This is a genomic window from Streptomyces sp. NPDC030840 (genome assembly GCF_055572015.1).
Genome location: NZ_JBVIEE010000015.1, coordinates 57,672 through 115,342, shown reverse-complemented (window position 1 = coordinate 115,342; position 57,671 = coordinate 57,672). Strand labels below are relative to the sequence as shown.

The following is a 57,671-nucleotide window of genomic DNA, read 5'->3' as shown; positions in this document are numbered from 1 at the left end:
ACTGGGAGCTCAAGGACACGGGTGCGCAGGACGTCCGCTTCCGGGGTCTCGCGGCGGTCGGTCGCGACGCCGCCTGGCTGGCCGGAACCAAGGGCACCGTGCTGCGCACCACCGACGGCGGTACGAGCTGGCGGAACGTCTCTCCGCCCGGCGCGGGGGACTTGCAGTTCCGCGACATCGAGGCCTTCGACGCGCGCGGGGCCGTGGTGCTGGCCATCGGCGAGGGCGAGGCGTCCCGCGTGTTCCGTACCGAGGACGGCGGCGCCACCTGGACGGAGTCCTTCCGCAACACCGACCCCAAGGCCTTCTACGACTGCCTCACCTTCTTCGACCGGCGGCACGGGCTGGCCATGAGCGACCCCGTGGACGGGAAGTTCCGCATCCTGTCGACGCGCGACGGAGGGCGTTCCTGGACGGTGCTGCCCAGTGCCGGAATGCCCGCGGCCCTGGAGGGCGAGGCGGGCTTCGCGGCGAGTGGTCAGTGCCTGGTCAGCTCCGGGCCGCGCGACGTGTGGCTGGCGACGGGCGGGGCCGCACGCGCGCGCGTGCTGCACTCCTCCGACCGGGGGCTGACCTGGACGGCCACCGACTCCCCGGTCCCGGCGGGCGATCCGGCCCGGGGCGTCTTCGCGCTCGCCTTCCGCGACCGCGCGCACGGCATCGCCGTCGGCGGCGACTACCGCCCCGACCAGGCATCACCCCGGGCGGCGGCCACCACCGCGGACGGCGGCCGCACCTGGACGCCCGCGGCCGCGCCACCGCCCGCCTACCGCTCCGGCGTCACCTGGCTCCCGCGCAGCCGCGGCACGGCGCTCGCCGTCGGCCCGACCGGTACCGATCTCACCTTGAACGGCGGACGCACCTGGCGGACGGTGGACACCGGTTCGTACGACACCGTGGACTGCGCCCCCGACCGGGGCTGCTGGGCGGCCGGCGAACAGGGGCGCGTGGCCCGGCTGGAGCGCTGAACACGAGCGAGCCGCGACGGGCCCTGGGCGACACGTGACCCTCCCGGGGCCCGTAGGCTCGGCGCCACCATGACGACCGTGCGCATCCCGGCGGGCTGGCCCGCCACCGAAGAGCAGGCCCTTGCCGTACAGGACGAGTTGCGTGACCGGGTGGTGCTCGACGAGGACGGTCCAGCGCCCGGCACCGGCCGGGTGACCGGTGTGGACGTCGCCTACGACGACACGCGGGACGTGGTCGCGGCGGCGGCCGTCGTGCTGGACGCCGCGACTCTCGACGTCGTCGCCCGGGCCACCGCCGTCGGACAGGTCTCCTTCCCCTACGTGCCCGGTCTGCTCGCCTTCCGGGAGATCCCCACCGTGCTCGCGGCCCTGGACGCGCTGCCCTGCGCGCCGGGGCTCGTCGTGTGCGACGGGTACGGGCTCGCGCACCCGCGCCGCTTCGGCCTCGCCAGCCACCTCGGCGTGCTCACCGGGCACCCCACGATCGGCGTCGCCAAGAACCCCTTCACCTTCACGTACGACGAACCCGGCGCCCCGCGCGGGAGCGCGTCCCCGCTCCTCGCGGGCGCCGAGGAAGTGGGCCGCGCCCTGCGCACCCGCGACGGCGTCAAGCCCGTGTTCGTCTCGGTCGGCCACCGGGTGAGCCTCGAGACCGCGTGCGCGCACACGCTCGCGCTCACCCCCGAGTACCGCCTCCCCGAGTCCACCCGGCGGGCGGACTCCCTGTGCCGGCAGGCCCTCAAGGAGGCGACCTCCCCGGAAGGTGATCGGACTGTCTGAGTATCGGATCTGAGTACCTGTACGGATGTCGGGGCGCTGTCATGATCGGCAGGCTGTGCCCCATGACGACACACCGCGCCCCCAAGCCCGCCGCCAGCCCCACCCAGCCCATCGAGCGCGCCGTGATGGCGGGCCTGATCCTCGCCGTGATCGCCGGATTCGCATGGATCGCCGGCATGATCTACACGGTCACCGGCTGGTCCTCCTGATCCGGCCGGGAGCGGCGACCGCCCCTCCTGGCCCCTACTGGCCGGCCGCCACCCGGAACGTGATGCCCGCCCGGCGCAGCCGCCCGATCAGCGCGTCACCCATCGCGACCGCCGTGGTGACCTGCCCGGCCGTGTCCGGCAGATCGTCGAGGGCGAGACTCAGCGCCGACTCGGCGAGCATCTTCGCCGTCTCGTCATAGCCGGGATCGCCACCCGCGACCTCCGTGAACACCCGGCGCCCACCGCCCTCGCCCACGAACCGCACGGAGAACCAGCTCTTCGCCCGCTTCTCGGCGCTCGGCCCCTCACCCGGCCTGATCCGCCCCGACATCCAGCGCCGCGCGGGCGGCACCTGGGCGGCCGCCACCACCGCCCCGACGGCGGCGGCACCGCCCACCGCGAACGGCAGACTCCGGACGGCCGCGTAGTGCCGGTAGCGGAAGTCGGGACCGTACCGCCGCAAGGCACGTGCCGAACGCCGCACCACCTGACCGTCGATCGTGGGCAGCGGCACCGCCCACGCGCCGACCTCCTTGGCGAACCGCGGCACACTCAGCGGCGCGTACGCCCGCCGCCCCGGCGTGCGCGGCTCGTGCCGCCGCCGGTCGCGCGCCGCGGTCACCAGCTGCCGCCCGCGCGAGAACTGGTTCAGCGCGGAGGCGAACGTACCGCCCGAGAACATGGCGTCGGAACGCACGAACCCGTCCACCGTGATCGGCACACCCTCCGGGAGCTGCTCCACCGTGAAATACGCCCCCAGGTCGTGCGGGACCGAGTCGAAACCGCAGGCGTGCACGAGCCGCGCACCGGTCTCCCGCGCGCGTGCGTCGTGCCGCACGTACATCAGGTCCACGAACTCGGGCTCCCCGCTGAGGTCCGCGTAGTCCGTGCCGGCGTCGGCGCAGGCGGCCACCAGCTCCTCGCCGAACGTCAGATAGGGGCCGACCGTCGTGGCCACCACGCGTGCGTGCCCGGCGAGTTCCCGCATCGACTCCGGGTCCCCGGCGTCCGCCCGCAGTACCCCGATCGCGGAGCCGCCGGGCAGGCGCTCACGCAGCCGCTCCAGCTTCCCGGCGTCACGCCCCGCGACGGCCCACCGCAACCCCTCGGGCGCGTGCGCGGCGAGGTACTCCGCGGTGAGTTCCCCGACGAATCCCGTGGCCCCGAAGAGCACGATGTCGTACGTGCGATCCGCCCTGTCCCGCCTGCCCATGGCACCTCTCAGCCGTCGACCACGCGCCGTTGTCGGTGGCTGAGGCTAGCGTGAGGTACGAGCAGCCGAACGAGCGGGAGCCGGAGGTGTGAGCATGAACGTGCCCAGGAACGCCCTGAAGACGTGGCGAGAGGTGCGCGCGTTCGCCCTGGGCCTGCCCCGGCGCCGAGCTGCTGATAGCGGAACTGGGCGAATAACCGCGTCCGGGGTTTGAGGACGAGGCCTCAGGCCGATACGGGGGTCTGAGGGCGGCAGCCCCCAGGCGGTCACCCCGACTCCGGGTAACGTGACCCCAGGCACAACGACTAAGCGCTTGCTCGCCCAGGTCTTGTGCCCACTGGAACACGTTCTTAGCATCGCTGAAGTCACCACACCGTGTCGCGCAGAGGGGGCCGGATGGCAGACGCAGAGACGCCCGGGCACGGCCCGCTCGCCGGCGTGCGCGTGGTCGAGCTCGCCGGCATCGGGCCCGGCCCCTTCGCCGCCATGCTCCTCGCCGACCTCGGAGCCGACGTGGTCCGCGTCGACCGGCCCGGCGGCACCGGACTCGCCGTCGACCCCGAGTACGACGTCACCAACCGCAACAAGAGGTCGGTGATCGTCGACCTCAAGAGCGAGGACGGCCCGGCCCTCGTCCTCGACCTGGCCGACCGCGCGGACATCCTCATCGAGGGCTACCGCCCCGGCGTCGCCGAGCGCCTCGGAGTCGGCCCCGACACCTGCCACGCCCGCAACCCACGGCTCGTCTACGGCCGCATGACCGGCTGGGGCCAGAAGGGCCCCCTCGCCCACCGCGCCGGACACGACATCGCGTACATCGCCCCGACCGGCACCCTCGGCATGATCGGCAGCCCGGACGAGCCGCCCGCCGTCCCGGCCAACCTCGTCGGTGACTACGCGGGCGGCTCGCTCTACCTCGTCGTCGGCGTCCTCGCCGCCCTGCACCACGCGCGCGCGACCGGCACCGGGCAAGTCGTGGACGCGGCCATCGTGGACGGCACCGCGCATCTGACCACGATGATCCACGGCATGCTCGCCGCCGGCCGCTGGCAGGACCGGCGCGCCGCCAACCTCCTCGACGGCGGCTGCCCGTTCTACGGGACGTACGAGACGGCCGACGGCCAGTACATGGCCGTGGGCGCCCTGGAGCAGCAGTTCTACGACGAGTTCGTGGACCTGCTCGGCATCGGGGACCAGGCGCCCGCCCGCAAGGACGTGGCACGCTGGGGCGAGCTGCGCGAAACGGTCGCGGCCCGCTTCAAGGCCCGTACGCGCGACGAGTGGACGGCCGTCTTCGAGGGCTCCGACGCCTGCGTGGCCCCGGTCCTCTCACTGCGCGAGGCGCCCCACCATCCCCACCTCGCCGCGCGCGGCACCTTCACCGACTTCGGCGGCATCACCCAGCCCGCCCCCGCGCCCCGCTTCTCCCGGACCCACACGTCCGTACGCGGCGGCCCCGCCCAGCCGGGCGCCGACACCGCAGCCGTGGCCCGGGACTGGGACATACCCGGTCTCCTGACGGCCGGCGGCTGACGCCGTCTCCACCGGCGTCCGCGCCCGTCGTCCAGCCGCCCCGGCTTCCCGCCCCAAGCCCCTTGAAAGGCCTGACTCGTGAGCACAGAAGCGTACGTGTACGAAGCGATCCGCACCCCGCGCGGCCGCGGCAAGGCGAACGGCGCCCTGCACGGCACCAAGCCCATCGACCTGGTGACCGGGCTGATCCACGAGGTCCGGCGGCGCTTCCCCGGACTCGACCCGGCCGCGATCGACGACATCGTGCTCGGTGTCGTCGGTCCCGTCGGCGACCAGGGCTCCGACATCGCCCGCACGGCCGCGGTCGCCGCCGGGCTCCCGGACACGGTGGCCGGGGTGCAGGAGAACCGCTTCTGTGCCTCAGGGCTCGAAGCAGTCAACATGGCCGCCGCCAAGATTCGTTCGGGCTGGGAGGACCTGGTCCTGGCGGGCGGTGTCGAGTCGATGTCGCGGGTGCCTATGGCGTCCGACGGGGGCGCCTGGTTCAACGACCCGATGACGAACATGGCCGTCAACTTCGTACCGCAGGGCATCGGCGCCGACCTCATCGCCACGATCGAGGGCTTCTCACGGCGCGACGTCGACGAGTACGCGGCACTGTCGCAGGAGCGGGCGGCGGCGGCCTGGAAGGACGGCCGCTTCGACAGGTCCGTGGTCCCGGTGAGGGACCGCACCGGCCTGGTGGTCCTGGATCACGACGAGCACATGCGTCCCGGCACCACCGCCGACTCGCTCGCGGGACTCAAGCCGTCCTTCGCGGACATCGGCGACCTCGGCGGCTTCGACGCCGTGGCGCTGCAGCAGTACCACTGGGTCGAGGCGATCGACCACGTCCACCACGCGGGCAACTCCTCCGGCATCGTGGACGGCGCCGCGCTCGTCGCGATCGGCTCCAAGGAGGTCGGCGAACGCTACGGGCTGAGCCCCCGCGCGCGGATCGTGTCCGCGGCCGTCTCCGGCTCCGAGCCCACCATCATGCTCACCGGGCCGGCGCCCGCGACCCGCAAGGCGCTCGCCAAGGCCGGACTGACCATCGACGACATCGACCTCGTCGAGATCAACGAGGCCTTCGCGGCCGTGGTGCTCCGCTTCGTCAAGGACATGGGGATCTCGCTGGACAAGGTCAACGTCAACGGGGGCGCGATCGCGCTGGGGCACCCGCTCGGGGCGACGGGGGCGATGATCCTGGGCACTCTGACGGACGAACTGGAGCGCCAGGACAAGCGCTACGGCCTGGCCACGCTGTGCGTCGGCGGCGGCATGGGCATCGCCACGATCATCGAGCGCCTGTAACCCGACCAGCGGACCAACCGGACTTCACCGGACTTCAACGGAGACTTGCCATGACCGACAGCACCACCATCCGCTGGGAGCAGGACGACACCGGCGTCGTCACCCTCGTCCTCGACGACCCCCACCAGTCCGCCAACACCATGAACCAGGCCTTCAGGGCCTCCATCAAGGCCATCGCCGACCGCGCGGAGGCGGAGAAGGACTCGATCCGCGGGATCATCTACACGTCTGCCAAGAAGACCTTCTTCGCGGGCGGCGACCTGAAGGACATGATCCAGGCAGGTCCGGAACACGCCCAGCACGTGTTCGACACCGGTATGGAGATCAAGAACTCCCTGCGCCGCATCGAGAAGCTCGGCAAGCCGGTGGTGGCCGCCATCAACGGCGCTGCCCTCGGCGGCGGGTACGAGATCGCCCTCGCCAGCCATCACCGCGTCGCCCTCGACGCGCCCGGCTCGAAGATCGGCCTCCCCGAGGTCACGTTGGGCCTCCTCCCGGCGGCCGGCGGCGTCACCCGCACCGTACGGTTGATGGGCATCGCGGACGCCCTGCTGAAGGTGCTCCTCCAGGGCACCCAGTACAGCCCTCGGCGTGCCCTCGAAACCGGCCTCGTCCACGAGGTGGCCGCCACCCGCGAGGAGATGCTCGCCCGGGCCCGCGCCTTCATCGACGCGAACCCGGAGTCCCACCAGCCCTGGGACAAGCAGGGTTACAGGATCCCCGGTGGCACCCCGGCCAACCCGAAGTTCGCGGCGAACCTGCCCGCGTTCCCCGCCAACCTCAAGAAGCAGCTGAACGGAGCGCCCTACCCGGCGCCGCGCAACATCCTCGCGGCGGCCGTCGAGGGCTCGCAGGTCGACTTCGAGACCGCGCAGGTCATCGAGGCCCGTTACTTCACCGAGCTGGTCACCGGCCAGACGGCGAAGAACATGATCCAGGCGTTCTTCTTCGACCTCCAGGCCGTTAATTCCGGCGCCAACCGCCCCCAGGGCATCGAACCCCGGCAGGTCCGCAAGGTGGCCGTGCTCGGTGCCGGAATGATGGGCGCCGGCATCGCCTACTCGTGCGCCCGCGCGGGCATCGAGGTCGTCCTCAAGGACGTGTCGGTGGAGGCGGCCCAGAAGGGCAGGAGCTACTCGGAGAAGCTCTGCGCCAAGGCGGTCGCCAGGGGCCGTACCACGAAGGAGAAGGCCGACACGCTGCTCGCCCGCATCACGCCCACCGCGGATCCGGCCGACCTCGCCGGCTGTGACGCCGTCATCGAGGCCGTCTTCGAGGACACCGCGCTCAAGCACAAGGTGTTCCAGGAGATCGAGAACATCGTCGCGCCGGACGCCCTGCTGTGCTCCAACACCTCCACCCTGCCCATCACCGCGCTGGCGGAGGGCGTGGAGCGACAGGGCGACTTCATCGGCCTGCACTTCTTCTCCCCGGTCGACAAGATGCCGCTGGTCGAGATCATCAAGGGGAGGCGAACGGGTGACGAGGCCCTGGCCCGGGCCTTCGACCTCGTCCGGCAGATCAACAAGACCCCCATCGTCGTCAACGACTCGCGCGGCTTCTTCACGTCCCGGGTGATCGGACACTTCATCAACGAAGGCGTCGCGATGGTCGGGGAGGGCATCGAGCCGGCGTCGGTCGAGCAGGCCGCGGGCCAGGCGGGCTACCCGGCGAAGGTCCTCTCGCTGATGGACGAGCTGACTCTCACCCTCCCGCGCAAGATCCGCAACGAGACCAGGCGGGCGGTGGAGGAGGCGGGCGGAAGCTGGACCGCGCACCCGGCGGAGGCGGTCATCGACCGCATGGTCGACGAGTTCGGGCGCACCGGGCGTGGTGGCGGTGCGGGCTTCTACGACTACGGTCCGGACGGCAAGCGCGGCAGGCTCTGGCCCGGCCTGCGGGAACACTTCACCAAGCCGGGGTACCGGATCCCGTTCGAGGACATGCAGGAGCGCATGCTCTTCTCCGAGGCGCTGGACACCGTCCGGCTGCTGGAGGAGGGCGTCCTGACGTCCGTCGCCGACGCCAACATCGGCTCCATCCTGGGGATCGGGTTCCCCGGCTGGACCGGTGGGGTCCTCCAGTACATCAACGGCTACGACGGCGGTCTGCCCGGATTCGTCGCCCGCGCGCGGGAGCTCGCCGAGCGTTACGGGGAGCGGTTCGCTCCGCCGGCGTTGCTGGTGGACAAGGCGGAGAGGGGGGAGCGGTTCGGGGACGACTGACGGACGGTGCCCCCCTCCGGGGGGTGAGGGGGTGGGTGTCTGCGGTGAGTGGTCGGCTGCGGGTTGGGTCTGGCTGGTCGCGCAGTTCCCCGCGCCCCCAAAACAACGCGCAGTTCCCCGCGCCCCGACGAAAACGAGCCCCCGCACCATCCAGCCCCTCCGGCGTTTGAGGAGCGGGGGTCCGGGGGCCGGCCCCCGAAACGGGGTCCGGGGCGGAGCCCCGAAAGGACGGGGGTCCAGGGGGCGCAGCCCCCTTGGCCGGGGTCGAAGGGGCGGAGCCCCTGGGGATGGGACGGGTAGGGGCGGCGGGGGCGAACCACCTCACCGTCCGCGACCGCTCAAACTCCCCCCACGGCCAATGGGCTGAACGACCGACGGCCAACGGTCACCACGGCCGCGCATGCCCGACGCTCCCCCACACGACTGGGTAAGCCACGGGTATGGACCTGATCCCGTTCCCCGTCGGCCCGTTGAACCCGAGAGTCGAGCACCTGCTCGTCGCACTGACGCTGTTCGCCCTCGTCCACTTCACCATCTCCCGGCTGCTCCCCCGTATCGACCGCGCGTTCGAAGCCCGCGAGGACGCGACCAAGGGCACCGCCGGACGGGCGGCTGAGATCCGGGACCTGGCGGAGCAGAAGCGTGCCGAGTCAGCAGCCGTGCTCGCAGAGGCCCGCCACGAAGCCGCCCGCACCCGTCAGCGGGCCCAGCAGGAGGGCACCGCACTTCTCGCCGCGGCCCGCACGGACGCACAACGAGAACGTGACGCCCTCCTCGCCGCGGCCCGCGCCCGCATCGAGTGCGACCGGCTCGCAGCCGAGGCCGAACTCCGCGTGTACGCGTCGGAGTTGGCATCGGAACTGGCGAGCCGGGTCCTGGGCGAACGGGTCGCGGCCGAAGCCGAACGACGCCCCTGACCCGCACTCAGTGATCGTGCACGGAATTCGTCGCCGCGATCTTCTTCCATGACGTGGGCGCCTTGACCCCCGAACCCGGCGAAGCGGCGACCCCCGCACTACGTGCCGCGGGCGCCCCCGGCTTCGACGGCTCGTACAGCCACGTGTCGAACAGATTCTCCAGCGACCGCCCGGACACCTGTTCGGCGTACGCCTGGAAGTCCGCGACCGTCGCGTTGCCGTGGGCGTACTTCGCCGGCCACCCCTTGAGGACCGCGAAGAACGGCTCGTCACCGATCTCGTTCCGCAGCGCCTGAAGCGCCAGCGCACCCCGGTCGTACACGGCGATGTAGAACTGCTTGTCCGGTCCCGGGTCCCCGGGCCTGACCGTCCAGAAGGGGTCGTCGGCGGGATGCGACGCGTACACGTGGTCCGCGAGCTCCTGCGCCGTCCCCTCACCCTCGTGCTCGGACCACAGCCACTGCGCGTAGCGCGCGAAGCCCTCGTTGATCCAGATGTCCTTCCACCCGGCGACGGACACCAGGTCGCCGTACCACTGGTGGGCCAGCTCGTGCACCACGACGGACACGTTGGACCCGTTCGCGAACTGCCGCGGGCTGTAGAACGGCCGGGTCTGGGTCTCCAGCGCGTACCCGGTGGTCACGTCGGGGACATAGCCGCCGAGCGCGTCGTAGGGATACGGCCCGAAGTAGCCGGCCAGCCAGTCGGCGATCTCACCCGTCCGCTCGACGCTGGCCCGCGCCGCGCCCGCGTTGTCGCCCAGGTCCTTGCTGTACGCGTTGATGACCGGAATCCCGCTCTCGGAGCGTCCGGTCGTGATGTCGAACTTCCCGACCGCGAGGGTGGCGAGATACGTGGCCTGCGGCTCGTCGGAACGCCAGCTGTAGCGGGTCCGGCCCGCGCGTGAAGTCACCGACTGCAGCGTGCCGTTGGAGATCGCCTGGGTGCCGTCGGGCACGGCGACCGAGACGTCGTACGTGGCCTTGTCGAGCGGATGGTCGTTACTGGGGAACCACCACCAGGCGGCCTCGGGCTCGTTCGCGGCGACCCCGCCGTCCGGAGTGCGGTGCCAGCTGGTGAAGCCGTACGCCTGCTTCGACGACGGCACCCCGCTGTAACGCACCACGATCGTGACGGGTGTGCCCTTGGGCAGGGGCGTCTTCGGGGTGATCTCCAGCTCGTGCTCGCCGGACGTGGCGAAGGAGGCCCTCGTGCCGTTGACACGCACCTCCCTGACGTCCAGCAGGAAGTCGAGGTTGAGGCGGGACAGGTCCTGCGTGGTCCGGGCGAGGAGGGTCGCCGTGCCCTCCAGCGTGTCCGTCGCCGGCCGGTACGTGAGCCGGAGGTCGTAGTGCGAGACGTCGTAGCCGCCGTTCCCGTACGCCGGGTAGTAGGGGTCGCCGATCCCCGGCGCTCCGGGCTCGTAGTCGGCCGCCGACGCCGGGACCGCCAGCAGCAGGGAGACGGCGAGCGCACCCGGCGCGATCAGTCTGCGGTGCACGTGGGACTCCAAGTCGTAGGGGCACGAAGGCTGTCCGGAGCCTATTCATCACTTGCCGGACCTGACGTGTCCATCGCACCCCGTGTCACACGATCGCCATTCGGCCGACATGAGTGATCCCTTTCGCACACCTTTCAGGCCACCCTCTGGCCGAAACCCCGATTGAGCCCCACCTGCCCCAAAGGGCCGTCTTTTGCACGGGACATGACGGCAGTACCGTCCGCGCATGTCCTTACCTGCGCGCCGCAGGCGCCTCACGACCTGGAGATCGCTCGCGACGGTGGCCACGGCCGTCCTGATGGCCACCTGCCTGACCCCGGCGGCCGCCCACAGCGCACCCGCATCCGCGCCCAGGCAGAGCAAGCCCGTCTACTCGTACGAGAACGCCATCCGTGAGTCCGTATGGGTGGACATCGGACTCGACGGTGACAGCGACGGAAGGCCGGACCGTGTCGCCGTCGACATCGTCCGGCCCCGGGAACCCGCCCAGCAGGGCCGCGAGATACCCGTGATCATGGATGCCAGCCCGTACTACTCCTGCTGCGGGCGCGGCAACGAGAGCCAGAAGAAGACGTACGACGCGAACGGCGACGTCGTCCAGATGCCGCTCTTCTACGACAACTACTTCGTGCCCCGCGGCTACGCCTTCGTCGGAGTCGACCTCGCCGGCACCAACCGCTCCGACGGCTGCGTCGACGTCGGTGGCCGCTCCGACATCCAGTCCGCGAAGGCGGTCGTCGACTGGCTGAACGGCCGCGCCAAGGGCTACACCAGCCGCACCGGCACCAGCCGCGCCCAGGCGACCTGGACCAACGGCAGGACCGGCATGATCGGCAAGAGCTACGACGGCACCATCGCCAACGGCGTCGCCGCCACCGGAGTCGAGGGCCTGGAGACCATCGTCCCGATCAGCGCCATCTCCTCCTGGTACGACTACTACTTCGCCAAGGGCGCCCCGCTGTACGACTCCGGCCCCGACTGGCTGTCCGACCGTGTCGAGAGCCCCGACGCCCGCGCCAGGTGCGCCGCGGTCCAGCGCAAGCTCGTCGACGGAGCGCCGCGCACCGGTGACTGGACCCCGCTGTGGACCGAGCGTGACTACGTCAAGGACGCGAGGAAAGTGAAGGCCAGCGTCTTCGTCGTCCACGGCCAACAGGACCTCAACGTCCGCCCCAAGCACTTCGGCCAGTGGTGGGACGCCCTCGCGAAGAACGGTGTCGAGCGCAAGATCTGGATCTCGCAGACGGGGCATGTCGACCCGTTCGACTTCCGTCGGGCGGCATGGGTGGACACCCTGCACCGCTGGTTCGACCACGAACTCCTCGGCTACGACAACGGCGTCGACGACGAGCCCATGGCCGAGATCGAGCGGCACCCCGACACATGGGTGACGTCGAGTGTGTGGCCGCCCCGCAGCACCCAGGCCGTGAACCTGCGCCCGGACACCGGCGCCCAGGCCGGCGTCGGCACCCTCGGTCTGCGCCGCGGCTCGGGCACCGAGACCTTCACGGACGACCCGTCGCACAGCGAGACCGACTGGGCGGCCGGAATCGACCGGTCCACCCCCGACAAGGCCGGCTTCGTCACCAAGCCCCTCACCAAGGCGCTGCGGCTGTCCGGCTCCTCCAAGGTGACCGTCACCGCGACGCCCACGACCTCCACCGCTCATCTCTCGGCGGTCCTCGTGGATCTGGGCCCGGACACCATCCGCGACTACGCCGACCCGGCCGAGGGCATCACGACGCTCACCGACCGCACCTGCTGGGGCCCGAGCACCACCGGCGACAGCTCCTGCTTCAAGGAGACGCGGGCCAAGAACGCCGACGTCGACCACACGGTCTTCAGCCGGGGCTGGGCCGACCTCGGCAACCACGCCTCGGACCACACGGGCGCCCCGCTCACCCCGGGCAAGCGGTACACGATCACGCTCGACCTGCACGTCAGCGACCACGTCGTCCCGAAGGGCCACCGCCTCGCCCTGATCGTCGCGGGCACCGACAGGAACCTCATCGACCCTCCGTCATCCACACCCACGCTGACGCTCGACCTGGCCCGTACGTCCGCGCGCGTACCGCTGGTCGGCGGCGCCGAATCGTTCGCGAACGCGACGAAGTACTCCGCCGCCCCGGCCACCGCCACTGCGGACGCACCCGTCCTCGACGGTGTCCGCGCACCGCGTACCGCCCACCGCATCCCGGGAGCCGAATGAAAACCCGTACGCGACCGCGCGCAGCCGCGGTGATCGCCGCGGCCCTGACCACTGTCCTGGCCGCCCCCCTGCTGTCGGCCCCGGCGCACGCGGCCCCGGCCACGGACGCCCCGCCGCGCACCGGATTCGAGCAGACCGGTGGTGCGCGCTGGACCAGCCAGCCGGAGGAGGGGGAGTTCCTGGCCGCCGTGGACCGGGCGAGTGACCGCGTGTCGGTCACCCGTATCGGCACCACCAAGCAGGACCGCCCGCTGCGACTCGTCCGCGTCGGCACCCGGCCCACGACCCGCACCGTGCTCCTGATCTGCAGCCAGCACGGCGACGAACCCTCCGGCCGCGAGGCATGCCTCTCCACGGTCCGCGACTTCGCGTACGCGAGGGACAAGGCGACCAGGGCGTTCCTGGAGCGCACCACCCTGCTCGTCGTGCCCACCGCCAACCCCGACGGCCGGGCCGCCGACACACGCGGCAACAGCGACGGCGTCGACATCAACCGCGACCACCTGTCGCTGCGGACGGCCGAGGCCCGCGCGATGGCCGCCGTCATCCGTGACCGCAAGCCGGACGTCGTCTACGACCTGCACGAGTACGGCGCCACACCTCGGTTCTACGACAAGGATCTCTTCGATCTCTGGCCGCGCAACCTCAACACCGACGCGGCCGTCCACGAGGAGGCCGAAACCCTGTCGCGGGCGTACGTACGGCCCGCCGCGCGGACAGCCGGGTACACCACCGGCACGTACGGCATCTGGACCGACCCCGTGACCGGCGACCCGATCAGGCAGGTCGCGGGTGACGGACAGGAACGCATCCTGCGCAACATGTCGGGCGTCAAGCACGCGGTCGGACTGCTCATCGAGAGCCGCGTGGAGCCGCTGGCGGACACGGTCACGGAGTCCGCCAACAACCGGCGCCGCGTGAATTCCCAACTCGCTGCTCTGGGGGGCCTGTTCGGCTTCGCGGGCGAACGCGGCGCGCGTATCGACGCGGTCACGGCGGCGGCCCGCGCCGCCGGCTACCGGGACACCGGCCCGGTCTACGTCGGGGGCGCCGACAACGACCCCGCCGAACCGGCCGAGGTGATCCAGGACCCGCCCTGCGGCTACCGGCTCACCGGCGCCCAGTACGCGGACGTGAAGGACGCACTCGCCCTGCACGGCGTCCGCGTGCGCCACGACGGCGACGGCACACTCGTCTCCCTGCGGCAGTCGCTGCGGGCTCTCGTCCCGCTGCTGCTGGACGAACGGGCACCGTACCGGCTGACGGTCGGGGAGCCCGATACAGACTGTTGAAAAGTTGATATCGGCGTCACATGCAGTAGCGCTTTCCGGGAAGGAGTAGCTCTGTTCCAGCCATTCGGGGAAAGGTTCCGCCTGTGACGCATGATCAACACCGCACCCACAGTCCTCACGAGTCACCCGCGCTTCCCGGATCGGAAGCGGGTCTCCAGGGCGGCGGACGTCCGCAGACGGACTGGATCGTCTTCGGCGTGACGGCGGCGCTCACCCTGGCCTTCGTCCTGTGGGGCGCCGTCTGGACCGACTCGCTCGAAACGGTCTCGAAGAAGATGCTGGGCGGGCTGCTCCACAACGGTGGCTGGGCCTTCATGCTGACCGCCTCCGGCTTCGTGGTGTTCGCCCTCTGGCTCGCGGCCAGCCGCTACGGCCGCATCCACCTCGGGGCGGAGGGGGAGAAGCCCGAGTTCCGCACGGTGTCCTGGGTCGCGATGATGTTCAGCGCGGGCATGGGCATCGGCCTGATGTTCTACGGTGTCAGCGAGCCGCTCTCGCACTACACCACGCCCCCGCCGGGCACCAGTCCCCAGGGCTCCGGCGAGCGCATGGAGACAGCGATGGCGACCACCCTCTTCCACTGGACGCTGCACCCGTGGGCGATCTACGCGGTGGTCGGCCTCGGCATCGCGTACAGCACGTTCCGCAAGCGCCGCCGCCAGACGATCAGCGCCGTCTTCACCCCGCTGATCGGCGAGAAGCACGCGAACGGAACCGGTGGGCGCGTCATCGACATCCTGGCGATCGTCGCCACCGTCTTCGGCTCCGCGGCCTCCCTCGGCCTCGGCGCGCTCCAGATCGGCTCCGGCGTCCAGGAGCTGGACTGGATGGGCAAGGTGAGCACCGGACTCCTGGTGGCCATCATCGCCGTCCTGACCGTGGCCTTCGTCGCCTCGGCGGTGTCCGGCGTGGAGAAGGGCATCCAGTGGCTGTCCAACACCAACATGGTGCTGGCGCTGCTGCTCGCCGTCTTCGTGTTCGTCGCCGGACCGACCATCGTGATCCTCGACCTGCTGCCGACCTCGGTCTTCTCCTTCCTCGGTGACCTGCCCCAGCTCGCGGGCCGCACCGAGGCGTCCGGTGGCAAGGGCGTCGCGGACTGGCTGGGCAGCTGGACCGTCTTCTACTGGGCCTGGTGGATCTCCTGGACGCCGTTCGTCGGCATGTTCATCGCCCGTATCAGCCGCGGCCGTACCATCCGCCAGTTCGTGGGTGGCGTGATCCTGGTCCCCAGCTCCGTCAGCCTCGTCTGGTTCGCGATCTTCGGCGGCACGGCGATGAAGCAGCAGGAACTCGGCCGTCTCGGCGACGAGTCCACCGCGGAGGGCCAGCTCTTCGCCGTCCTCCACGACTACCCCATCGCCACGGTCACCAGCCTGCTCGTGATGATCCTCGTCGGCATCTTCTTCGTGTCCGGCGCCGACGCCGCGTCCATCGTGATGGGGACGCTCTCCCAGAAGGGCGCGCTCGAACCCGGCCGCTTCGTCGTCGTGTTCTGGGGAGTCGTCACCGGAGCCGTCGCCGCGATCATGCTGCTCGTCGGCAGCGGGCAGGGCGACGCGCTCACCGGCCTGCAGAACCTCACGATCCTCGCCGCCGCGCCTTTCGTCCTCGTGATGATCGGCATGTGCGTCGCCCTCATGCGCGACCTGCGCCGTGATCCGGTCATGGTGCGCGAGGACATGGCCTCCGAGGCGGTCGAACTCGCCGTCATCGAGGGCCACAAGAAGTACGACGGCGATTTCGAGATCAAGGTCGGCCCCGGCCAGGGGACGGAGACGGAGGGCGACCCGATCGGCCACCGCCACTGACCTCCACGTTCGCGCTCCGCTGCGGGACGGGGAGCTGTGGGCCGGGGAAGTAGGGACCGGGGAACCGCGTGGTCAGCTGCCGCTGCGTCGTGGCTGATCGCGCAGTTCCCGCGCCCTTCGCGGGGCGCGTCCACCCTGGTCCCGCCTGCTACGCCCTCGACCATGCGTACGTTCCTCCCCACGGCAGAGGTCGCGACCGCGCCCCCTGCCGTGGGGAGACGCATGCGGAATGTGTCATGCCGTGCTCACATTGCTCCCCGTCTGGGGATACTCACACCATGTCTGCCGAGTACGCGACCTTCGGCCTGGCACCGGCGATGCGTGCCGGTGGCGTCCTCGCCAACGGTGACTACCAAGCGCACCGGGACTTCGTCGACTTCATCGTCGACGGACGCCCGCTGCTGTTCCAGCTCTCCGACCTCGACGCCGTCTCCCCGCTCGCCTCCGACGTCCCGCCCTCGATCTTCACCGCCCAGGTGCGCAGCCTGCTCCTGGAGGCCGACGCACCGCTGAACGACGGCCGGTACGTCATCTACGGCTGCCCCGAGTGCGAGGACCTCACCTGCGGGGCCGTCACGGCGGTCATAGAACACGACGGCGACGACTACGTGTGGCGCGACTTCGCCTGGCAGACCGAGGAGACGGCCGACCTGGAGCGGAACGGCTACCACGGCATCGGCCCGTTCCGCTTCCACGGCCCGGAGTACCGTGGCGCGCTGCGGTCCCTCTTGAGCGGGGACGACTCCTCGGCCCGCCGCCGCGTGCTGCTCATCGGAGCCCGCGTCGCGGTCCTCGCCAAACTCGCCGCGGCCCTGCGCACCATCGGCATCGGTGCGGAGATCACCCACGACATCACCCACGTGCCCCCGGACGAGCTGCGCACCTACGGCGCGGTGGCCTTCGGCCGTGCCGTGGGAGAGGAACAGCGCGCGGCCGTACGGGGGACGTTCGAGAGAGCCGGAGTCGAGGTCGCGTACGTCGACGGGCTCGCCCCGATCATCCCGCTGCTCGTGGCCCAGATCGAGAACGCGCTGGACCGCAGCCCGCCGGACCGGCGCCGCCTGACCCGGCTGGTCGCCTCCGGTGGCGAGGCGGGTGTCGAGGTCACGTCCACCTGCCGTGTCCAGGTGACCGCGTACCGCCTGGACCGGCTGTACCGCACCCACACGTACGAGGTCTTCGACGGCATCCTCCCGGCGGGCCGCCACCGCATCGCACTGGACGGGAAGGCCGTCAAGGGCGAGTCGTTCGTGGTGGCGCGGTCATCGGGAAGCGTGCTGGTGGAGCAGATGGCGCGCTGAGGGAGCGCGAGGGGGACGGGGACCGCGGCCGCGGCAACGGGCTCTCGGCCGCCCGGCTCGCGTGGTCGTTAGGATCGCCACCTGTGACCGCCACCCTCGTCGTCAAGAACCTCTCCGCCGGACACGGCGACCGCTCCCTGTTCTCCGGGCTCGATCTCGTCGTCGCGCCCGGCGACGTGATCGGGCTCGTCGGTGCCAACGGTGCGGGCAAGTCCACGCTGCTCCGCATGCTCGCCGGGCTGCTCACGCCGGAGCAGGGGGAGCTGCGGCTCTCCCCGCCCACCGCGACCGTGGGGCACCTGCCCCAGGAGCCGGAGCGGCGGGAGGGCGAGACGGTACGGGAGTTCCTGGCCCGCCGTACGGGCGTCGCCGCGGCCCAGCGCACCATGGACGAGGCCACGCAGGCGCTCGTCGACGGGGCGCCCGGCGCCGACGACGCGTACGCGACGAGCCTGGAGCGCTGGCTCGCCCTGGGCGGCGCCGACCTCGACGAGCGGGCGGAGGAGGTCGCCGAATCGCTGGGGCTGACGGTGAGCCTGGACCAGCTGATGACGGGCCTCTCGGGCGGCCAGGCCGCGCGGGCGGGTCTCGCCTCCCTGCTGCTGTCCCGCTACGACGTCTTCCTCCTCGACGAGCCCACCAACGACCTGGACCTGGACGGGCTGGAACGACTCGAACGCTTCGTGAGCGGGCTGCGCGCCGGCACCGTCGTCGTCAGCCACGACCGCGAGTTCCTGACCCGCACGGTCACCAAGGTCCTCGAACTGGACCCCGCGCAGGGACAGATCAACCTCTACGGCGGCGGCTACGAGGCCTACCTGGAGGAACGCGAGACCGCCCGCCGTCACGCGCGCGACGACTACGAGGAGTACGCCGACAAGAAAGCGGCCCTCCAGGAGCGCGCCCAGACGCAGCGTGCCTGGATGGACAAGGGCGTCAAGAACGCACGCCGCAAGGCGGGCAACGACAACGACAAGATCGGCCGCAAGTTCCGCAGCGAGGCGAGCGAGAAGCAGGCGGCGAAGGCGCGGCAGACCCAGCGCATGATCGAGCGGCTCGACGTCGTCGAGGAACCGCGCAAGGAGTGGGAGCTGCGGATGAGCATCGCGGCCGCTCCGCGCTCGGGCGCCGTCGTCGCGACCCTGCGGGACGCCGAGGTGCGCCGCGGCGGCTTCGTGCTCGGTCCCGTGTCCCTCCAGCTCGACTGGGCGGACCGGGTGGCCGTGACGGGCGCGAACGGCGCGGGCAAGTCGACGCTGCTCGGCGCGCTGCTGGGCCGCGTTCCGCTGGACGCCGGCCACGGTTCCCTCGGCTCGGGCGTCCTGGTCGGCGAGGTCGACCAGGCCCGCGGGCTGTTCCACGGCTCCGAGTCACTGCTCGACGCGTTCCGCGCGGCCGTACCCGACACCGAGCCGGTCGAGGTGCGCACCCTCCTGGCCAAGTTCGGGCTGAAGTCGGACCACGTGCTGCGCCCGGCGGCCACCCTGTCACCGGGCGAGCGCACCCGGGCCGCGCTCGCCCTGCTCCAGGGCCGGGGCGTCAACCTCCTGGTTCTCGACGAGCCGACCAACCACCTCGACCTCCCCGCCATCGAGCAACTGGAGTCGGCCCTGGACGCGTACGAGGGCACCCTGCTGCTGGTGACGCACGACCGCCGGATGCTGGACGCGGTACGGGTGACGAGGCGCTTCGAGGTGGCCGAGGGCAAGGTGACGGAACGCTAGGGAACCGGTGCGGGCAGCAGACGCCGGACGGGCTGATTTTTTCAGCCCGTCCGGCGTTTGAGGACGAGGCCGCAAGGCCAAAAGGGGCGCGGGGAACTGCGCGACCAGCCCCCACCCACCCGCACACACCCCACCCACGTCAGATACCCCCCCCGGGGGGCATGGGGCGCAGCCCCCGGGGATGGGACGGGTAGGGGCGGCGGGGGCGAAACAAACCCGCCGCACACCTCACCACCGTCACCGCCGCTTCGGATCCACCAGCCCCGCCCGCCGCAACGCATCCGCCATCGCACTGTTCGCCGGCGCGGCCGCCTGCCGTGACCCGCCGCCGGCACCTCCGCCGCCGCCACGCCCCTGCCGCTGCTGAGGCGCCCGCCCCCCACGCTGCTGCCGCCCCCCGCCACCGGAGGACCGCTCCTGCGGAGCAGCCTCGTCGTCCAGCCGCAGCGTCAGCGAGATGCGCTTGCGCGGGATGTCGACGTCCAGCACCTTCACCTTGACGATGTCACCGGGCTTCACCACGTCCCGCGGATCCTTCACGAACGTCTTCGACATCGCGGAGACATGCACGAGCCCGTCCTGGTGGACACCGACGTCCACGAACGCTCCGAACGCCGCTACGTTCGTGACGACGCCCTCCAGCACCATCCCGGACGACAGGTCGGAGATCTTCTCGACGCCCTCCTTGAAGGTGGCCGTCTTGAAGGCGGGCCGCGGATCGCGCCCCGGTTTCTCCAGCTCCTTCAGGATGTCCGTCACCGTCGGCAGACCGAACGTCTCGTCCACGAAGTCACCCGGCTTCAGCGACCGCAGCACCGCCGTGTTGCCGATCAGTGAGGCCACTTCGCTGCCCGACTGCTTCACCATCCGCCGGACCACCGGGTACGCCTCGGGGTGCACGCTCGACGCGTCCAGCGGATCGTCACCGCCCCGGATCCGCAGGAACCCCGCGCACTGCTCGTACGCCTTGGGGCCGAGCCGTGCCACGCCCTTCAGCTCCGAGCGGGACTTGAACGGGCCGTTGGCGTCCCGGTGCGCCACGATGTTCTCGGCCAGCCCGGACGAGATGCCCGACACCCGGGCGAGCAGCGGCGTGGACGCTGTGTTGACGTCGACGCCCACACCGTTCACACAGTCCTCGACCACCGCGTCCAGCGACCGCGACAGCTTCACCTCGGACAGGTCGTGCTGGTACTGCCCGACGCCGATCGACTTCGGGTCGATCTTCACCAGCTCGGCGAGGGGGTCCTGCAGACGGCGCGCGATCGAGACGGCGCCGCGCAGCGACACGTCCATCCCCGGCAGTTCCTGCGAGGCGAACGCCGACGCCGAGTACACCGACGCGCCCGCCTCGGACACCATCACCTTGGTGAGCTTCAACTCCGGGTGCTTGGCGATGAGTTCACCGGCGAGCTTGTCCGTCTCGCGCGACGCCGTGCCGTTGCCGATCGCGACCAGCTCGACCGCGTGCTCCTTGGCGAGCCGGGCGAGCTTGGCGAGGGCCTCGTCCCACCTGTTGGCCGGGACGTGCGGATAGATCACGTCGGTGGCCACGACCTTGCCGGTCGCGTCGACCACGGCGACCTTCACGCCCGTACGGAAGCCCGGGTCGAGGCCGAGCGTCGCGCGCGTGCCCGCGGGGGCGGCGAGCAGCAGGTCGCGCAGGTTCGCCGCGAACACGTTGACCGCCTCGTCCTCGGCGGCCGTACGCAGCCTGAGGCGCAGATCGATACCGAGGTGCACGAGGATCCGGGTGCGCCAGGCCCAGCGGACGGTGTCCGTCAGCCACTTGTCGGCGGGGCGCCCGCGGTCGGCGATCCCGAAGCGGTTCGCCACGATCCCCTCGTACGACGACGGGCCGTCCGTGGGCTCCTCGGGCTCCAGGACGAGGTCGAGGACGTCCTCCTTCTCGCCGCGCAGCATGGCGAGGACGCGGTGCGAGGGCAGCTCCGTGAACGGCTCGGCGAAGTCGAAGTAGTCGGCGAACTTGGCGCCCGCCTCCTCCTTGCCCTCCTTCACCTTGGCGGCCAGCCGCCCGCGCACCCACATGCGCTCCCGCAGCTCACCGATCAGGTCGGCGTCCTCCGAGAACCGCTCGGTGAGGATCGCCCGGGCGCCGTCGAGGGCGGCCTGCGGGTCGGCGACGCCCTTGTCGGCGTCCACGAACGCCGCGGCGGCCGCGAGCGGCTCGACCGTGGGGTCGCCCAGCAGTCCCTCGGCCAGCGGCTCCAGCCCGGCCTCGCGGGCGATCTGCGCCTTGGTGCGCCGCTTCGGCTTGAACGGCAGGTAGATGTCCTCGAGCCGGGCCTTGGTCTCGGCGCCGCGGATCTGCGCCTCGACCTCGGGCGTCAGCTTGCCCTGCTCGCGCACCGAGTCCAGGATCGCCGTCCGCCGCTCCTCCAGCTCCCGCAGATAGCGCAGCCGCTCCTCGATCGTGCGCAGCTGCGCGTCGTCGAGCATCTCGGTCGCTTCCTTGCGGTAGCGGGCGATGAAGGGCACGGTCGAACCGCCGTCGAGCAGTTCCACCGCGGCCTTCACCTGCCGCTCCCGTACGCCGAGCTCCTCGGCGATCCTGCCTTCGATGGACCCTACGAGGGGTGTCGTCACGATCCCGTACCGCCTTCTTCACTGAGGTTGCGCGGCAATTGTGGCAGGCGGCACCGACAAACGAGGAGCAGGGCGTGATGATGGCGGTCAGACGCGGCGAGCCCGTCCACCGCGCCGCGCCGACCCCGACACTCCGCCGAGGAGCCGGGCCACGGCGCGGAACGGCAGCGTCACCACCGTGGCGATGGCCGCCCCGATCTGCCGCAACACGTCTGCGATCGCACGGAACACGTAACTCTCCTTTCGTCTCCGGCCCTTACGGCCGGAAGACCACGGGTACCGCGTGTCCGCCCGGTCATGCCCACGCCCACCACACGCAGCGGGACCGAGCCGCCTCAGCCCTTGCCGATCATGTCCTTCGGGAACGCGCCCGCCGCGACAGCCGTCGTCACGAACGCGCCGGTCAGCTCGGTCAGCCGTGCCACGCCGGCCGCGCCCAGGTGCTCGTACGGTGCCCGGTCGAGCCGGTCCGTCTCGGCCTCTATCTCCTGGCGCAGTGCGGTGCCCGCCTCCGTCAGCTCGCCCCCGGCGTCCAGCAGGCCCCTCTCCCGCAGCCGGTCCACCGCCGCGTCCAGGTCCTGCCGCCCCCAGCCGCGTGTCCTCAGCAGCCACTTCGGCGTCATGCCCCTGCCCGTCGCGGTGTGGCTCACCAGGGCCTCCACGGGGTCGAGGCCCGCGTCCAGCAGGACCGCCAGATGGCCGTCGCCCCGGTGCTCGCGCAGCAGGGTCGCCCCGTGCCACAACGCCAGGTGCGGCTCGTCCGGCACCGGCAGATCGGCGTGCGCGGCATACAGGGGGCGCGCGGTCCTGCCGCACGCCTCGGTCGCGCGCAGCGCCAGCTCGGCGGCCTCGGCCACCTCCTTGGAGGCGAGCACCTCCTCGCCGAGTTGCCGCCGCAGCGTGGAGTCCACGGCGCGCAGGCGCGCGGCGAGCACGGTCGAAGGGGACGCGCTCTCCCACACCGCGGGCACGTGCCGCGCCACCAGCTCGTACCGGAAGTTGAAGAACGTGGCCGTCACGACGCCCGCGGTCACCGGCCCCATCGCGGCGGCCCGCACCGCGAAGTACGCCGCGTCGGCGTCCTCGACCCCGACGGCGGCCAGCTCGCGCCGGAGATCCGGTGAGAAGTAGTGCGTCGCGTGAAAGGGATTGAGGACGTGGTGACAGCGCCGTCCGGCCTGCTCGGGAAGAGATGTCGTCATGACCCCGAGACTACCGACTGGTAGGTATGTGTTTGAAGGGGCGGGGCGCCGGGGGATGTCGCCGGGCGTGCTCGTGGCAGAAAAGGTGGGGAACCCGTCATTGCGGCCATCGCCCCGCCCGTCAAGAATCAAAGGCATGCGAACCGTTCTGGTCGTCCTCTTCGACGACGTGCAGAGTCTCGACGTCACGGGCCCCGTGGAGGTCTTCAACGGCGCCGAACTGGCCCGCCCCGGGACGTACCGCATTCGGACGGCCTCCCTGGACGGCGCCCCCGTACGCACCAGCAGCGGCCTCACGCTCGTCCCGGACCACGCCCTCGCCGACGCCCCCGCCCCGCACACCCTGCTCGTCCCGGGCGGTCAGGGCACCCGCCGCCCCGCACCGGCCCTCGTCGCATGGCTGCGTGAGCACGGCCCGCGCGCGAAGCGCCTCGTCTCGGTGTGCACCGGCGCGATCCTGCTCGCCGAGGCGGGCTTCCTGGAGGGGCGCCGGGCCACGACCCACTGGGCGTACTGCGACAAGCTCGCCCGGGATCACCCCGGGATCGAGGTCGACCCGGACCCCATCTACGTACGCGACGGAAACATCGCCACCTCCGCCGGTGTCACCTCCGGCATCGACCTCGCCCTCGCGCTCGTCGAGGAGGACCTCGACCGGGACACCGCGCTCACCATCGCCCGTCACCTGGTCGTCTTCCTCCGGAGGCCCGGCAACCAGTCCCAGTTCAGCGCCCAGCTCGCCGCGCAGACGGCCCGGCGGGAGCCGTTGCGCGAGGTCCAGCAGTGGATCACCGAGAACCCCGGCGACGACCTGAGCGTCGAGTCGCTCGCCGCCCGCGCCCGTCTCTCGCCCCGCCACTTCGCCCGCGCTTTCCAGGCCGAGACCGGGATGACGCCCGGCCGTTACGTCGACCGCGTGCGTCTCGAACACGCCCGCCGCCTCCTGGAGGACACCGCCGACGGCGTCGAGGAGATCTCCCGCGCCTGCGGCTACGGCACCCCCGAAGCCATGCGTCGCGCCTTCCTCAGGACGCTCGGCGCGGCACCGGCGGAGTACCGGCGGCGCTTCCGCCCGGCACCCGCGCCCACCCACTGAAGGCAACCGAAGGGAAAAGCATGCAGATCGCGATCGTTCTCTACGACCGCTTCACCGCCCTCGACGCCGTCGGCCCCTACGAGACCCTCGGCCGTCTCCCGGACGCGGAGACCGTCTTCGTCGCCGAGGAGACCGGCCCCGTCCGCACCGACACGGGCGCCCTGGCGATCACCGCCGACAGGGCCTTGGCCGAAGTGCCGCATCCCGACATCGTGGTGGTCCCGGGTGGTCCCGGGCAGACGCCGCAGATGGAGAACGAGACCCTCCTCGACTGGTTGCGCACCGCCGACCGCACGAGCCTGTGGACGACGTCCGTGTGCACCGGCTCCCTGCTGCTCGCCGCCGCCGGGCTTCTTCAGGGCCGGCGCGCGACCTCCCACTGGCTGGCGCTCGGCTTCCTCGAGCAGTTCGGCGTCGAGCCCACGGGGGAGCGGGTGGTGACCGACGGCAAGTACGTCACCGCGGCCGGCGTCTCCTCCGGGATCGACATGGGTCTGACCCTGCTCGGCCGGATCGCGGGCGACGAGCACGCCCAGGCTGTGCAGCTGCTGACGGAGTACGACCCGCAGCCGCCCTACGACGCGGGCTCACCGCAGAAGGCCCCCGCGCACCTCGTGGAGGAGTTCCGAGGCAAGAGCCGCTTCGTGCTGACGTAGGACGCCCGGCGCGGCACGGGAGCTCACGGGCTCCAGGTGAACCGGGGCGCCCGGCGCTCCAGGAACGCGGCGACGCCCTCGGCGGTGTCGCCGCTCCCGCGCGCCTGCTCGGCCCAGTGGACGTCCCGGTCCGCCCGGCCGTTCGCGAACTCCTTGGCCGCCGCCTGCGTCAACTGCGAGCGGGAGACCAGCACCCGCGTGAACTCCCCGACCCGTTTGCCGAGTTCTCCCTCCGGCACCACCTCGTCCACCAGCCCCGTCCGCAGCGCCCGCTCCGCGTCGATCAACTCCCCGGAGAAGAGCAGGTACTTGGCAGCCCCGGGTCCCACCAGCGACACCAGCCGCCGGGTGGAGGAGGCCGGGTAGACGATCCCCAGCTTCGCCGGAGTCACCCCGAACAGCGAGCCCTCCTGCGCGAACCGCAGATCGCAGGCCGCCGCGAGCTGGCACCCGCCGCCCACGCAGTACCCGCGGATCGCCGCCAGCGTGGGCTTCGGGAAGGCGGCGAGCGCCTCCTCGGCGAGCCCGGCGAGCCCCTGCGCCTCGTCCGGCGAGCCCCGCAGCGTCGATATGTCGGCACCGGCGCAGAAGGTCCCGCCCTCGCCGGTGAGCACGAGCACCCGTACGCCTGGGTCGGCGGCCAGCTCGTCGAGCAGCGGCGGCAGCGCCCGCCACATCCCGGCCGTCATCGCGTTGCGCTTGGCCGGATGGTGGATGACGACGGTGGCGACCCCGTCCGCGACGCCGTGCAGCAGCTCCATACGCGGATGCTATCCGCCACCCGCGCACGTACGATCAAGAAGGGGCCCGGCGTGAGGAGGGCCCGATGACACGGACGAAGCGTGACGAGACCGCCGGGCTGCGCCTCGGCTTCGGCTGGATCGGCGCCCTCGGCGTGGTCCTGGTGCTCGCGGGACTCGTGGGACTCTGCTACACCGGGATCGCCACCCTGACCTCGATGCTGCTCTACGGCTGGCTGCTGCTGACCGGCGGTGTGGTCGGTCTGCTGCACGCCGTCCAGGCCCGCGGCACCAACTTCTTCTGGCTCGGCGTGGTGGTCGCCGCCCTGAACATAGCGGCAGGCGTGGTCATGATCCGCCGGCCCGAGGCGGGGGCCGAGGCCCTCGCCATGTTCGGCGCGCTGCTGTTCCTGACCGGCGGGGTGTTCCGGGTGATCGGCAGCCTCGTGGTGCGCGGCTCGCAGTTCGGCTGGACCCTCCTGCAGGGCGCCTTCGGGCTGCTCCTCGGCATCGTGGTGCTGGCCTCCTGGCCGAGCAGCAAGTACGTCATGGGCACGTTGTTCTCACTCGCGCTGCTCTTCGACGGACTCGGTCTGATCGCGACCGGGTACGGCGGGCGGCGCATCGTCGGCATGGTCTCGGACCGGCTGGCCTCCGAGAGGAAACCGGGCGAGCCCGGCGTCAAACGCGTACAACCCGAATAACTCCGAAGGCGACACGAGGAGAACAGGGGTGGTCGCGGCGCCGACCGTGCCGTTCACGGACAGGTGCGAAGGCGTCGATACCCGCTGACTTGTGTTCAGTGCTCCGGTCCGCACTTATGCGTTCCCAACACTCGACGTGTGGTGACAATCGAGCGCAAGGGCGGCGATCGGACGATGGACGACCAAGGGCGAGGGCCGAGCCCCAGCCCTGAGGGCGGCCGGGAGGCGCCCCCCGGCCACCGGCCGCCGGGACCACTGCCGCCAGAATCACTGCCGTCAGGGCCACTGCCGTCAGGGCCACTGCCGTACGAAGGAGTCTGGCGGTTCACCGCCCCGGCTGTCGACGCCTCGGTGCCACGGGCGCGACGAGCCGTCCGTGACCTGCTCGCCCGCCAGGGTGTGCCCGTCACGGCTGACCTGGGGCACGGGCTGCTGCTGATCGTCTCCGAACTGGTGACCAACGCGGTCAAACACGCGGCCCTGCTGTCGCCGACGATCGCCGTGGAGGTGGCCGTCGGAGCCGACTGGGTGCGCGTCGCGGTGGAGGACAACCACCCCTACCGGCCGACCGCCCTGGAGGCCGACCACGCCCGGACCGGCGGCCGGGGGCTGTTACTGGTCCGGGAGATCGCCCGGGAGGCGGGCGGCCTGTGCGACGTCGAGCACACCGCGAGCGGCGGCAAGGTGATCTGGGCCACCGTACCGCTGTACCCCGTGCGCCTCGCCCAGGCCGCCCCGGCTACCAGCCCGCGGACGGGCCCGTCAGCTCCCTGACCGCCGGCCGCGCCGCGTCCAGCACGGTCATGAACCAGGACGAGAACGGATCCTTCGCATGCCGCTCCGCCAGTTCACCGGGCGTCACGAAGGCCGTCGCCCCGACCTCCTCGGAGTCGGGCCGCGGCGGGGACTGCACCAGGCCCACGAAGAGGTGGTTGAACTCCTGCTCCACCAGGCCCGAGTGCGGATCCGGGTGGTTGTAGCGGACGGTGCCCGCCTCGGCGAGCAGCGACGGGGAGACCCCGAGCTCCTCGTACGTCCGCCGGGCCGCCGCCGCGAAGGGCGCCTCGCCGGGGTACGGGTGGCCGCAACAGGTGTTCGACCAGACGCTGGGGGAGTGGTACTTGCCGAGGGCGCGCTGCTGGAGCAGCAGCCGTCCGCGCTCGTCGAAGAGGAACACGGAGAAGGCCCGGTGCAGTTGCCCGGGCGGTTCGTGGGCGGCCAGCTTCTCCGCCGTGCCGATGGTGGTGCCGTCCTCGTCGACCAGTTCCAGCAGGATCGCTTCCGCGGCGCCGTTCTGTGAACTGTGCATCGCGGTGGCAGGTGTGATCGGCATGCCCGTCCTTCGCCTCGTTCGTCGAGTCTCAAGTCTGCCGTACGAAACCGGCACTCCCGGCACTTCGCGCCACCCCGCATGTCCCGCCCCGGCACCCCGGAGCGGGACACGCGAGCCGCTCGGACGGGCCGCGGATCAGACGCCGAAAGCGGCGGGATACCTGATCGTGCCCGGTGCCACGGACGCGGAACGGCTCAGGACGAGCGCCATCATCGCCTCGTCCGGCACGTCGAATCCGGGCCGGATGCCGTACTCCGAAGCGGGCAGGAAGCCGAAGCGCGGGTAGTACTCCGGGTGCCCGAGCACGAGCACGAGCCGCTCACCGCGCCCCCGTGCGGCCTCCAGCACCGCGCGCACGACGGCCGCTCCCGCTCCCCGCCGCTGCCACTCGGGCCGTACGGCGACGGGCGCGAGCGCGAGCGCTGGCACCTCGTCGACGTGACAGCGGGTGATCAGCGCGTAAGCCGCGACGGCGCCGTCCGGACCCTCGGCGACGTACGAGAGGCCCGGCAGCCAGGCCCCGGGATCGGCGCGCAGCGCCTCCACCAGGTCCGCCTCCTCCGCCCTGCCGAAGGCAGCGGCCGTCAGCTCGTACACCTCGGCACGGTCGGCGGGGGCCTCCGGGCGCGTGTGCCACGAGACGGGCGGCTGCGGGATGTGTTCGGAGTTGTCGATGGTGTCGGTCAACGTGAAAACCCTTGGGTGAGAGGGCCGGGCCGACGTCTCGACGAGATGACGCGAGCGGGTCAGCCGCGGGCCCGGGAAGTGGGGACACACGAGTCGCTGCGCAGGGCAGCGCCGAACGCGACAGTCATCAACCCACCTCCTCGGATCACCGGCCACGCTAGCACCCGGTGCGGCCCACCCACGCGCCGTCCGGACGGGAACCTCAGTGGCAGAGCTTCGCCTCGTGCTCCGCGTGACCGCTCGGTTCCAGCTGGAAGGTGCAGTGCTCGACGTCGAAGTGATCCCCCAGGCAGCCCTGGAGCTCGTGCAGCATCTTCTCGTTGCCGATCGCGCCGAGCGTCTCGGGGCTGACGACCACGTGCGCGGAGAGGACCGGCATACCGGAGGTGATGGTCCAGGCGTGCAGGTCATGGACGTCCTCGACGCCCGGCAGCGCCAGGATGTGCGCCCGTACCTCCGCCATGTCGACGTCCTTGGGGGCCGACTCCAGCAGTACGTCGAGGGTCTCGCGCAGCAGCTTCACCGTACGGGGGACGATCATCAGGCCGATGACCAGCGAGGCGATCGGGTCGGCGGCCTGCCAGCCCGTCGTCAGGATGACCAGCCCGGAGACCAGTACCGCCACGGAACCCAGCGCGTCCGCCACCACCTCCAGGAAGGCGCCCCGCACGTTCAGGCTCTCCTTCTGTCCCCGCATCAGCAGCGTGAGCGAGATCATGTTCGCCACCAGACCGATCAGCGCGAACGTGATGGCGAGCCCGCCCTTGGTCTCGGCCGGCGTGATGAAACGCTCGACGGCCTCGTACAGCAGGTAGCCGCCGACGCCGAGCAGCAGCAGACAGTTGGCGAGCGCGGCAAGGATCTCCGCGCGTGCGTACCCGAACGTGCGCTTGTCGCTCGCCGGGCGGCCCGCGAAGTGGATCGCGAGCAGCGCCATCGCCAGGCCCACGGCGTCGGTGGCCATGTGGGCGGCGTCCGCGATGAGCGCGAGCGAATCGGCGAGGACGCCGCCGACGATCTGGAGCACCATGACGGTGAGCGTGATCGACAGCGCGACCCGCAGCTTCCCGCGGTACGCCGCTGTCGCCGTACCGCCGGCCGGCGCTCCGTGCGCGTGCCCGTGATCGTGCCCAGCCCCCATGATTTTCGCCCTCCGGCCTCTTGAAGGTCTGTTCGGGATCACCAGTGAACTACGGGTGGGGGGTATGTGGCAACGCGGCACTGAACACCGTTGTCATGTGCCCTGACCTGCGGAAACGAACCGCAGGTCAGAACGCCGGAGAGATCATCCGCCGTGGTGCAGCCGCCACCCGGCCCAGGCCGACTCGACCATCTCGCGCATCCCGCGCCGCGCCGTCCAGCCCAGTTCCCGGGCGGCTCGTTCGGCCGAGGCGACCGCGCGCGGGGCGTCCCCCGGGCGACGCGGCTCGACGAGCGGGGGACGCCGGTCACCGGTCACCTCACCGATGAGAGTGATGAGTTCACGGACCGAAACACCCTCCCCGCGGCCGATGTTGACCGTCAGATCGCCCGTGGCGCCGTCGGCCAGCCGCCGGGCCGCCGCGACGTGCGCCTCGGCGAGGTCGGCGACGTGGATGTAGTCGCGGACGCAGGTGCCGTCCGGCGTCGGGTAGTCGTCGCCGAAGACGCGCGGGACCTCGTCGCGGGTGAGCCGGTCGAAGACCATCGGGACTATGTTGAAGACGCCCGTGTCGGCCAGCTCCGGCGCCGCCGCGCCCGCCACGTTGAAGTAGCGCAGGCACACGGTCGCGATGCCGTGGGCCCGGCCCGCCGCCCGCACCAGCCACTCCCCGGTGAGCTTCGTCTCGCCGTACGGGTTCACCGGCGCGCACGGGGTGTCCTCGGTGATGAGCTCCACGTCCGGGTTGCCGTACACGGCCGCGGACGAGGAGAACAGGAAGCGCCTGACGCCCGCCTCGGCCACCGCTTCCAGCAGTGTCGCGAGACCGCCCACGTTCTCCTGGTAGTAGCGCGTCGGCTGCGCCACGGACTCGCCCACCTGCTTACGAGCCGCGAGATGCACCACGCCCGTCACGGAGTGCTCGGCCAGCACCCGCTTCAGCAGGTCGCCGTCCAGCGCCGAACCCAGCACCAGCGGGATCTCCCCGGGGAGCCGGGCCGGCACGCCGGCCGACAGATCGTCGAGCGCCACCACGCGCTCCCCGGCACCGGCCATGGCCAGCGCCACGTGTGCCCCGATGTATCCGGCCCCGCCTGTGATCAGCCACGTCATGGCACCCCACTCTAAGCTGCGGCCCGCGCCCCGTGCGGAATGCTACACATTGCCCTGATCTGCGAAGACATGTGCGACGGCGGTTTGTCGAGCGGCCCGGAAATCCCCGATGATGATCGCGGCAGCAGGCGCAGCAGACCGGGTTGAGCAGGCCGTGAACGGCCGGTGAACGCTCCATTCCCACCATCCGATAGCCTCTGCCGACACGCCGCCCGGCCACCGTGGGCCAGGGGTGCCCCCGCACGCACACGCCCGGCGCCACCGCGTCGGCACCCAGGGAGTGAGTTCGTCTGTCGACCGCCATCCTCACCGGTCAGCCGGTTCCCGGATCGTCGCTGGAGGGCGATCTGCGGTCGCTGGGGTTCGACGTGCGGATCGCCTCGGACGCCGGTGACGCCGAGACGCTCCTCGCGAGGGTTCCCGCCGGACACCGGGTCGCCCTCGTCGACGCCCGCTTCGTGGGCCACGTCCACGCGCTGCGCCTCGGCCTGACCGACCCCCGCTTCCCGGCCGCCGCGCTGCCCGGCGCCGTGACCGTCCAGCCCGCCGCCCGGCAGGCCCTGACCCGCGCGGTGGCCCGCGCGGGCTCCACGACCACGGGCAGTACCGCCCTCGCCGTGGACAACCTCGCCGACCGCCTTGCCGACGCCCTGGACGCGGACGGCGTCCCCGTGCACCGCCCCGACCTCGGCACCCTCGTCGCCGAGGTCCCCGCCGACCCCCAGGCACGCAACGAGGCCCGTCAGGCCGTGGCCGCCGTCGACGACGAGGCCGTCCGGCTGCGTACGGCCGTGAAGTCCCGCGACGGCTTCTTCACCACGTACTGCGTCAGCCCCTACTCGCGCTACATCGCCCGCTGGTGCGCCCGCCGGGGTCTGACTCCGAACCAGGTCACCACGGCCTCCCTGCTCACCGCCCTCATCGCGGCGGGGTGCGCGGCCACCGGCACCCGCGGCGGATTCGTCGCGGCCGGCGTACTGCTCATCCTCTCCTTCGTCCTGGACTGCACCGACGGTCAGCTCGCCCGCTACTCGCTGCAGTACTCGACGCTCGGCGCCTGGCTCGACGCCACCTTCGACCGCGCCAAGGAGTACGCCTACTACGCGGGTCTCGCCCTCGGCGCGGCGCGCGGCGGTGACGACGTGTGGGCGCTCGCCCTCGGCGCGATGGTCCTGCAGACCTGCCGTCACGTCGTCGACTTCTCCTTCAACGAGGCAAACGCCGACAGTACGGCCGCGACCGCCAACGCCAGCCCCACCGCGGCCCTTTCGGGCAGACTCGACAGCGTCGGCTGGACGGTGTGGGCGCGCCGGATGATCGTGCTCCCCATCGGCGAACGCTGGGCGATGATCGCCGTACTGACGGCGGCCACCACGCCGCGCATCACTTTCTACGCACTGCTCATCGGCTGCGCGTTCGCTGCGACTTACACCACAGCGGGCCGTGTGCTGCGGTCGTTGACGCGCAAGGCACAGCGCACGGACCGGGCGGCGCGGGCGCTCGCGGACCTCACCGACTCGGGCCCGACGGCCGAACTCCTGCTCCGGATCGCACCCGGCCGGGCGGCCGTACGCGGTCCCGCGTATGTGGCCTTCGCCGCGGGTGCCCTCCTCGTCGGTGTCACCTCGGCCGTCCCGTACGGCAGTTGGTGGCCCGTGCTGACCGCCGCGGTCTACGTGCTGCTGTCGCCCGTCGCCTTGGCCAGGCCCCTCAAGGGCGCCCTGGACTGGCTCGTTCCCCCCTTCTTCCGCGCCGCCGAATACCTGACTGTCCTGGTCCTGGCGGCCAAATCCGATGTGAACGGGGCCCTTCCAGCGGCTTTCGGGCTGGTGGCGGCCGTCGCCTACCATCACTACGACACGGTGTACCGCATCCGCGGCGACGCCGGCGCGCCGCCGCACTGGCTGGTGCGGGCGATCGGCGGGCACGAAGGCAGGACGCTGCTGGTCACCGTCCTGGCCGCGCTGCTCGCGCCCACAGAGTTCAAGGTCGCGCTCACGGTGCTCGCCGTGGCCGTGGCGCTGCTGGTGCTCGCCGAGAGCATCCGCTTCTGGGTGACTGCCCATAAAACCGGCGCACCCGCCGTACACGATGAAGGAGAACCCGCATGATCGGCCTCGTGCTGGCGGCCGGCGCCGGACGGCGTCTGCGCCCCTACACCGACACGCTGCCCAAGGCGCTGGTGCCGGTGGGACCGGAGGGCAACGAGGACAGCCTCACTGTGCTCGACCTCACGCTCGGCAACTTCGCCGAGATCGGCCTGACCGAGGTCGCGATCATCGTCGGCTACCGCAAGGAGGCCGTGTACGAGCGGCGCGAGGCCCTGGAGCAGAAGTACGGCCTCAAGATCACCCTCATCGACAACGACAAGGCCGAGGAGTGGAACAACGCCTACTCCCTGTGGTGCGGCCGTGACGCCATCAAGCACTCGGTGATCCTCGCCAACGGCGACACCGTGCACCCGGTCTCCGTGGAGAAGACCCTGCTCGCCGCCCGCGGTGACGGCAAGAAGATCATCCTCGCCCTCGACACCGTGAAGTCCCTCGCCGACGAGGAGATGAAGGTCGTCGTCGGCCCCGAGGGCGGCATGACGAAGATCACCAAGCTGATGGACCCGGCCGAGGCGACCGGCGAGTACATCGGTGTCACCCTCATCGAGGGCGAGGCCGCCGACGAGCTGGCCGACGCGCTGAAGACGGTCTTCGAGACCGACCCGCAGCAGTTCTACGAGCACGGCTACCAGGAGCTCGTGAACCGCGGTTTCCGCATCGACGTCGCGCCCATCGGCGACGTCAAGTGGGTCGAGATCGACAACCACGACGACCTCGCCAAGGGACGTGAGATCGCGTGCCAGTACTGACGAGGCTCATTCCCTCGCCGATCGTCGTCGACATCCGCGCCGGTGCGCTCGACGACCTGGCGGCGGTCCTCGCGGACCAGCGGATCTCGTCCTCCGGCCGGCTGGCCGTGGCGATCAGCGGCGGCTCCGGCGCCAGGCTGCGCGAGCGGGTCACCCCCGCGCTGCCCAAGGCGGACTGGTTCGAGGTCGGCGGCGGCACGCTGGACGACGCGATCAAGCTGGCCGACGCCATGAAGCGCGGGCACTACGACGCGGTCGTGGGCCTCGGCGGCGGCAAGATCATCGACTGTGCCAAGTTCGCCGCCGCCCGGGTCGGGCTGCCCCTGGTCGCCGTCGCGACGAACCTGTCGCACGACGGCCTGTGCTCGCCCGTGGCGACCCTCGACAACGACGCGGGCCGCGGCTCGTACGGTGTGCCGAACCCGATCGCCGTCGTCATCGACCTGGACGTGATCCGCGAGGCCCCCGTCCGCTTCGTGCGCTCCGGCATCGGCGACGCCCTGTCCAACATCTCCGCGGTCGCGGACTGGGAGCTCGCGGCCCGCGAGAAGGGCGAGGCCATCGACGGTCTCGCGGCCGCCATGGCCCGCCAGGCGGGCGAGGCCGTGCTGCGCCACCCCGGCGGCGTCGGCGACGACGGCTTCCTGCAGGTGCTGGCCGAGGGCCTGGTCCTCACCGGTATCTCCATGTCGGTCGCCGGCGACTCGCGCCCCGCCTCGGGTGCCTGCCACGAGATCAACCACGCCTTCGACCTGCTCTTCCCCAAGCGCGCCGCCAGCCACGGCGAGCAGTGCGGCCTGGGCGCGGCCTTCGCGATGTACCTGCGCGGGGCGAAGGAGGAGGCGGAACTCATGGCGGAGGTGCTGCACCGCCACGGCCTGCCCGTCCTGCCGGACGAGATCGGCTTCACGGCGGACGAGTTCGTACAGGTCGTGGAGTTCGCCCCGCGGACCCGGCCCGGCCGCTACACGATCCTCGAACACCTCGACCTGTCCACCGACCAGATCAGGGACGCGTACGCCGACTATGCCAAAGCCATCGGTAGCTGAACTCCGCCCGGTCGTTCACCCCCCGGGTGTGAAGGACCGGCGGAGCGGCGAGCACTGGGCCGGCCGGCTCTACATGCGCGAGATCTCGCTGCGCATCGACCGGCACCTGGTGAACACGCGGGTCACGCCCAACCAGCTGACCTACCTGATGACCGTGTTCGGCGTCCTCGCCGCCCCGGCCCTGCTGGTGCCGGGGGTCCCGGGCGCCCTCCTCGGCGTACTGATGGTGCAGCTCTATCTGCTGTTCGACTGCGTCGACGGCGAGATCGCCCGCTGGCGCAAGCAGTACTCGATGGCCGGCGTCTACGTGGACCGGGTCGGCGCCTACCTGTGCGACGCCGCCGTGCTGGTCGGCTTCGGCCTGCGCGCCGCCGACCTGTGGGGCTCCGGGCGGATCGACTGGCTGTGGGCCTTCCTCGGCACCCTCGCCGCCCTCGGCGCCATCCTGATCAAGGCCGAGACCGATCTGGTCGGGGTCGCCCGGCACCAGACGGGCAAGGCGCCTGTCGAGGAGTCGGCGTCCGTGCCGCGCTCCTCCGGCATGGCGCTGGCCCGCCGGGCCGCCGCCGCGCTGAAGTTCCACCGGCTCGTCCTCGGCGTCGAGGCGTCGCTGCTCATCCTGGTCCTCGCGGTCCTGGACCAGGCCAGGGACGACCTGTTCTTCTCACGGCTCGGTGTCGCCGTACTGGCCGGCATCGCGCTGCTGCAGACGCTGCTGCACCTGGTGTCCATCCTTGCCTCGAGCAGGCTGAAGTGAGCAGCGGTATGAAGGTCGGCGCGGTGATCATCACCATGGGCAACCGCCCCGACGAGCTGCGCGCCCTCCTCGACTCGGTCGCCAAGCAGGACGGTGACCGGGTCGAGGTGGTCGTCGTCGGCAACGGCTCCCCGGTGCCGGAGGTCCCCGACGGCGTACGCACCGTCGAGCTGCCCGAGAACCTCGGCATCCCCGGCGGCCGCAACGTCGGCATCGAGGCCTTCGGCCCCGGTGGCACCGACGTCGACATCCTGCTGTTCCTCGACGACGACGGACTGCTGGCGCGCAACGACACCGCCGAGCTGTGCCGCGAGGCCTTCGCGGCCGACCCGGAACTGGGCATCATCAGCTTCCGCATAGCCGACCCGGACACCGGCGTCACCCAGCGGCGCCACGTGCCCCGCCTGCGGGCCTCCGACCCGATGCGTTCCTCCCGGGTGACCACGTTCCTCGGCGGCGCCAACGCCGTCCGGACGAAGGTCCTCGCCGAAGTGGGCGGACTTCCGGAGGAATTCTTCTACGCACACGAGGAAACCGACCTGGCATGGCGGGCCCTCGACGCGGGCTGGATGATCGACTACCGGTCCGACATGGTGCTGTACCACCCCACGACCGCGCCCTCCCGGCACGCGGTCTACCACCGGATGGTCGCGCGCAACCGGGTCTGGCTCGCGCGCCGCAACCTCCCCGCGCTCCTGGTGCCGGTCTACCTGGGCGTCTGGCTCCTGCTGACGCTGGTCCGCAGGCCCTCACGGCCCGCCTTGAAGGCCTGGCTGGGCGGCTTCAAGGAGGGCTGGACGACCGGGTGCGGCCCCCGCCGGCCCATGAAGTGGCGTACGGTGTGGCGTCTGACCCGACTGGGCCGACCACCCGTCATCTGACAACCTCGATATCTGAGAGCATTCGGCGGTACCCGGGAGCCGGGTTTCTGCCTGGGCCCGACCAGCCTGTGCACTTTTGAGGACGAAAGTTTCCACTTGTGAGTGAGACAACGCATGACGGCGGAGTCGCCGTGAGCGACCGACCGTCGCCCGACGAGGGACTCTCCGCCGCCGAGCTGGCCGCCAAGTACGGACTCGCGGTCAGCGGAGCCCGGCCCGGGCTCGGTGAGTACGTCCGCCAGCTCTGGGGGCGGCGCCACTTCATCCTCGCCTTCTCCCAGGCGAAGCTCACCGCCCAGTACAGCCAGGCCAAGCTCGGCCAGCTCTGGCAGGTGGCGACCCCGCTGCTCAACGCGCTGGTGTACTTCCTGGTCTTCGGCCTGATCCTCGGCGCGGACCGGGGCATGGGCAGAGAGGTCTACATCCCGTTCCTGGTCACGGGTGTTTTCGTCTTCACCTTCACGCAGAGCTCGGTCATGGCGGGCGTCCGCGCGATCTCCGGCAACCTCGGCCTGGTGCGCGCGCTGCACTTCCCCCGCGCCTCGCTGCCGATCTCGTTCTCCCTGCAGCAGCTCCAGCAGCTGCTCTTCTCGATGATCGTGCTGTTCGTCGTGGCGGTGTCCTTCGGCAGCTACCCGCGTCTGTCCTGGGTGCTGATCATCCCGGTGCTCGCCCTGCAGTTCCTCTTCAACACCGGGTTGGCGATGATCATGGCCCGGATGGGCGCGAAGACCCCCGACCTCGCCCAGCTGATGCCGTTCGTCATGCGGACCTGGATGTACGCGTCGGGCGTGATGTTCTCCATCCCGATCATGCTTGAGGGCAAGCCCGCGTGGATCGCCGACGTCCTGCAGTGGAACCCCGCTGCCATCTACATGGACCTCATGCGCTTCGCCCTGATCGACGGCTACGGTTCGGAGAACCTGCCCCCGCACGTCTGGGCGGTCGCGGGCGGCTGGGCCGCGCTCGTCGCGCTCGGCGGCTTCGTGTACTTCTGGAAGGCGGAGGAGCGGTACGGCCGTGGCTGAGCAACGCATTCCCACCGTCATCGCGGACGAGCTGCACATCGTCTACCGCGTCAACGGCGCCAGGACCGGAAAGGGCAGCGCGACCGCGGCCCTGTCCCGCATCCTCAAGCGCGGCGAGGAGCGCGGTGTGCGCAAGGTGCACGCCGTGCGCGGCGTTTCCTTCACCGCCTACCGCGGTGAGGCCATCGGTCTGATCGGCTCCAACGGCTCCGGCAAGTCCACTCTGCTGCGTGCCATCGCCGGCCTGCTCCCCGCCGAGAAGGGCAAGGTCTACACCGACGGCCAGCCCTCGCTCCTCGGCGTCAACGCGGCCCTGATGAACGACCTGACCGGCGAACGGAACGTCATATTGGGCGGGCTCGCGATGGGCATGTCCCGTGAGCAGATCAAGGAGCGCTACCAGGAGATCGTCGACTTCTCCGGCATCAACGAGAAGGGCGACTTCATCACCCTGCCGATGCGCACGTACTCCTCCGGCATGGCGGCGCGTCTGCGCTTCTCCATCGCGGCGGCGAAGGACCACGACGTCCTCATGATCGACGAGGCCCTCGCCACCGGTGACCGCAAGTTCCAGAAGCGCTCCGAGGCCCGCATCCGCGAGCTGCGCAAGGAGGCCGGCACCGTGTTCCTGGTGAGTCACAACAACAAGTCGATCCGCGACACGTGCGACCGCGTCCTGTGGCTGGAGCGCGGTGAGCTGCGGATGGACGGGGCCACCGAGGAGGTCCTGAAGGAGTACGAGAAGTTCACCGGCAAGTAGCCGGTACGCCTTGCCACCAGCACACACCCGACCCCGCCGGAACGCCTCCGGCGGGGTCCGGTGCGCCGAGCACGATCAGGCCGGACTCCAGGAGAGGGTCCCGTACGGCAAAGAAGAACCCAACTCCGGTTCACCTCGGGAAGCTTGGGACCAATCGGTGTGCTCTTGTGATGTGCAGGACACCCCGACGGAGCAGGGCACGTAGTACAACGTAAGCTGTACCGGTGTCGAATCGCGGCAAGTAGGGCCATAATGCGCGACACCCGGCAACCGCTGCGCCGAGCCGACCGCTGGGCGGCGTGTCCGAAATAGTGTGAATTGGGTCGGCAGTGTAGAACGGGAGATGTGACGGCCATGGCTACGGAAACTCCCCACCTCCGCGACGCTCCTGCCGTCCCCGCGCCGGGTGACGAGCGGTGACCGAAGCCGGGACGGCGCGCACCGGCGACCCGGAGCGCGGCACCCTCGACAAGGCCGCGTCCGAGAACTTTCCCGTGGCGCCGTTCTTCCTGCCCAGGGCCTGGCGCACCGACCTCATGGCCGTCTACGGCTTCGCCCGCCTCGTCGACGACATCGGTGACGGCGACCTCGCGCCCGGCGGCGCCGACGCCCGTCTGCTGGGGCTGTCCCCGCAGGAGGCCGAGGACCGGCTCGTCCTGCTGGACGCCTTCGAGGACGACCTGCGCCGGGTGTTCGACGGGGTGCCCCGCCACCCGCTGCTCCGCCGCCTCCAGCTCACCGTCCGCCGCCGCTCCCTGACGCCCGAGCCGTTCCTCCGCCTGGTCGCCGCCAACCGTCAGGACCAGGTCGTCCGGAGATACGAGACCTACGACGACCTCCTCGCCTACTGCGAACTGTCCGCCAACCCCGTCGGCCACCTCGTCCTCGCCGTCACCGGTACCGCCACCCCCGAGCGCGTGCGCCGCTCCGACGCCGTCTGCACGGCCCTGCAGATCGTCGAGCACCTCCAGGACGTGGCCGAGGATCTCGGCCGCGACCGGGTCTATCTGCCCGCCGCGGACATGAAGCGCTTTCACGTCCAGGAGGCGGATCTCGCCGCGACCACGGCAGGCGCATCGGTGCGCGCCCTGGTTGCATACGAAGCACAACGCGCCCGTGACCTGCTGAATGAAGGCGTCCCCCTGGTGGGTAGCGTGCACGGCAGGCTGAGGCTGCTCCTTGCGGGGTTCGTGGCGGGGGGAAGGGCGGCGATCCGCGCGATCGCCGCCGCCGAATACGACGTACTTCCCGGCCCGCCCAAGCCCGGCAAGATCCGACTGCTGCGCGAGGTGGGCGTGACTCTGCGAGGAGAGGGGTGATCCGGACCGTGGAGCCCGACCGGCACACGTCCGCACCGGTACTCGCCGCCTACAGCTACTGCGAGGCCGTCACCGGACAGCAGGCCCGAAACTTCGCGTACGGCATCAGACTGCTGCCGACGTCGAAGCGCCGCGCGATGTCCGCGGTCTACGCGTTCTCGCGGCGCGTCGACGACATCGGCGACGGCGCGCTCTCGCCCGGCACCAAGGTGGAAAGGCTCGAGGACACCCGGGCCCTGCTCGCCCGGGTCCGCGAGGACGGGGTCGACGAGGACGAGACCGACCCGGTCGCGGTCGCCCTCGCCCACGCGAGCAAACAGTTCCCGATCCCGCTCGGCGGCCTCGACGAACTCATCGACGGCGTCCTGATGGACGTCCGCGGCGAGGTGTACGAGACCTGGGACGACCTCAAGGTCTACTGCCGGTGCGTGGCGGGTGCCATCGGTCGTGTCTCCCTGGGTGTGTTCGGCACGGAACCGGGAGCGCGCGGCGCCGAGCGCGCCCCCGAGTACGCCGACACGCTGGGGCTCGCGCTGCAACTCACCAACATCCTCAGGGACGTTCGCGAGGACGCCCAGGGCGGGCGCACCTATCTGCCCGCCGACGATCTCGCCAAGTTCGGCTGCTCGGCCGGGTTCAGCCGGCCGGTCCCGCCGCCCGACTCCGACTTCGCGGGCCTCGTCCACTTCGAAGTGCGCCGGGCCCGCGCTCTCTTCGCCGAGGGCTACCGGCTGCTGCCCATGCTCGACCGGCGCAGCGGCGCCTGTGTCGCCGCCATGGCCGGCATCTACCGCCGCCTCCTGGACCGCATCGAGCGCGAGCCGGAGGCCGTGCTGCGCGGGCGTGTCTCGCTGCCGGGGCGGGAGAAGGCGTACGTCGCCGTCCGCGGACTGTCCGGGCTCGACGCCCGCCACATGTCCCGCCGGACCGTCAGCCGGGCTGTCAGGAGGCGCGTCTGATGGGCAATCCGGTGCAATGTGGCTCCATCGGTGAAAAGTGGCATGCAACCCTCCGCCGCCCGGCCGCGTCCCAGACTGCGACGGCCCGCCGTGGAGCGTTCACGCACCACGGCCAGGCCGCGGGGGAGGGTGCGCGATGACGGACGGCACACAGCCCGAGGAGCCGCTCGCCGCGGACGGTCCGGGCCGCCCGGTGCGGGAGGCCGTCGTGGTCGGCGGAGGGCTCGCCGGGATCACCGCCGCGCTGTCGCTGGCGGACGCCGGAGTGCGGGTCACCCTGCTCGAAGGGCGGCCACGGCTCGGCGGACTGGCGTTCTCGTTCCGGCGCGGCGACCTGACCGTCGACAACGGCCAGCACGTGTACCTGCGCTGCTGCACCGCGTACCGCTGGTTCCTCGACCGCGTCGACGGGACCGCGCTCGCCCCCTTGCAGGACCGGCTCGACGTGCCCGTCCTCGACGTCGCGGCCCGGCCGGGACGGCGGCTCGGCAGACTGCGGCGCGACGCGCTGCCCGTGCCGCTGCATCTGGGGCGCAGCCTCGCCACGTACCCGCACCTCTCGCTCGCCGAGCGCGCCAAGGTGGGGCGTGCCGCACTGGCGCTCCAGGCGCTCGACCTCGCGGACCCCGCGCTGGACTCACGGGACTTCGGCAGCTGGCTGGCCGCGCACGGTCAGTCGGCGCGTGCCGTCGAGGCACTGTGGGACCTCGTGGGGGTCGCCACCCTCAACGCGGTGGCCCAGGACGCGTCCCTCGGGCTCGCCGCGATGGTGTTCAAGACGGGTCTGCTGTCCGACCCGGGCGCGGCCGACATCGGCTGGGCGCGTGTCCCGCTGGGCGAACTGCACGACCGGCTGGCCCGCAAGGCGCTCGACTCGGCGGGTGTCCGCACCCTGCTCCGCACCCGCGTCACCTCCATCTCCCCGCAGGGCAACGGGCGTTGGGTGGTTCAGGTGCCCGGCGAGATGATCGAGACGGACGCCGTCGTCCTCGCCGTACCCCAGCGAGAGGCGCACGACCTGCTGCCCGCGGGCGCGCTCGACCACCCCGGGCGGCTGCTGGAGATCGGCACCGCGCCGATCCTCGACATCCATGTGGTGTACGACCGGAAGGTGCTCGACAAGCCGTTCTTCGCGGCGCTCGGCACCCCGGTGCAGTGGGTCTTCGACCGGACGGAGGCGTCCGGGCTGAGTGAGGGCCAGTACCTGGCGCTGTCGCAGTCGGCGGCGTGGGACGAGATCGACGCACCCGTGTCCGCCCTGAGGGAGCGGTACCTGCCGGAGCTGGAGCGGCTGCTGCCCCACACCCGTGGCGCGGGCGTGCGGGACTTCTTCGTGACCCGGGAGCGCACGGCGACGTTCGCTCCCACTCCCGGCGTCGGGCGGCTGCGGCCCGGCGCCCGCACCAAGGCCCCCGGCCTCTACCTGGCCGGAGCGTGGACCGCCACAGGGTGGCCCGCGACCATGGAGAGTGCGGTCCGCAGCGGCATCAGCGCGGCGGACGCCGCACTGGGCGCCCTGGGCCGGCCCCGCGACCACCTCTTCGACTTCGAGGAGGCGGCGTGATGCTCGACGAGCGACGCGAGGCGGCCCCCCGCACCTCCCGCACCGCAACAAGAGGAGAGACTGTGCCCACTGTGCCCCCGGCCTCCACGGCCGCGCGAGAGACCGCGGTGGACGTGACCGCGCTCCTGGAGCGCGGCCGGAACCTGGCCACCCCGGTGCTGAGGGCGGCCATCGACCGACTGGCGCCGCCCATGGACACGGTCGCCGCCTACCACTTCGGCTGGATCGACGCCGAGGGCAATCCCGCCGACGGCGACGGCGGCAAGGCTGTACGTCCCGCGCTCGCCGTGCTGTCCGCCGAGGTCACCGAGGCGGCACCCGAGGTCGGCATCCCCGGCGCGGTCGCGGTCGAGCTGGTGCACAACTTCTCGCTGCTGCACGACGACCTGATGGACGGCGACGAACAGCGCCGCCACCGCGACACGGTCTGGAAGGTGCACGGCCCGGCCCAGGCCATCCTCGTCGGCGACGCCCTCATGGCGCTCGCCAACGAGATCCTCCTGGAGCTCGGCACCGTGGAGGCCGGCCGTGCCACCCGCCGGCTCACCACGGCCACCCGCGCCCTCATCGACGGCCAGGCCCAGGACATCTCCTACGAGCACCGCGACCGCGTGAGCGTCGGGGAGTGCCTGGAGATGGAGGGCAACAAGACCGGAGCCCTGCTCGCCTGCGCCTGCTCGATCGGCGCGGTCCTCGGCGGCGCCGACGACCACACGGCCGACACGCTGGAGAAGTACGGTTACCACCTCGGCCTCGCCTTCCAGGCCGTCGACGATCTGCTGGGCATCTGGGGCGACCCGGTGGCCACCGGCAAGCAGACCTGGAGCGACCTGCGCCAGCGCAAGAAGTCCCTGCCGGTCGTGGCCGCGCTCGCGGCGGGCGGCCAGGCCTCCGAGCGGCTCGGCGAGATCCTCGCCGCCGACGCCAAGAGCAGCGACGTCGAGAGCTTCTCCGAGGAGGAGTTCGCCGCCCGCGCGGCCCTCATCGAGGAGGCCGGAGGGCGCGACTGGACCGCCGAGGAGGCCCGGCGTCAGCACCGGACCGCCCTCGACGCCCTGGACGAGATCCGGATGCCGGACCGGGTGCGGGACCAGTTCGTGGCGCTCGCCGACTTCGTCGTCGTACGAAAGAGATGACCACTACAGGGAAAGAGTTGATCCCTATCGGTCGAATAACCCTCGCGTAGTCGCCGGCCGGTGCCTCGGGCACGGGGAAAGCACCGGCCGACGGCGGACCCGCAGCAGAGACGCACCACTGCACGAAGGGGAAGCCATGACAGCGACGACCGACGGAAGCACCGGGGCACCACCGCCCCGAGCCGCCTCGGCCAGCGAATCCGACACCGACACCGAATCCGACATCGACACCCCAGGGGCGGCAGGGGACACGGATGCCGCCGTGCGCGCGGTATCGCGCGCCACCGACTTCCTTCTCTCGCGCCAGGACGCCGAGGGCTGGTGGAAGGGCGACCTGGAGACCAACGTCACCATGGACGCCGAGGACCTGCTCCTCCGCCAGTTCCTGGGTGTCCGCGATGAGAAGACGACCCAGGCCGCCGCCCTCTTCATCCGCGGCGAACAGCGCCAGGACGGCACCTGGGCCACCTTCTTCGGCGGTCCCGGTGAACTCTCCACCACCATCGAGGCGTACGTCGCCCTGCGCCTGGCCGGAGACGCCCCGGACGCCCCGCACATGGCGAAGGCCTCGGAGTGGATCCGCGACCAGGGCGGCATCGCCGCGTCGCGTGTCTTCACCCGGATCTGGCTCGCCCTGTTCGGCTGGTGGAAGTGGGAGGACCTGCCCGAACTCCCGCCGGAACTCATCTACTTCCCGAAGTGGATGCCGCTCAACATCTACGACTTCGGGTGCTGGGCGCGGCAGACCATCGTGCCGTTGACCATCGTCTCGGCGAAGCGGCCGGTGCGGCCCGCGCCCTTCCCGCTCGACGAACTGCACACCGACCCCGGCCATCCGAACCCCAGCAAGCCGCTCGCTCCCGCGGCGAGTTGGGACGGCGTCTTCCAGCGGCTCGACAAGGTCCTGCACGGCTACCACAAGGTGGCCCCGAAGAGACTGCGCCAGGCGGCCATGAACAGCGCGGCCCGCTGGATCATCGAGAGGCAGGAGAACGACGGCTGCTGGGGCGGCATCCAGCCCCCGGCCGTGTACTCACTGATCGCGCTCCACCTGCTGGGCTACGACCTCCAGCACCCCGTCATGCGGGCGGGACTGGAGTCGCTGGACCGGTTCGCCGTGTGGCGTGAGGACGGGGCCCGGATGATCGAGGCCTGCCAGTCACCGGTGTGGGACACCTGTCTCGCGACCATCGCCCTCGTCGACGCCGGGCTGCCCGCCGACCACCCGCGGCTGGTGAAGGCCGCGGACTGGATGCTCGGCGAGGAGATCGTCCGGCCCGGGGACTGGGCGGTCCGCAGACCCGGACTCCCGCCCGGTGGCTGGGCGTTCGAGTTCCACAACGACAACTACCCGGACATCGACGACACCGCCGAGGTCGCCCTCGCGCTGCGCCGGGTCAAGCACCCCGACCCCGAGCGCGTGAACAACGCGATCGCGCGAGGAGTGCGCTGGAACCTCGGCATGCAGTCGAAGAACGGCGCGTGGGGTGCCTTCGACGTCGACAACACCAGCCCGTTCCCCAACAAGCTCCCCTTCTGCGACTTCGGGGAGGTCATCGACCCGCCGTCCGCCGACGTCACCGCGCACGTCGTCGAGATGCTGGCCGTGGAAGGGCTCGCCCACGACGAGCGCACCCGCCGCGGCATCGAGTGGCTGCTCGCCGAACAGGAGCCGAACGGTTCGTGGTTCGGGCGCTGGGGCGTCAACTACGTGTACGGCACGGGGTCGGTGGTCCCGGCACTGGTGGCCGCCGGGCTGCCCGCCTCGCACCCCGCGATCCGCCGGGCCGTCGCGTGGCTGGAGACCGTGCAGAACGACGACGGCGGCTGGGGCGAGGACCTGCGTTCCTACCGCGACACCGCCGCGTGGAGCGGAAAGGGCGCCTCCACCGCCTCCCAGACCGCGTGGGCCCTCCTCGCGCTGCTGGCGGCGGGGGAGCGGGACTCCAAGACCGTGGAGCGCGGGATCGCATGGCTCGCGGGCACCCAGCGGGAGGACGGCTCCTGGGACGAGCCGTACTTCACGGGAACCGGCTTCCCGTGGGACTTCTCGATCAACTACCACCTCTACCGGCAGGTCTTCCCGCTGACCGCGCTCGGCCGGTACGTCCACGGTGAGCCCGCCGTCATCAAGGCGCCGGCCGGGACGACGGCCAAGGGGAGCTGACGTGAGCGACGCTCCCGACCCGGCCCCGCTGCTGATCGCCTGCGCGCTCGGCATCGAGCGCCTCGCCCTGCGCAGGGCTGAGCGGGGCGGTGCGGGACTCCCGGTCACCGTGCTGCGCACCGGAATGGGGCCCAGGGCCGCCGAGCGCTCGGTCACCCGGGCGCTCGGCGAGCGGGCGATGCGCGGGGCCGCCGTCCTGGCCACCGGTTTCTGCGCCGGGCTCGCCCCGGGCATGCACCCCGGTGACCTGGTCGTCGCGGAGGAGGCCCGGGGCCCGCACGGCGCCGTCACGCCGTGCGAGGGCACCGACCTGCTGGTCAAGGAGTTGGTACGCGCCGTGCCGGGGCGCGCCGTGCACACCGGGCCGCTCACCGGTTCGGACCACGTCGTACGCGGGCACGAACGAGCGGAACTGCTCGCCACCGGCGCAATCGCCGTCGACATGGAATCCGCCGCCACGCTCCACAGCGCCCTGCGCCAGGGAGCACGCCCGGTTGCGGCCGTCCGAGTGGTCGTGGACGCTCCAGAACATGAACTCGTCCGGATCGGCACGGTGCGCGGTGGAATATCAGCTTTCCGTGTTCTTCGTGCCGTCGTTCCCGCTTTCTTCGAATGGCACCGATCTTTGCCGCTCCCCAGGAGGTGAGCCAGATGGCCATGCCGCTCCGACAGTCCATCAAGGTCGCGACCTATCTCTTTGAACAGAAGCTGCGCCGACGGGACAAGTTTCCGCTCATCGTCGAACTCGAACCGCTGTTCGCCTGCAATCTGAAGTGCGAGGGCTGCGGGAAGATCCAGCATCCGGCCGGCGTGCTGAAGCAGCGCATGCCGGTGGCACAGGCCGTGGGAGCGGTGCTCGAGTCCGGGGCGCCGATGGTGTCCATCGCGGGCGGCGAGCCTCTGATGCACCCTCAGATCGACGAGATCGTACGGCAGTTGGTCGCCAGGCGGAAATACGTCTTCCTGTGCACCAACGCACTGCTGATGCGCAGGAAGATGGACGGTTTCACGCCCTCACCGTACTTCGCGTTCGCCGTGCACATCGACGGGCTGCGCGAGCGGCACGACGAGTCCGTGGCGAAGGAGGGGGTCTTCGACGAGGCCGTGGAGGCCATCAAGGAGGCCAAGAGGCGCGGCTTCCGGGTGACCACCAACTCGACCTTCTTCAACACCGACACCCCGCAGACCGTCATCGAGGTGCTCAACTACCTCAACGACGACCTCAAGGTCGACGAGATGATGATCTCGCCCGCCTACGCCTACGAGAAGGCCCCCGACCAGGAGCACTTCCTCGGCGTGGAGCAGACCCGCGAACTGTTCAGGAAGGCCTTCGCGGGCGGCAACCGGCGCCGCTGGCGGCTCAACCACTCGCCGCTGTTCCTCGACTTCCTCGAGGGCAAGGTCGACTTCCCGTGCACCGCCTGGGCGATCCCCAACTACTCGCTGTTCGGCTGGCAGCGCCCCTGCTACCTGATGAGCGACGGGTACGTCCCGACGTACCGGGAGCTCATCGAGGAGACCGACTGGGACAAGTACGGCCGCGGCAAGGACCCGCGCTGCGCCAACTGCATGGCGCACTGCGGCTACGAGCCGACCGCCGTCCTCGCCACCATGGGGTCCCTGAAGGAGTCGCTGCGCGCCATGCGCGAGACCGTCTCCGGCAACCGCGAGACAGCCCCGGGAAACCGCGGGTCCGCCTCCGGGAACCACGGGTGATGCCATGACCGCCGTATCCCTGGGCGTTCCCGAAGTGCCCGTCCGGCCGATCGCTCAGCGCCGCCTCTCGCGGCAGATCCAGGTCGGGCCGGTGGCCGTGGGGGGCGGGGCCCCGGTGTCGGTGCAGTCGATGACGACGACGCGTACGTCGGACATCGGCGCCACCCTGCAGCAGATCGCGGAGCTCACCGCGTCCGGCTGCCAGATCGTCCGTGTCGCCTGCCCGACGCAGGACGACGCGGACGCGCTCGCCACCATCGCGCGCAAGTCGCAGATCCCCGTGATCGCGGACATCCACTTCCAGCCCAAGTACGTGTTCGCCGCGATCGAGGCGGGCTGCGCGGCGGTCCGGGTGAACCCCGGGAACATCAAGCAGTTCGACGACAAGGTCAAGGAGATCGCGCGGGCGGCGAAGGAGCACGGCACCCCGATCCGTATCGGCGTCAACGCCGGCTCGCTCGACAGGCGGCTGCTGAAGAAGTACGGCAGGGCCACGCCCGAGGCTCTGGTCGAGTCGGCGCTGTGGGAGGCGTCGCTCTTCGAGGAGCACGACTTCCGGGACATCAAGATCTCCGTCAAGCACAACGACCCGGTGGTGATGGTGGGCGCCTACCGGCAGCTCGCCGCCCAGTGCGACTATCCGCTGCACCTGGGGGTAACCGAGGCCGGTCCGGCCTTCCAGGGCACCATCAAGTCCGCCGTGGCCTTCGGGGCGCTGCTGAGTGAGGGCATCGGCGACACGATCCGGGTCTCGCTGAGCGCGCCGCCCGCCGAGGAGGTCAAGGTCGGCATCCAGATCCTGGAGTCCCTCGGGCTGAGGCAGCGGCGGCTGGAGATCGTGTCCTGCCCGTCGTGCGGGCGGGCGCAGGTGGACGTGTACAAGCTGGCCGACGAGGTCACGGCCGGTCTGGAGGGGATGGAGGTGCCGCTGCGCGTCGCCGTCATGGGCTGTGTCGTCAACGGTCCCGGAGAGGCGCGGGAAGCGGACCTGGGGGTCGCCTCCGGCAACGGAAAGGGGCAGATCTTCGTGAAGGGGGAGGTCATCAAGACCGTGCCCGAGTCGAAGATCGTGGAGACCCTGATCGACGAGGCGATGAAGATCGCGGAGCAGATGCGGCAGGACGGCGTCGCGGCGGGGGAGCCGGCCGTCACCGTGAGCCGGACAAACTGAACAGCACCAACCGAGAGGGGGCCCGAGCGTGACGATGCTGGAGAACATCCGGGGACCACGCGACCTGAAGGCGCTGTCCGAGGCGGAACTCGGTGAACTGGCCGACGAGATCCGGGAGTTCCTGGTGCACGCGGTCGCCAGGACCGGCGGGCACCTGGGGCCCAACCTGGGGGTGGTGGAACTGTCCATCGCGCTCCACCGGGTCTTCGAGTCACCCGTCGACCGCATCCTGTGGGACACCGGCCACCAGAGCTATGTGCACAAGCTGCTGACAGGACGCCAGGACTTCTCCAAGCTGCGCGGCAAGGGAGGCCTGTCCGGCTACCCCTCCCGCGAGGAGTCCGAACACGACGTCATCGAGAACAGCCACGCCTCCACCGCCCTCGGCTGGGCGGACGGGCTCGCCAAGGCCCGCCAGGTGCAGGGGGAGAAGGGCCATGTCGTCGCGGTCATCGGTGACGGCGCCCTCACCGGCGGCATGGCATGGGAGGCGCTCAACAACATCGCGGCCGCCAAGGACCGCCCGCTGATCATCGTCGTCAACGACAACGAGCGCTCGTACGCCCCGACGATCGGCGGCCTCGCCAACCACCTCGCGACCCTGCGCACGACCGACTCCTACGAGCAGTTCCTGGCCTGGGGCAAGGACGTCCTGCTGCGGACACCGGTCATCGGCACCACCCTCTACGAGTCGCTGCACGGCGCGAAGAAGGGCTTCAAGGACGCCTTCGCCCCGCAGGGCATGTTCGAGGACCTCGGTCTGAAGTACGTCGGGCCGATCGACGGGCACGACCTGGGGGCCGTGGAGTCCGCGCTCCGGCGCGCGAAACGCTTCCACGGGCCCGTGCTGGTCCACTGCCTCACCGAGAAGGGCCGCGGGTACGAGCCCGCCCTCGCCCACGAGGAGGACCACTTCCACACCGTCGGCGTGATGGACCCGCTCACCTGCGAGCCGCTGTCACCAGCGGGCGGGCCCTCCTGGACCTCGGTCTTCGGCGACGAGATCGTCAGGATCGGGGAAGAGCGCGAGGACATCGTGGCGATCACGGCGGCGATGCTCCACCCGGTGGGGCTCGGCGGGTTCGCGGAGCGGTTCCCCGAGCGTGTGTGGGACGTGGGGATAGCCGAGCAGCACGCCGCGGTGTCGGCGGCCGGACTCGCGACGGGCGGCCTCCACCCGGTCGTCGCCGTCTACGCCACCTTCCTCAACCGGGCCTTCGACCAGCTTCTGATGGACGTCGCGCTGCACCGCTGCGGGGTCACCTTCGTGCTGGACCGGGCCGGCGTCACGGGAGTCGACGGCGCGTCGCACAACGGCATGTGGGACATGTCGATCCTCCAGGTCGTACCGGGGCTGCGCATCGCGGCGCCGCGGGACGCCGGCCAACTGCGCGCCCAACTGCGCGAGGCGGTCGCCGTCGACGACGCGCCGACGCTGGTCCGCTTCCCCAAGGAGTCGGTGGGGCCGGAGATCCCGGCGGTCGACCGCGTGGGCGGCATGGACGTGCTCCACCGCTCACCGGACCGCCCGGAGGTGCTGCTGGTGGCCGTCGGTGTCATGGCCCCGGTCTGCCTCCAGGCGGCGCAACTGCTCCAGGCGCGCGGCACCGGCTGCACCGTCGTCGACCCGCGCTGGGTCAAGCCCGTCGACCCCGCGCTGCCCCGGCTCGCCGCCGAGCACCGGGTGGTGGCCGTGGTGGAGGACAACAGCCGGGCGTCCGGCGTCGGCGCGGCGGTCGCGCTGGCCCTCGGCGACGCCGACGTGGACGTGCCCGTACGGCGGTTCGGCATCCCGGAGCAGTTCCTCGCGCACGCCAAGCGGAGCGAGGTACTGGCCGACATCGGCCTCACACCGGTCGAGATCGCCGGGCGGATCAGCGCCTGCCTGGCCGCCAAGGACGAGCTCGCCAAGGAGAAACAGGAATGACCACCGCGGAACCCGCAGCCGGGACAGAGGAGTTCGACCTCGGCAGACTCCTGGCCGAGCGCGGGGCCGAGCGCTACGAGCTCCACGCCCGGCACCTCAACCACCAGCTCCCGCGCATGCTGCACACCATCGGTTTCGACAAGGTCTACGAGCGGGCCGAGGGCGCGCACTTCTGGGACGCTGAAGGCAACGACTACCTCGACATGCTCGCCGGGTTCGGGGTGATGGGCCTCGGCCGCCATCACCCCGTGGTCCGCAAGGCGCTGCACGACGTCCTCGACGCATCCCTCGCCGACCTCACCCGCTTCGACTGCCAGCCGCTGCCGGGACTGCTCGCGGAGAAGCTCCTCACCCACAGCCCGCACCTGGACCGCGTGTTCTTCGGCAACAGCGGCACGGAGGCCGTGGAGACCGCGCTGAAGTTCGCCCGGTTCGTGACCGGCAGACCGCGCGTCCTGTACTGCGCGCACGCCTTCCACGGGCTGACCACCGGCTCGCTGTCCGTGAACGGCGAGCCGGGCTTCCGGGACGGGTTCGCCCCGCTGCTGCCCGACACGCCGGTCCCGCTCGGCGACCTCGACGCCCTGGCGGAGGAACTGAAGAAGGGCGACGTCGCCGCCCTCATCGTCGAACCCATCCAGGGCAAGGGCGTGCACGAGGCCCCGCCGGGCTACCTGAGTGCCGCCCAGGAACTGCTGCGCAGGCACAAGGCGCTGCTCATCGCCGACGAGGTGCAGACCGGGCTCGGACGCACCGGGGACTTCTACGCCTACCAGCACGAGGACGGCGTGGAGCCGGACCTCGTGTGTGTGGCGAAGGCGCTCTCGGGCGGGTACGTACCGGTCGGTGCCACCCTCGGCAAGGACTGGATCTTCAAGAAGGTCTACTCGTCGATCGACCGTGTCCTCGTGCACTCGGCGAGCTTCGGCTCCAACGCCCAGGCCATGGCGGCGGGCCTCGCCGTGCTGTCCGTCATGGAGAACGAGCAGATCGTCGCGGGGGCCCGCGCGACGGGGGAGCGGCTGAAGTCCCGGCTCGCGGCGCTCGTCGACAAGTACGAGCTGCTCAGCGACGTACGCGGCCGGGGTCTGATGATCGGCATCGAGTTCGGAAAGCCGAGGTCACTGGGGCTGCGCAGCCGGTGGACCATGCTGCAGGCCGCGCGCAAGGGCCTGTTCGCCCAGATGGTCGTCGTACCACTGCTGCAACGGCACCGCATCCTCACCCAGGTCTCCGGCGATCACCTGGAGGTCATCAAGCTGATCCCGCCCCTCGTCATCGGCGAGCGGGACGTCGACCGTTTCGTCGACGCCTTCACCGACGTGATGGACGACGCGCACAGCGGCAGCGGACTGATGTGGGACTTCGGGAAGACCCTGGTGAAGCAGGCGGTGGCCAACCGCTGAGCCGGCCCTCACAGGGGCCTGCCGCGGGCTTTTGCCTGAGAGGCAATAAATTTGCCCGACAGGCAATCCTCCGGCTGAATGGACGGCATGAGCTTCACAGAGCCGGAGCCGTCCGCCGGGTCCGGACAGCCGTCCGCCGGTGCGGAGCAGCTGTCCGCCGGGGCCGACTCCCCCGCCCTGCCCGCCGTCGCCCCGCAGTTGCGCATCCTGCGCCGGCGCGCCTCTCTCACACTGGAGGCCGCGGCGCGGGCCGCCGGGCTGTCACCCGCCCACCTCTCCCGGCTGGAGACCGGCCGCCGCCAGCCCTCGCTGCCGATGCTGCTCGCGCTGGCCCGCGTCTACGGTACGACGGTCTCCGAACTGCTCGGCGAGACGGTCGCCGAACGGGACGCGGTCGTCCGCGCCGCCGACATGGAGCCGACGCCCGCGGGCGGCTGGACGTACTGGCAGGCGGGCGCCTCCGGGCGCGCCATGCAGGCCCTGCGCGTGCACGTGCCGTACGGTTCGCAGGGCGACATCGTGCGCGTCCACCCCGGCGAGGAGTGGCTTTACGTGCTGAAGGGCCGGCTGCGACTGCGCCTCGGGGACGCGACGCACGTGCTCACGCCGGGCGACAGCGCCCACTTCGACTCGCTGACCCCGCACCGCCTCGCGGCCGCCGACCACGACGGTGCCGACCTGCTCTTCGTCCACACCCTGCTGCAGAGCCCGACGGCCACGCTGTGCCTCGGACCGACGACCACCGGAGAAGCCCCGTGAGCAACCTGGAAGACAAGTTCCCCCGTGCCCTGTGGGTGCGGCTGATCATCTACATAGCGGTGGGCCACCTCTTCGCCGCCTTCATATACCTGCTCTTCGAGGCGGGCGCGAAGCGGTGACCCGCGGGGCCGTAGCCCTCAGTCCAGGAGGCGCTCGCGCAGCCGCTCCCGGATCTCCGGAGTGACCTTCAGGCCCTGCTCCAGGTACGTGTCCACACCGCCCCAGGTCCCCTCGATCGTCTCGAACGCCGCCTCCAGGTACTCGGCCCGCGCGTCGAACAGCGGGTCGAGCAGTTCCATGACCTCGGGGGAGTAGGCGCCGGCCGACTTGCTGCTGCGGTGCACCTTGTAGCGGCGGTGGGCGGCGGCCGACTCCAGGTAGTCGGCGACGATGGCGTCGCGCTCCACACCGAGGGCGAGGAGCGTCACGGCGATGGACAGGCCCGCGCGGTCCTTGCCGGCCGCGCAGTGCATCAGGGCGGGCACGCTGTCCTCGGCCAGGGCGTGCAGCACCTGGGAGTGCTCGGCCGTGCGGTGCCGGATGATCATCCGGTACGAGCCGATCATGCGGCCGGCCGCCTTGCCGTCCGAGAGCAGGGCGCGCAGCTGGTCCAGGTCGCCGTCGCGGACCATCTTCCAGAACTCGGCACCGTCCGCCGGGTCCGTCAGCGGCAGGTTGACGTTCCGCACGCCCGGCAGGTCGACGTCCGGGCCCTCCAGCTTCTGGTCGGCCGCGTTGCGGAAGTCGAAGATCGTGTGCAGGCCCAGCGAGGCCAGGAACGCGGCGTCCTCGTCGGTCGCGTGCGCGAGGTGACCGCTGCGGAACAGCCGCCCGTGGGCCACACGCCGGCCGTCCACGGTGGGCAGGCCTCCCACGTCCCGGAAGTTCCGCACTCCGGTCAGCTCCGGCTCGGTCGACGGGACCTGCTGCGTCACGTGGGCTCCTCCCATCCGGCCGCCGGCGGTGCTCGGCTCCGCACACCGGCGTTGCGTCCTCGACGATACGACATGGCTTCGTAGGCCACGGAGTTGTCCACAGGAGGCGGCGGGCGTTTGCCATGGGGCCGGGTTGACTTGATGATGTTCAGGCCTGATCGCACCTGTTCGAATGTGTTGGAGGCTTGATGCTGGAGATCGGCGGAGACGGTCGTACCTGGCTGCTCTCGGGACCCACGAGCAGCTACGCGCTGTCTCTCACCGAGGACGACACCCTCCTGCACCTCCATTGGGGTCCGCGGATCGGGCTCGCCGACGCCGAGGGACTCGCGGCCCGGCCGCTTCCCCCCTACCGGGGGTTCGAGTCCCAGCTCGACGGCCTCGAGGAGTACCCGGTCGAGGGCGGCCCCCGCTTCGTGCGGCCCGCGCTGTCCGTGCGCACCGACGAGGTCCGCGGTACCGAGTGGACCTTCCGCGCGTACGAGGCCGAGGACGGTGAACTGCGGCTGCGGTTCACCGACAACGGACTCGGCATCACGCTGCACTACCGGATGCGCCACGACGTCGTCGAACGCTGGGTGACGCTCACCAACGAGGGCCCCGCGGTGGAGGTGCTGCGCGCCGACTCCGCGACCTGGACGCTGCCGCTGCGCGAGGGCTGGCGGCTGTCCCAGGTGCACGGCAGGTGGGCCGCCGAGTCGCAGCTCGTCCGCACGGACCTCACCTACGGTGACCATGTCATCGGCAGCCGCCGCGGCCACACGGGGCACCAGCACCTGCCGTGGGTCGCGCTCGACACCGAGGGGACGGCCGAGGAGCGCGGCGAGGTCTACGGGTGCGCGCTCGCCTGGTCGGGCAGCTGGCGCATCTGCGTGGCCCAGCTGCCCGACACGCGCGTACAGATCACCGGCGGCATCGGCTACGACGACTCGGGCCTGCTGCGCCTGGCCGCGGGGGAGTCGTACACCACCCCTGTCTTCGCCGGACTCTGGAGCGACGGCGGCTTCGGCGGGGCGAGCCGCGCCTGGCACGCGTACCAGCGCGCGTACGTCATCCCCGACGCGGACCAGGACCGGCCGGTGCTCTACAACTCCTGGGAGGCCACGGAGTTCGACATCTCGGAGGACCAGCAGCGCGAACTGGCGCGCCGGGCCGCCGCCATGGGGATCGAGCTGTTCGTCGTCGACGACGGCTGGTTCGGCGAGCGGACCAGCGACCGGGCGGGGCTCGGCGACTGGACGCCCAACCCCGACCGCTTCCCGGCCGGACTGAAGCCGCTCGCCGAGGACGTGCGCGCGCTCGGCATGCAGTTCGGCATCTGGGTCGAACCCGAGATGGTCAACGCGGACAGTGACCTGTACCGGGCGCACCCGGACTGGGTGCAGTACCAACCGGGACGAAAGCGGACGGAATTCCGCAATCAGCTCGTACTGAACCTCGCCCGCGAGGACGTCCAGGAGTACCTCTGGGAGAAGCTGGACACCCTGCTCTCCAGTGCGCCCATCGACTATGTGAAGTGGGACTTCAACCGCTGCTTCACCGATGCCGGCTGGCCCGGCGAGCCGTACCCGCAGAAGCTGTGGGTCGAACACGTGCACGCGTTCTACGGTCTGCTCGACCGACTGCGGGCCGCGCACCCGGGGGTCGCCTTCGAGTCCTGCTCGGGCGGCGGCGGCCGGATCGACCTCGGAGTCATGTCGCGCACGGACCAGGTGTGGACCTCCGACAACACCGACCCGCTCGACCGGCTCGCCATCCAGCACGGGTTCAGCCAGATCCACCCGGCGCGGGTCATGGCCGCCTGGGTGACCGACAGCCCGAACACCCAGCTCAACGACCGGGTGAGCTCCCTGCGCTTCCGGTTCGTGAGCGCCATGGCGGGAGTGCTCGGCGTCGGCGGCGACCTCACGAAGTGGAGTGAGGAGGAACTCGCCGAGGCGCGCGAGTGGGTCGAGCTCTACAAGGAGATCCGGCCTGTCGTACAGCGCGGCGACCTCTACCGGCTGCGGCCGCCGTCCGGAGGGCTGAGCGCGGTGCAGTACGCCCTGGGCGACGAGGTCGTCGTCCTCGCCTGGCTCCAGGCCCAGCACTACGGAGAGCCGGTCGCTCCGCTCAGGCTGCGCGGCCTCGATCCGGCGAAGTCGTACGAATGCCGTGAATCGGGTGAAGTTCACCCGGGTGTGGTGCTGGCGCATCACGGGCTGTCCACGGGGCTGCGGGGGGACTTCGATGCGACGGTTATCCGGCTGCGCCGCATCTGAGTGTTCTGTCCGAAATGGAGCCTTGAGTCCAAGTGGCCCTGGAATAAGGCCGGGTGGGTCGGAGGTGGGTGACCAGCGTCATATCCGTGACGCTGAGTCGCCGTCATGTTCACGTAATGCGCGTAGATTTTCAGGGCGGTTAAGAAAAGGTGAAGATCGTTCATTTACGGAGAGTGAGGGTGAAGTCCTGAAAGGGCCGGGGGACGAGACGCACAGGAAACCCCAATGGTTGTCCGGATGCCCGTAAGTCGCTTACGTTCCCCTCAATCCGGACGGACGCCGAATCCTGCCGCCGCCCGGAGCCGCCAACTCACCCGTGCACGGCAGGAGCGGGGGACCCACAGGCAGTACCGCCTGTTCCGGTCTCCGGAACAGGCTTGGGGTTAAGCCGTGCGCGCGTACGGCCGGGCATCTCCAGTCCGCACCCGACAGCTCACCTCGTAGGCGCCGGAGAGGAATTCGTCATGCCCGCGAGGGGTAAGCATCGCCGCCCGAAGCCCCAGCGCTTCACCCGTTCGATAGCCGCCGCCGGAACCGGTGGCGCCGCACTCGCACTTCCGCTGATCGGGGCCACCGGGGCCCATGCCGCGACCGCGGACTCCGCCTCGCAGAAGATGACGGCGGTCTCCGAGAAGACCGTCACCGAGAAGAGCGAGAAGGCCGCGGCGGAGCAGGCCGGTCAGCCCGCCACCGCCAAGAAGGCCGAGACCCGCGTCTATTCGGTGCGTCGCGGAGACTACCTCTCCAAGATCGCGCGGGAGCAGCAGGTCGCCGGCGGCTGGAAGCGGATCTACGCGGACAACCGCGAGGCCGTCGGCTCCGACCCGTCGCTCATCCACCCGGGCCTGAAACTCACCCTCGGCGGCAAGGCATCGGGCAGTACCGCGTCCTCGCCGAAGAAGAGCGCGCCGCGGAAGACCGAGGCCAAGAAGACCGAGACACCCGCGAAGGAGTCGGCCCCCACCACGCCGGCCACCCAGAGCGCGGACACCGGCGGCTCCGGCTTCACGCTCCCCGTCGCGGGCGCCACCGTGGGCACCCCCTACAAGACGCCGGGCGGCATGTGGTCCAGCGGCTACCACACGGGCGTCGACTTCGTGGTCCCGACCGGCACCAGCCTCAAGGCCGTCGGCGCGGGCACGGTCGTCTCCGCCGGCTGGGGCGGCGCGTACGGCAACCAGGTCGTCATCCAGCTCGCCGACGGCCACTACGCGCAGTACGCCCACCTGTCCCAGCTGTCCGTCTCCGCGGGGCAGAGCGTGAGCGAAGGCCAGCAGATCGGCCTCTCCGGCGCGACCGGCAACGTCACCGGCCCGCACCTGCACTTCGAGATCCGCACCGGCCCCGACTACGGCTCGGACATCGACCCGCTGGCATACCTGCGTTCGAAGGGCGTCGGCATCTGACGTACCGCTCCGCATCCGACGCGTCCCTCGCGTCACGCGCCGGTGATGGCCGGACCCCGCGAGCCCGGGGTCCGGCCTTCGGCGTGCCGGCCGCTCCTCCGGGACGACCGCCGGCGGGTCCTGACCGGCGCGCCGCGGTGTGGCATGGCTGGTCGATGTCTCGACACTGGTGCGGGAGCCGCAGCCGTACACGGGCGGGCACTTCGCTTTCAGGACCACGTGGAGCCACTTCCGGATCACAGGATTCCGGGTCTGGCGGCTCACTCGACGTCCCTGATGAAGGGCGTATTCCGCAGTTGACCAACACTTGACGAGTGGCTTATCTCACCGTCCGTCAACCCTTTCCTACGGTCGCGTAGCTCACACCTCACGGTGAATCATGGTCCGATGTGGCAGACGATTCGAAGAATGACAGCAGATCAGTGATCGGGTCGTACGTGGCGGTGGGGGACAGCTTCACCGAGGGCGTCGGCGACCCCGGCCCCGACGGGGCGTTCGTCGGCTGGGCCGACCGGTTCGCGGTACTCCTCGCGGACCGGCGCCCGGAGGGCGACTTCACCTACATCAACCTCGCCGTACGCGGGAAACTGCTCGACCAGATCGTCGCGGACCAGCTTCCGCGCGCGAGGGAACTCGCCCCGGACCTGGTCTCCTTCTGCGCCGGCGGCAACGACATCATCCGCCCCGGCACCGACCCCGACGAGGTCGCCGAGCGTTTCGAGCGTGCCGTCGCCGATCTCGCCTCCGCGGTCGGCACGGTGATGGTGACCACCGGCTTCGACACCCGGGGCGTGCCCGTCCTCAAGCACCTGCGCGGCAAGATCGCCACGTACAACGGTCACGTGCGCGCGATCGCCGACCGGTACGGCTGCCCCGTCCTGGACCTGTGGTCGCTGAAGACCATCCAGGACCGGCGCGCCTGGGACGACGACCGGCTCCACCTGTCGCCCGAGGGCCACACGCGGGTGGCGCTGCGGGCCGGCCAGGTCCTGGGCCTGGAGATCCCCGCCGACCCCGACCAGCCCTGGCCTCCCCTCCCACCGCGCGGGACCTTCGAGGTCCGCCGGGACGACATCCACTGGGCCCGCGAGTACCTGGTGCCTTGGATCGGCCGCCGTCTGCGCGGCGAGTCCTCCGGAGACCGCGTGGTGGCCAAGGGAGCCCTGTCACCGGACGACATCAGGACGCGGATCGCGTCGGTGGTCTGAAGCGCGCCGTCCGGAGCTCAGGCCTTCGCCGCCGTCAGCGCCTCCCGCTCCAGGCCCAGTTCGCGGGCGAGGGCCTCGTCGGCCCACTCCAGGGTGCGGGTGCGGGAGACGGCGCCCTCGTAGGCGGTGGTCTGTACGGCGAGACCG

General features: G+C 71.1%; 51 protein-coding genes, 1 pseudogene and 1 riboswitch (2 of these 53 cut by a window edge). Of the genes and pseudogenes, 40 read left to right on the top strand and 12 right to left on the bottom strand.

What is annotated here, in order from left to right; all coding sequences use genetic code 11:
- The 3 genes from ACZ49J_RS28900 to mmpA form a co-directional block, all read left to right on the top strand.
- Nucleotides 1-968, top strand: the 3' portion of a protein-coding gene (locus ACZ49J_RS28900) for a WD40/YVTN/BNR-like repeat-containing protein (protein WP_467452899.1). 133 nt of this gene lie to the left of the window's left edge; the window shows 968 of its 1,101 coding nt (coding positions 134-1,101); its start codon lies beyond the left edge, outside the window; the stop codon is at nt 966-968.
- A gap of 69 nt (nt 969-1,037) precedes the next feature.
- Nucleotides 1,038-1,748: an endonuclease V gene (locus ACZ49J_RS28895; protein ID WP_467452898.1), complete on the top strand. Its 711-nt coding sequence runs from the start codon at nt 1,038-1,040 to the stop codon at nt 1,746-1,748.
- 62 nt (nt 1,749-1,810) lie between these two features.
- Nucleotides 1,811-1,957, top strand: a complete 147-nt coding sequence (mmpA, locus tag ACZ49J_RS28890) for a morphogenic membrane protein MmpA (protein WP_467452897.1) — start codon at nt 1,811-1,813, stop codon at nt 1,955-1,957.
- 34 nt (nt 1,958-1,991) lie between these two features.
- Here the strand turns inward: mmpA and ACZ49J_RS28885 are convergent, their stop codons facing one another.
- On the bottom strand, nt 1,992-3,170 hold the full coding sequence (locus ACZ49J_RS28885) for a saccharopine dehydrogenase family protein (RefSeq protein WP_467452896.1): 1,179 nt from the start codon (nt 3,168-3,170) through the stop codon (nt 1,992-1,994).
- 396 nt (nt 3,171-3,566) lie between these two features.
- Between ACZ49J_RS28885 and ACZ49J_RS28880 the strand changes: the two genes are divergently transcribed.
- The 4 genes from ACZ49J_RS28880 (at nt 3,567) to ACZ49J_RS28865 (ending at nt 9,138) form a co-directional block, all read left to right on the top strand.
- Complete coding sequence (locus ACZ49J_RS28880) at nt 3,567-4,703, top strand: CaiB/BaiF CoA transferase family protein (protein ID WP_467452895.1); 1,137 nt, start codon at nt 3,567-3,569, stop codon at nt 4,701-4,703.
- A 78-nt stretch (nt 4,704-4,781) separates the two neighbouring features.
- Entirely contained in the window at nt 4,782-5,996 is a 1,215-nt protein-coding gene (locus ACZ49J_RS28875; protein WP_467452894.1) for an acetyl-CoA C-acetyltransferase, read from the top strand.
- Nucleotides 5,997-6,046: 50 nt separating this feature from the next.
- Nucleotides 6,047-8,221 (top strand): 3-hydroxyacyl-CoA dehydrogenase NAD-binding domain-containing protein, encoded by a 2,175-nt coding sequence (locus ACZ49J_RS28870; protein WP_467452892.1) that lies wholly within the window; start codon nt 6,047-6,049, stop codon nt 8,219-8,221.
- Between the two features lie 440 nt (nt 8,222-8,661).
- Nucleotides 8,662-9,138, top strand: a complete 477-nt coding sequence (locus ACZ49J_RS28865; protein ID WP_467452891.1) for a F0F1 ATP synthase subunit B family protein — start codon at nt 8,662-8,664, stop codon at nt 9,136-9,138.
- Nucleotides 9,139-9,145: 7 nt separating this feature from the next.
- Here ACZ49J_RS28865 and ACZ49J_RS28860 read toward each other — a convergent pair whose 3' ends face one another.
- Nucleotides 9,146-10,639 carry a M1 family metallopeptidase gene (locus tag ACZ49J_RS28860; protein ID WP_467452889.1) on the bottom strand — a complete coding sequence of 498 codons (1,494 nt, stop codon included), beginning with the start codon at nt 10,637-10,639 and terminating at the stop codon, nt 9,146-9,148.
- A 226-nt stretch (nt 10,640-10,865) separates the two neighbouring features.
- On the opposite strand from ACZ49J_RS28860, the gene ACZ49J_RS28855 reads away from it, so the two are divergent.
- From ACZ49J_RS28855 to ACZ49J_RS28835, 5 genes are all read left to right on the top strand, one after another.
- Complete coding sequence (locus ACZ49J_RS28855; RefSeq protein ID WP_467452888.1) at nt 10,866-12,848, top strand: Xaa-Pro dipeptidyl-peptidase; 1,983 nt, start codon at nt 10,866-10,868, stop codon at nt 12,846-12,848.
- A complete protein-coding gene (locus ACZ49J_RS28850; RefSeq protein ID WP_467452887.1) occupies nt 12,845-14,140 on the top strand; it encodes a M14 family metallopeptidase in 1,296 nt (431 codons plus the stop codon). The genes ACZ49J_RS28855 and ACZ49J_RS28850 overlap by 4 nt, the downstream gene beginning before the upstream one ends.
- An 83-nt stretch (nt 14,141-14,223) precedes the next feature.
- Nucleotides 14,224-15,951: a BCCT family transporter gene (locus tag ACZ49J_RS28845; RefSeq protein ID WP_467452886.1), complete on the top strand. Its 1,728-nt coding sequence runs from the start codon at nt 14,224-14,226 to the stop codon at nt 15,949-15,951.
- A 278-nt stretch (nt 15,952-16,229) separates the two neighbouring features.
- The gene (locus tag ACZ49J_RS28840) at nt 16,230-17,252 is read left to right on the top strand and encodes an oxidoreductase (protein WP_467452885.1); all 1,023 of its coding nucleotides are present in this window, start codon (nt 16,230-16,232) and stop codon (nt 17,250-17,252) included.
- Between the two features lie 83 nt (nt 17,253-17,335).
- Nucleotides 17,336-18,976, top strand: a complete 1,641-nt coding sequence (locus ACZ49J_RS28835) for an ABC-F family ATP-binding cassette domain-containing protein (protein WP_467452883.1) — start codon at nt 17,336-17,338, stop codon at nt 18,974-18,976.
- 237 nt (nt 18,977-19,213) lie between these two features.
- On the opposite strand, the gene ACZ49J_RS28830 is transcribed toward ACZ49J_RS28835, so the two are convergent.
- The 3 genes from ACZ49J_RS28830 to ACZ49J_RS28820 all read right to left on the bottom strand — a co-directional run bounded on the left by ACZ49J_RS28830 (nt 19,214) and on the right by ACZ49J_RS28820 (nt 22,785).
- A complete protein-coding gene (locus ACZ49J_RS28830) occupies nt 19,214-21,583 on the bottom strand; it encodes a Tex family protein (protein WP_467452882.1) in 2,370 nt (789 codons plus the stop codon).
- Nucleotides 21,584-21,670: 87 nt separating this feature from the next.
- On the bottom strand, nt 21,671-21,814 hold the full coding sequence (locus ACZ49J_RS28825; RefSeq protein ID WP_467452881.1) for an LPFR motif small protein: 144 nt from the start codon (nt 21,812-21,814) through the stop codon (nt 21,671-21,673).
- 104 nt (nt 21,815-21,918) lie between these two features.
- Nucleotides 21,919-22,785, bottom strand: a complete 867-nt coding sequence (locus ACZ49J_RS28820) for an SCO6745 family protein (protein ID WP_467452880.1) — start codon at nt 22,783-22,785, stop codon at nt 21,919-21,921.
- A gap of 136 nt (nt 22,786-22,921) precedes the next feature.
- Here ACZ49J_RS28820 and ACZ49J_RS28815 point away from each other — a divergent pair, with 136 nt between their 5' ends.
- Both ACZ49J_RS28815 and ACZ49J_RS28810 read left to right on the top strand, forming a co-directional pair.
- Nucleotides 22,922-23,881 (top strand): GlxA family transcriptional regulator, encoded by a 960-nt coding sequence (locus ACZ49J_RS28815; protein ID WP_467452879.1) that lies wholly within the window; start codon nt 22,922-22,924, stop codon nt 23,879-23,881.
- 20 nt (nt 23,882-23,901) lie between these two features.
- Nucleotides 23,902-24,537, top strand: a complete 636-nt coding sequence (locus ACZ49J_RS28810) for a DJ-1/PfpI family protein (protein ID WP_467452878.1) — start codon at nt 23,902-23,904, stop codon at nt 24,535-24,537.
- A gap of 23 nt (nt 24,538-24,560) precedes the next feature.
- Here ACZ49J_RS28810 and ACZ49J_RS28805 read toward each other — a convergent pair whose 3' ends face one another.
- Nucleotides 24,561-25,298, bottom strand: coding sequence for an enoyl-CoA hydratase/isomerase family protein (locus ACZ49J_RS28805; protein ID WP_467452877.1), 738 nt, complete (start codon nt 25,296-25,298; stop codon nt 24,561-24,563).
- Between the two features lie 65 nt (nt 25,299-25,363).
- On the opposite strand from ACZ49J_RS28805, the gene ACZ49J_RS28800 reads away from it, so the two are divergent.
- Both ACZ49J_RS28800 and ACZ49J_RS28795 read left to right on the top strand, forming a co-directional pair.
- Nucleotides 25,364-25,981 (top strand): HdeD family acid-resistance protein, encoded by a 618-nt coding sequence (locus ACZ49J_RS28800; protein ID WP_467452876.1) that lies wholly within the window; start codon nt 25,364-25,366, stop codon nt 25,979-25,981.
- 174 nt (nt 25,982-26,155) lie between these two features.
- A complete protein-coding gene (locus ACZ49J_RS28795; protein WP_467453014.1) occupies nt 26,156-26,755 on the top strand; it encodes an ATP-binding protein in 600 nt (199 codons plus the stop codon).
- On the opposite strand, the gene idi is transcribed toward ACZ49J_RS28795, so the two are convergent.
- The 4 genes from idi to galE form a co-directional block, all read right to left on the bottom strand.
- A complete protein-coding gene (idi, locus tag ACZ49J_RS28790; protein ID WP_467452875.1) occupies nt 26,721-27,314 on the bottom strand; it encodes an isopentenyl-diphosphate Delta-isomerase in 594 nt (197 codons plus the stop codon). The genes ACZ49J_RS28795 and idi overlap by 35 nt on opposite strands.
- Before the next feature lie 135 nt (nt 27,315-27,449).
- Entirely contained in the window at nt 27,450-28,001 is a 552-nt protein-coding gene (locus tag ACZ49J_RS28785; RefSeq protein WP_467452874.1) for a GNAT family N-acetyltransferase, read from the bottom strand.
- Between the two features lie 202 nt (nt 28,002-28,203).
- Nucleotides 28,204-29,142, bottom strand: coding sequence for a cation diffusion facilitator family transporter (locus ACZ49J_RS28780; protein ID WP_467452872.1), 939 nt, complete (start codon nt 29,140-29,142; stop codon nt 28,204-28,206).
- Between the two features lie 144 nt (nt 29,143-29,286).
- Entirely contained in the window at nt 29,287-30,255 is a 969-nt protein-coding gene (gene galE / locus ACZ49J_RS28775; RefSeq protein WP_467452871.1) for a UDP-glucose 4-epimerase GalE, read from the bottom strand.
- A gap of 290 nt (nt 30,256-30,545) precedes the next feature.
- Here galE and ACZ49J_RS28770 point away from each other — a divergent pair, with 290 nt between their 5' ends.
- The 20 genes from ACZ49J_RS28770 to ACZ49J_RS28675 all read left to right on the top strand — a co-directional run bounded on the left by ACZ49J_RS28770 (nt 30,546) and on the right by ACZ49J_RS28675 (nt 51,833).
- Nucleotides 30,546-32,366 carry a DUF5941 domain-containing protein gene (locus ACZ49J_RS28770; protein ID WP_467453013.1) on the top strand — a complete coding sequence of 607 codons (1,821 nt, stop codon included), beginning with the start codon at nt 30,546-30,548 and terminating at the stop codon, nt 32,364-32,366.
- Nucleotides 32,363-33,115 (top strand): phosphocholine cytidylyltransferase family protein, encoded by a 753-nt coding sequence (locus ACZ49J_RS28765; protein WP_099966170.1) that lies wholly within the window; start codon nt 32,363-32,365, stop codon nt 33,113-33,115. The genes ACZ49J_RS28770 and ACZ49J_RS28765 overlap by 4 nt, the downstream gene beginning before the upstream one ends.
- Nucleotides 33,103-34,164 carry an iron-containing alcohol dehydrogenase family protein gene (locus tag ACZ49J_RS28760; protein ID WP_467452870.1) on the top strand — a complete coding sequence of 354 codons (1,062 nt, stop codon included), beginning with the start codon at nt 33,103-33,105 and terminating at the stop codon, nt 34,162-34,164. Before ACZ49J_RS28765 ends, ACZ49J_RS28760 begins: the two co-directional genes overlap by 13 nt.
- 28 nt (nt 34,165-34,192) lie before the next feature.
- Nucleotides 34,193-34,921 (top strand): CDP-alcohol phosphatidyltransferase family protein, encoded by a 729-nt coding sequence (locus tag ACZ49J_RS28755; protein WP_467452869.1) that lies wholly within the window; start codon nt 34,193-34,195, stop codon nt 34,919-34,921.
- A gap of 8 nt (nt 34,922-34,929) precedes the next feature.
- On the top strand, nt 34,930-35,802 hold the full coding sequence (locus tag ACZ49J_RS28750) for a glycosyltransferase family 2 protein (RefSeq protein ID WP_467453011.1): 873 nt from the start codon (nt 34,930-34,932) through the stop codon (nt 35,800-35,802).
- Nucleotides 35,803-35,900: 98 nt separating this feature from the next.
- Nucleotides 35,901-36,830, top strand: coding sequence for an ABC transporter permease (locus ACZ49J_RS28745; protein ID WP_467452868.1), 930 nt, complete (start codon nt 35,901-35,903; stop codon nt 36,828-36,830).
- Entirely contained in the window at nt 36,823-37,590 is a 768-nt protein-coding gene (locus tag ACZ49J_RS28740) for an ABC transporter ATP-binding protein (RefSeq protein ID WP_467452867.1), read from the top strand. Before ACZ49J_RS28745 ends, ACZ49J_RS28740 begins: the two co-directional genes overlap by 8 nt.
- A gap of 416 nt (nt 37,591-38,006) precedes the next feature.
- A complete protein-coding gene (hpnC, locus tag ACZ49J_RS28735) occupies nt 38,007-38,909 on the top strand; it encodes a squalene synthase HpnC (protein WP_467452866.1) in 903 nt (300 codons plus the stop codon).
- Nucleotides 38,906-39,868 (top strand): presqualene diphosphate synthase HpnD, encoded by a 963-nt coding sequence (gene hpnD / locus ACZ49J_RS28730; protein WP_467452865.1) that lies wholly within the window; start codon nt 38,906-38,908, stop codon nt 39,866-39,868. The genes hpnC and hpnD overlap by 4 nt, the downstream gene beginning before the upstream one ends.
- Complete coding sequence (locus ACZ49J_RS28725; protein WP_467452864.1) at nt 39,868-40,008, top strand: DUF6380 family protein; 141 nt, start codon at nt 39,868-39,870, stop codon at nt 40,006-40,008. The genes hpnD and ACZ49J_RS28725 overlap by 1 nt, the downstream gene beginning before the upstream one ends.
- Nucleotides 40,005-41,432, top strand: a complete 1,428-nt coding sequence (hpnE, locus tag ACZ49J_RS28720) for a hydroxysqualene dehydroxylase HpnE (RefSeq protein WP_467452862.1) — start codon at nt 40,005-40,007, stop codon at nt 41,430-41,432. The genes ACZ49J_RS28725 and hpnE overlap by 4 nt, the downstream gene beginning before the upstream one ends.
- Nucleotides 41,432-42,568 carry a polyprenyl synthetase family protein gene (locus ACZ49J_RS28715; protein ID WP_467452860.1) on the top strand — a complete coding sequence of 379 codons (1,137 nt, stop codon included), beginning with the start codon at nt 41,432-41,434 and terminating at the stop codon, nt 42,566-42,568. The genes hpnE and ACZ49J_RS28715 overlap by 1 nt, the downstream gene beginning before the upstream one ends.
- 136 nt (nt 42,569-42,704) lie before the next feature.
- Complete coding sequence (gene shc, locus ACZ49J_RS28710) at nt 42,705-44,735, top strand: squalene--hopene cyclase (RefSeq protein WP_467452859.1); 2,031 nt, start codon at nt 42,705-42,707, stop codon at nt 44,733-44,735.
- A 1-nt stretch (nt 44,736) separates the two neighbouring features.
- On the top strand, nt 44,737-45,381 hold the full coding sequence (locus tag ACZ49J_RS28705; RefSeq protein ID WP_467452857.1) for a phosphorylase family protein: 645 nt from the start codon (nt 44,737-44,739) through the stop codon (nt 45,379-45,381).
- A gap of 5 nt (nt 45,382-45,386) precedes the next feature.
- Complete coding sequence (gene hpnH, locus ACZ49J_RS28700) at nt 45,387-46,451, top strand: adenosyl-hopene transferase HpnH (protein WP_467452856.1); 1,065 nt, start codon at nt 45,387-45,389, stop codon at nt 46,449-46,451.
- 4 nt (nt 46,452-46,455) lie between these two features.
- The gene (gene ispG, locus ACZ49J_RS28695; protein WP_467452855.1) at nt 46,456-47,622 is read left to right on the top strand and encodes a flavodoxin-dependent (E)-4-hydroxy-3-methylbut-2-enyl-diphosphate synthase; all 1,167 of its coding nucleotides are present in this window, start codon (nt 46,456-46,458) and stop codon (nt 47,620-47,622) included.
- Between the two features lie 28 nt (nt 47,623-47,650).
- A complete protein-coding gene (gene dxs / locus ACZ49J_RS28690) occupies nt 47,651-49,549 on the top strand; it encodes a 1-deoxy-D-xylulose-5-phosphate synthase (RefSeq protein ID WP_467452854.1) in 1,899 nt (632 codons plus the stop codon).
- Nucleotides 49,546-50,955: an aspartate aminotransferase family protein gene (locus ACZ49J_RS28685; RefSeq protein WP_467452851.1), complete on the top strand. Its 1,410-nt coding sequence runs from the start codon at nt 49,546-49,548 to the stop codon at nt 50,953-50,955. Before dxs ends, ACZ49J_RS28685 begins: the two co-directional genes overlap by 4 nt.
- Before the next feature lie 78 nt (nt 50,956-51,033).
- Nucleotides 51,034-51,714, top strand: a complete 681-nt coding sequence (locus ACZ49J_RS28680; protein WP_467452850.1) for a helix-turn-helix domain-containing protein — start codon at nt 51,034-51,036, stop codon at nt 51,712-51,714.
- A complete protein-coding gene (locus ACZ49J_RS28675; RefSeq protein ID WP_467452848.1) occupies nt 51,711-51,833 on the top strand; it encodes a DUF6126 family protein in 123 nt (40 codons plus the stop codon). Before ACZ49J_RS28680 ends, ACZ49J_RS28675 begins: the two co-directional genes overlap by 4 nt.
- Nucleotides 51,834-51,851: 18 nt before the next feature.
- Here the strand turns inward: ACZ49J_RS28675 and ACZ49J_RS28670 are convergent, their stop codons facing one another.
- Nucleotides 51,852-52,649, bottom strand: a complete 798-nt coding sequence (locus ACZ49J_RS28670) for a tyrosine-protein phosphatase (RefSeq protein ID WP_467452847.1) — start codon at nt 52,647-52,649, stop codon at nt 51,852-51,854.
- Between the two features lie 188 nt (nt 52,650-52,837).
- On the opposite strand from ACZ49J_RS28670, the gene ACZ49J_RS28665 reads away from it, so the two are divergent.
- The 4 genes and pseudogenes from ACZ49J_RS28665 to ACZ49J_RS28650 all read left to right on the top strand — a co-directional run bounded on the left by ACZ49J_RS28665 (nt 52,838) and on the right by ACZ49J_RS28650 (nt 57,524).
- The gene (locus ACZ49J_RS28665; RefSeq protein ID WP_467452845.1) at nt 52,838-54,910 is read left to right on the top strand and encodes an alpha-galactosidase; all 2,073 of its coding nucleotides are present in this window, start codon (nt 52,838-52,840) and stop codon (nt 54,908-54,910) included.
- Between the two features lie 293 nt (nt 54,911-55,203).
- A riboswitch (cyclic di-AMP (ydaO/yuaA leader) is annotated at nt 55,204-55,370 on the top strand.
- A 4-nt stretch (nt 55,371-55,374) separates the two neighbouring features.
- On the top strand, nt 55,375-56,316 hold the full coding sequence (locus ACZ49J_RS28660) for a M23 family metallopeptidase (protein ID WP_467452843.1): 942 nt from the start codon (nt 55,375-55,377) through the stop codon (nt 56,314-56,316).
- 175 nt (nt 56,317-56,491) lie between these two features.
- A pseudogene (locus tag ACZ49J_RS28655) lies at nt 56,492-56,593 on the top strand (DUF6250 domain-containing protein); the annotation flags it as partial.
- 145 nt (nt 56,594-56,738) lie between these two features.
- Entirely contained in the window at nt 56,739-57,524 is a 786-nt protein-coding gene (locus ACZ49J_RS28650; RefSeq protein ID WP_467453010.1) for an SGNH/GDSL hydrolase family protein, read from the top strand.
- A gap of 17 nt (nt 57,525-57,541) precedes the next feature.
- Here ACZ49J_RS28650 and ACZ49J_RS28645 read toward each other — a convergent pair whose 3' ends face one another.
- Nucleotides 57,542-57,671, bottom strand: the end of a protein-coding gene (locus tag ACZ49J_RS28645; RefSeq protein WP_467452841.1) for a TetR/AcrR family transcriptional regulator. The gene runs 491 nt beyond the window's last position; the window shows 130 of its 621 coding nt (coding positions 492-621); the start codon falls outside the window, past its right edge; it ends in the stop codon at nt 57,542-57,544.

Coding starts and splice junctions, on each gene's coding strand:
- ACZ49J_RS28895 (WP_467452898.1), top strand. CDS start 1,038: ATGACGACCGTGCGCATCCCGGCGGGCTGGCCCGCCACCGAAGAGCAG.
- mmpA (WP_467452897.1), top strand. CDS start 1,811: ATGACGACACACCGCGCCCCCAAGCCCGCCGCCAGCCCCACCCAGCCC.
- ACZ49J_RS28885 (WP_467452896.1), bottom strand. CDS start 3,170: ATGGGCAGGCGGGACAGGGCGGATCGCACGTACGACATCGTGCTCTTC.
- ACZ49J_RS28880 (WP_467452895.1), top strand. CDS start 3,567: ATGGCAGACGCAGAGACGCCCGGGCACGGCCCGCTCGCCGGCGTGCGC.
- ACZ49J_RS28870 (WP_467452892.1), top strand. CDS start 6,047: ATGACCGACAGCACCACCATCCGCTGGGAGCAGGACGACACCGGCGTC.
- ACZ49J_RS28865 (WP_467452891.1), top strand. CDS start 8,662: ATGGACCTGATCCCGTTCCCCGTCGGCCCGTTGAACCCGAGAGTCGAG.
- ACZ49J_RS28855 (WP_467452888.1), top strand. CDS start 10,866: ATGTCCTTACCTGCGCGCCGCAGGCGCCTCACGACCTGGAGATCGCTC.
- ACZ49J_RS28850 (WP_467452887.1), top strand. CDS start 12,845: ATGAAAACCCGTACGCGACCGCGCGCAGCCGCGGTGATCGCCGCGGCC.
- ACZ49J_RS28840 (WP_467452885.1), top strand. CDS start 16,230: ATGTCTGCCGAGTACGCGACCTTCGGCCTGGCACCGGCGATGCGTGCC.
- ACZ49J_RS28820 (WP_467452880.1), bottom strand. CDS start 22,785: ATGACGACATCTCTTCCCGAGCAGGCCGGACGGCGCTGTCACCACGTC.
- ACZ49J_RS28815 (WP_467452879.1), top strand. CDS start 22,922: ATGCGAACCGTTCTGGTCGTCCTCTTCGACGACGTGCAGAGTCTCGAC.
- ACZ49J_RS28810 (WP_467452878.1), top strand. CDS start 23,902: ATGCAGATCGCGATCGTTCTCTACGACCGCTTCACCGCCCTCGACGCC.
- ACZ49J_RS28805 (WP_467452877.1), bottom strand. CDS start 25,298: ATGGAGCTGCTGCACGGCGTCGCGGACGGGGTCGCCACCGTCGTCATC.
- ACZ49J_RS28800 (WP_467452876.1), top strand. CDS start 25,364: ATGACACGGACGAAGCGTGACGAGACCGCCGGGCTGCGCCTCGGCTTC.
- ACZ49J_RS28795 (WP_467453014.1), top strand. CDS start 26,156: ATGGACGACCAAGGGCGAGGGCCGAGCCCCAGCCCTGAGGGCGGCCGG.
- idi (WP_467452875.1), bottom strand. CDS start 27,314: ATGCCGATCACACCTGCCACCGCGATGCACAGTTCACAGAACGGCGCC.
- ACZ49J_RS28780 (WP_467452872.1), bottom strand. CDS start 29,142: ATGGGGGCTGGGCACGATCACGGGCACGCGCACGGAGCGCCGGCCGGC.
- galE (WP_467452871.1), bottom strand. CDS start 30,255: ATGACGTGGCTGATCACAGGCGGGGCCGGATACATCGGGGCACACGTG.
- ACZ49J_RS28765 (WP_099966170.1), top strand. CDS start 32,363: ATGATCGGCCTCGTGCTGGCGGCCGGCGCCGGACGGCGTCTGCGCCCC.
- ACZ49J_RS28750 (WP_467453011.1), top strand. CDS start 34,930: ATGAAGGTCGGCGCGGTGATCATCACCATGGGCAACCGCCCCGACGAG.
- ACZ49J_RS28725 (WP_467452864.1), top strand. CDS start 39,868: ATGGGCAATCCGGTGCAATGTGGCTCCATCGGTGAAAAGTGGCATGCA.
- hpnE (WP_467452862.1), top strand. CDS start 40,005: ATGACGGACGGCACACAGCCCGAGGAGCCGCTCGCCGCGGACGGTCCG.
- ACZ49J_RS28715 (WP_467452860.1), top strand. CDS start 41,432: ATGCTCGACGAGCGACGCGAGGCGGCCCCCCGCACCTCCCGCACCGCA.
- shc (WP_467452859.1), top strand. CDS start 42,705: ATGACAGCGACGACCGACGGAAGCACCGGGGCACCACCGCCCCGAGCC.
- hpnH (WP_467452856.1), top strand. CDS start 45,387: ATGGCCATGCCGCTCCGACAGTCCATCAAGGTCGCGACCTATCTCTTT.
- ispG (WP_467452855.1), top strand. CDS start 46,456: ATGACCGCCGTATCCCTGGGCGTTCCCGAAGTGCCCGTCCGGCCGATC.
- ACZ49J_RS28685 (WP_467452851.1), top strand. CDS start 49,546: ATGACCACCGCGGAACCCGCAGCCGGGACAGAGGAGTTCGACCTCGGC.
- ACZ49J_RS28680 (WP_467452850.1), top strand. CDS start 51,034: ATGGACGGCATGAGCTTCACAGAGCCGGAGCCGTCCGCCGGGTCCGGA.
- ACZ49J_RS28665 (WP_467452845.1), top strand. CDS start 52,838: ATGCTGGAGATCGGCGGAGACGGTCGTACCTGGCTGCTCTCGGGACCC.
- ACZ49J_RS28660 (WP_467452843.1), top strand. CDS start 55,375: ATGCCCGCGAGGGGTAAGCATCGCCGCCCGAAGCCCCAGCGCTTCACC.